The organism is Nitrosovibrio sp. Nv6, assembly GCF_900110495.1.
Taxonomy (GTDB): Bacteria; Pseudomonadota; Gammaproteobacteria; order Burkholderiales; family Nitrosomonadaceae; genus Nitrosospira.
The window spans coordinates 1-57,671 of the sequence record NZ_FODX01000007.1; the positions used below are offsets into that span (position 1 = coordinate 1).

50 protein-coding genes and 1 tRNA gene (1 of these 51 running past the window's edge) are annotated in these 57,671 nt (G+C 52.4%); 35 read left to right on the forward strand and 16 right to left on the reverse strand.

Annotation, left to right across the window (positions count from 1 at the left end):
* Window positions 1–663 precede the first annotated feature (663 nt).
* From BMX66_RS12770 to rpmH, 9 genes are all read right to left on the reverse strand, one after another.
* A complete protein-coding gene (locus BMX66_RS12770; RefSeq protein ID WP_090882816.1) occupies window positions 664–1,500 on the reverse strand; it encodes a ParB/RepB/Spo0J family partition protein in 837 nt (278 codons plus the stop codon).
* Window positions 1,501–1,523: 23 nt separating this feature from the next.
* Window positions 1,524–2,333 (reverse strand): ParA family protein, encoded by an 810-nt coding sequence (locus BMX66_RS12775; protein ID WP_090882818.1) that lies wholly within the window; start codon window positions 2,331–2,333, stop codon window positions 1,524–1,526.
* Between the two features lie 69 nt (window positions 2,334–2,402).
* Entirely contained in the window at window positions 2,403–3,038 is a 636-nt protein-coding gene (gene rsmG / locus BMX66_RS12780) for a 16S rRNA (guanine(527)-N(7))-methyltransferase RsmG (protein WP_090882820.1), read from the reverse strand.
* On the reverse strand, window positions 3,035–4,951 hold the full coding sequence (gene mnmG / locus BMX66_RS12785; protein ID WP_255398955.1) for a tRNA uridine-5-carboxymethylaminomethyl(34) synthesis enzyme MnmG: 1,917 nt from the start codon (window positions 4,949–4,951) through the stop codon (window positions 3,035–3,037). The genes rsmG and mnmG overlap by 4 nt, the downstream gene beginning before the upstream one ends.
* A 183-nt stretch (window positions 4,952–5,134) precedes the next feature.
* Entirely contained in the window at window positions 5,135–6,502 is a 1,368-nt protein-coding gene (gene mnmE, locus BMX66_RS12790) for a tRNA uridine-5-carboxymethylaminomethyl(34) synthesis GTPase MnmE (protein ID WP_090882823.1), read from the reverse strand.
* 83 nt (window positions 6,503–6,585) lie between these two features.
* Window positions 6,586–8,295 carry a membrane protein insertase YidC gene (yidC, locus tag BMX66_RS12795; RefSeq protein WP_090882825.1) on the reverse strand — a complete coding sequence of 570 codons (1,710 nt, stop codon included), beginning with the start codon at window positions 8,293–8,295 and terminating at the stop codon, window positions 6,586–6,588.
* 67 nt (window positions 8,296–8,362) lie between these two features.
* A complete protein-coding gene (gene yidD / locus BMX66_RS12800; protein ID WP_090882827.1) occupies window positions 8,363–8,572 on the reverse strand; it encodes a membrane protein insertion efficiency factor YidD in 210 nt (69 codons plus the stop codon).
* Window positions 8,560–8,907, reverse strand: coding sequence for a ribonuclease P protein component (rnpA, locus tag BMX66_RS12805; RefSeq protein ID WP_369826991.1), 348 nt, complete (start codon window positions 8,905–8,907; stop codon window positions 8,560–8,562). The genes yidD and rnpA overlap by 13 nt, the downstream gene beginning before the upstream one ends.
* 33 nt (window positions 8,908–8,940) lie before the next feature.
* Window positions 8,941–9,075: a 50S ribosomal protein L34 gene (gene rpmH / locus BMX66_RS12810; protein WP_004175644.1), complete on the reverse strand. Its 135-nt coding sequence runs from the start codon at window positions 9,073–9,075 to the stop codon at window positions 8,941–8,943.
* 178 nt (window positions 9,076–9,253) lie between these two features.
* On the opposite strand from rpmH, the gene dnaA reads away from it, so the two are divergent.
* From dnaA to ribD, 6 genes are all read left to right on the forward strand, one after another.
* On the forward strand, window positions 9,254–10,651 hold the full coding sequence (gene dnaA, locus BMX66_RS12815; RefSeq protein ID WP_369826993.1) for a chromosomal replication initiator protein DnaA: 1,398 nt from the start codon (window positions 9,254–9,256) through the stop codon (window positions 10,649–10,651).
* A 198-nt stretch (window positions 10,652–10,849) separates the two neighbouring features.
* Window positions 10,850–11,962, forward strand: a complete 1,113-nt coding sequence (dnaN, locus tag BMX66_RS12820) for a DNA polymerase III subunit beta (protein WP_090882831.1) — start codon at window positions 10,850–10,852, stop codon at window positions 11,960–11,962.
* Window positions 11,963–12,075: 113 nt separating this feature from the next.
* Window positions 12,076–14,508 carry a DNA topoisomerase (ATP-hydrolyzing) subunit B gene (gene gyrB, locus BMX66_RS12825; RefSeq protein ID WP_090882833.1) on the forward strand — a complete coding sequence of 811 codons (2,433 nt, stop codon included), beginning with the start codon at window positions 12,076–12,078 and terminating at the stop codon, window positions 14,506–14,508.
* Window positions 14,509–14,714: 206 nt separating this feature from the next.
* Window positions 14,715–15,965: a serine hydroxymethyltransferase gene (gene glyA / locus BMX66_RS12830; protein WP_090882835.1), complete on the forward strand. Its 1,251-nt coding sequence runs from the start codon at window positions 14,715–14,717 to the stop codon at window positions 15,963–15,965.
* Window positions 15,966–16,070: 105 nt separating this feature from the next.
* The gene (nrdR, locus tag BMX66_RS12835; protein WP_090882837.1) at window positions 16,071–16,550 is read left to right on the forward strand and encodes a transcriptional regulator NrdR; all 480 of its coding nucleotides are present in this window, start codon (window positions 16,071–16,073) and stop codon (window positions 16,548–16,550) included.
* A 112-nt stretch (window positions 16,551–16,662) separates the two neighbouring features.
* Complete coding sequence (ribD, locus tag BMX66_RS12840) at window positions 16,663–17,760, forward strand: bifunctional diaminohydroxyphosphoribosylaminopyrimidine deaminase/5-amino-6-(5-phosphoribosylamino)uracil reductase RibD (protein WP_090882839.1); 1,098 nt, start codon at window positions 16,663–16,665, stop codon at window positions 17,758–17,760.
* Window positions 17,761–17,799: 39 nt separating this feature from the next.
* On the opposite strand, the gene BMX66_RS12845 is transcribed toward ribD, so the two are convergent.
* Entirely contained in the window at window positions 17,800–18,360 is a 561-nt protein-coding gene (locus tag BMX66_RS12845; RefSeq protein ID WP_090882841.1) for a response regulator transcription factor, read from the reverse strand.
* Window positions 18,357–19,622, reverse strand: a complete 1,266-nt coding sequence (locus tag BMX66_RS12850; protein ID WP_090882843.1) for an ATP-binding protein — start codon at window positions 19,620–19,622, stop codon at window positions 18,357–18,359. Before BMX66_RS12850 ends, BMX66_RS12845 begins: the two co-directional genes overlap by 4 nt.
* Window positions 19,623–19,777: 155 nt before the next feature.
* Between BMX66_RS12850 and BMX66_RS12855 the strand changes: the two genes are divergently transcribed.
* From BMX66_RS12855 to BMX66_RS12885, 7 genes are all read left to right on the forward strand, one after another.
* Complete coding sequence (locus BMX66_RS12855; protein WP_090883089.1) at window positions 19,778–20,392, forward strand: riboflavin synthase; 615 nt, start codon at window positions 19,778–19,780, stop codon at window positions 20,390–20,392.
* 8 nt (window positions 20,393–20,400) lie between these two features.
* Entirely contained in the window at window positions 20,401–21,516 is a 1,116-nt protein-coding gene (gene ribBA, locus BMX66_RS12860; RefSeq protein ID WP_090882844.1) for a bifunctional 3,4-dihydroxy-2-butanone-4-phosphate synthase/GTP cyclohydrolase II, read from the forward strand.
* Window positions 21,517–21,723: 207 nt separating this feature from the next.
* Entirely contained in the window at window positions 21,724–22,206 is a 483-nt protein-coding gene (gene ribH / locus BMX66_RS12865) for a 6,7-dimethyl-8-ribityllumazine synthase (protein ID WP_090882846.1), read from the forward strand.
* A gap of 10 nt (window positions 22,207–22,216) precedes the next feature.
* A complete protein-coding gene (gene nusB / locus BMX66_RS12870; RefSeq protein ID WP_090882848.1) occupies window positions 22,217–22,753 on the forward strand; it encodes a transcription antitermination factor NusB in 537 nt (178 codons plus the stop codon).
* An 18-nt stretch (window positions 22,754–22,771) separates the two neighbouring features.
* Window positions 22,772–23,746: a thiamine-phosphate kinase gene (thiL, locus tag BMX66_RS12875; RefSeq protein ID WP_090882850.1), complete on the forward strand. Its 975-nt coding sequence runs from the start codon at window positions 22,772–22,774 to the stop codon at window positions 23,744–23,746.
* Window positions 23,724–24,374, forward strand: coding sequence for a phosphatidylglycerophosphatase A family protein (locus tag BMX66_RS12880; RefSeq protein ID WP_090882852.1), 651 nt, complete (start codon window positions 23,724–23,726; stop codon window positions 24,372–24,374). Before thiL ends, BMX66_RS12880 begins: the two co-directional genes overlap by 23 nt.
* 68 nt (window positions 24,375–24,442) lie before the next feature.
* The gene (locus tag BMX66_RS12885; RefSeq protein WP_090882854.1) at window positions 24,443–24,952 is read left to right on the forward strand and encodes a CinA family protein; all 510 of its coding nucleotides are present in this window, start codon (window positions 24,443–24,445) and stop codon (window positions 24,950–24,952) included.
* Window positions 24,953–24,965: 13 nt separating this feature from the next.
* Here the strand turns inward: BMX66_RS12885 and BMX66_RS12890 are convergent, their stop codons facing one another.
* Entirely contained in the window at window positions 24,966–25,604 is a 639-nt protein-coding gene (locus BMX66_RS12890; protein ID WP_090882856.1) for a TIGR00645 family protein, read from the reverse strand.
* A 145-nt stretch (window positions 25,605–25,749) separates the two neighbouring features.
* Between BMX66_RS12890 and BMX66_RS12895 the strand changes: the two genes are divergently transcribed.
* From BMX66_RS12895 to BMX66_RS12925, 7 genes are all read left to right on the forward strand, one after another.
* Window positions 25,750–27,084: a tetratricopeptide repeat-containing S1 family peptidase gene (locus BMX66_RS12895; protein WP_158593427.1), complete on the forward strand. Its 1,335-nt coding sequence runs from the start codon at window positions 25,750–25,752 to the stop codon at window positions 27,082–27,084.
* 138 nt (window positions 27,085–27,222) lie between these two features.
* Window positions 27,223–28,242 (forward strand): recombinase RecA, encoded by a 1,020-nt coding sequence (gene recA / locus BMX66_RS12900; protein WP_090882860.1) that lies wholly within the window; start codon window positions 27,223–27,225, stop codon window positions 28,240–28,242.
* A gap of 44 nt (window positions 28,243–28,286) precedes the next feature.
* Window positions 28,287–28,739 (forward strand): recombination regulator RecX, encoded by a 453-nt coding sequence (gene recX, locus BMX66_RS12905; protein WP_090882862.1) that lies wholly within the window; start codon window positions 28,287–28,289, stop codon window positions 28,737–28,739.
* Window positions 28,736–29,086, forward strand: a complete 351-nt coding sequence (locus tag BMX66_RS12910) for a hypothetical protein (RefSeq protein ID WP_177168790.1) — start codon at window positions 28,736–28,738, stop codon at window positions 29,084–29,086. The genes recX and BMX66_RS12910 overlap by 4 nt, the downstream gene beginning before the upstream one ends.
* A 69-nt stretch (window positions 29,087–29,155) precedes the next feature.
* Window positions 29,156–31,744 carry an alanine--tRNA ligase gene (gene alaS / locus BMX66_RS12915; protein WP_090882864.1) on the forward strand — a complete coding sequence of 863 codons (2,589 nt, stop codon included), beginning with the start codon at window positions 29,156–29,158 and terminating at the stop codon, window positions 31,742–31,744.
* Window positions 31,745–31,792: 48 nt separating this feature from the next.
* Complete coding sequence (gene trxB, locus BMX66_RS12920) at window positions 31,793–32,743, forward strand: thioredoxin-disulfide reductase (protein WP_090882866.1); 951 nt, start codon at window positions 31,793–31,795, stop codon at window positions 32,741–32,743.
* A 35-nt stretch (window positions 32,744–32,778) separates the two neighbouring features.
* Complete coding sequence (locus BMX66_RS12925) at window positions 32,779–33,384, forward strand: Smr/MutS family protein (protein WP_090882868.1); 606 nt, start codon at window positions 32,779–32,781, stop codon at window positions 33,382–33,384.
* Between the two features lie 88 nt (window positions 33,385–33,472).
* On the opposite strand, the gene BMX66_RS12930 is transcribed toward BMX66_RS12925, so the two are convergent.
* The 3 genes from BMX66_RS12930 to BMX66_RS12940 all read right to left on the reverse strand — a co-directional run bounded on the left by BMX66_RS12930 (window position 33,473) and on the right by BMX66_RS12940 (window position 35,878).
* The gene (locus BMX66_RS12930) at window positions 33,473–33,868 is read right to left on the reverse strand and encodes a TraR/DksA family transcriptional regulator (RefSeq protein ID WP_090882870.1); all 396 of its coding nucleotides are present in this window, start codon (window positions 33,866–33,868) and stop codon (window positions 33,473–33,475) included.
* 142 nt (window positions 33,869–34,010) lie between these two features.
* Window positions 34,011–34,544: a peroxiredoxin gene (locus tag BMX66_RS12935; RefSeq protein ID WP_090882872.1), complete on the reverse strand. Its 534-nt coding sequence runs from the start codon at window positions 34,542–34,544 to the stop codon at window positions 34,011–34,013.
* Between the two features lie 71 nt (window positions 34,545–34,615).
* Window positions 34,616–35,878 (reverse strand): MFS transporter, encoded by a 1,263-nt coding sequence (locus BMX66_RS12940; RefSeq protein ID WP_090882874.1) that lies wholly within the window; start codon window positions 35,876–35,878, stop codon window positions 34,616–34,618.
* A gap of 31 nt (window positions 35,879–35,909) precedes the next feature.
* Between BMX66_RS12940 and BMX66_RS12945 the strand changes: the two genes are divergently transcribed.
* Both BMX66_RS12945 and BMX66_RS12950 read left to right on the forward strand, forming a co-directional pair.
* Window positions 35,910–35,985: transfer RNA gene (locus BMX66_RS12945), tRNA-Arg, on the forward strand.
* A 649-nt stretch (window positions 35,986–36,634) separates the two neighbouring features.
* The gene (locus BMX66_RS12950; protein WP_143058238.1) at window positions 36,635–37,570 is read left to right on the forward strand and encodes a hypothetical protein; all 936 of its coding nucleotides are present in this window, start codon (window positions 36,635–36,637) and stop codon (window positions 37,568–37,570) included.
* A 1,104-nt stretch (window positions 37,571–38,674) separates the two neighbouring features.
* Here the strand turns inward: BMX66_RS12950 and BMX66_RS12960 are convergent.
* On the reverse strand, window positions 38,675–42,175 hold the full coding sequence (locus BMX66_RS12960; RefSeq protein ID WP_090882879.1) for an ATP-binding protein: 3,501 nt from the start codon (window positions 42,173–42,175) through the stop codon (window positions 38,675–38,677).
* Between the two features lie 876 nt (window positions 42,176–43,051).
* Between BMX66_RS12960 and BMX66_RS12965 the strand changes: the two genes are divergently transcribed.
* From BMX66_RS12965 to BMX66_RS13025, 13 genes are all read left to right on the forward strand, one after another.
* Window positions 43,052–43,654, forward strand: coding sequence for a recombinase family protein (locus BMX66_RS12965; RefSeq protein ID WP_090882881.1), 603 nt, complete (start codon window positions 43,052–43,054; stop codon window positions 43,652–43,654).
* Between the two features lie 163 nt (window positions 43,655–43,817).
* Window positions 43,818–44,834, forward strand: a complete 1,017-nt coding sequence (locus BMX66_RS12970) for a hypothetical protein (protein ID WP_090882883.1) — start codon at window positions 43,818–43,820, stop codon at window positions 44,832–44,834.
* Between the two features lie 139 nt (window positions 44,835–44,973).
* Window positions 44,974–45,684, forward strand: coding sequence for a hypothetical protein (locus BMX66_RS12975; RefSeq protein WP_143058240.1), 711 nt, complete (start codon window positions 44,974–44,976; stop codon window positions 45,682–45,684).
* Window positions 45,685–46,040: 356 nt separating this feature from the next.
* Window positions 46,041–46,583, forward strand: a complete 543-nt coding sequence (locus BMX66_RS12980; RefSeq protein ID WP_090882887.1) for a hypothetical protein — start codon at window positions 46,041–46,043, stop codon at window positions 46,581–46,583.
* A gap of 154 nt (window positions 46,584–46,737) precedes the next feature.
* Window positions 46,738–47,274 carry a thermonuclease family protein gene (locus BMX66_RS12985; protein WP_090882888.1) on the forward strand — a complete coding sequence of 179 codons (537 nt, stop codon included), beginning with the start codon at window positions 46,738–46,740 and terminating at the stop codon, window positions 47,272–47,274.
* Between the two features lie 8 nt (window positions 47,275–47,282).
* The gene (locus tag BMX66_RS12990) at window positions 47,283–47,543 is read left to right on the forward strand and encodes a hypothetical protein (RefSeq protein ID WP_090882890.1); all 261 of its coding nucleotides are present in this window, start codon (window positions 47,283–47,285) and stop codon (window positions 47,541–47,543) included.
* Window positions 47,544–48,063: 520 nt separating this feature from the next.
* Window positions 48,064–49,056: a ComEC/Rec2 family competence protein gene (locus BMX66_RS12995; RefSeq protein WP_090882892.1), complete on the forward strand. Its 993-nt coding sequence runs from the start codon at window positions 48,064–48,066 to the stop codon at window positions 49,054–49,056.
* A gap of 39 nt (window positions 49,057–49,095) precedes the next feature.
* Complete coding sequence (locus BMX66_RS13000; protein ID WP_090882894.1) at window positions 49,096–49,359, forward strand: efflux RND transporter permease subunit; 264 nt, start codon at window positions 49,096–49,098, stop codon at window positions 49,357–49,359.
* 197 nt (window positions 49,360–49,556) lie between these two features.
* Window positions 49,557–50,642 (forward strand): efflux RND transporter periplasmic adaptor subunit, encoded by a 1,086-nt coding sequence (locus tag BMX66_RS13005; protein WP_090882896.1) that lies wholly within the window; start codon window positions 49,557–49,559, stop codon window positions 50,640–50,642.
* A 21-nt stretch (window positions 50,643–50,663) separates the two neighbouring features.
* Window positions 50,664–53,840, forward strand: coding sequence for an efflux RND transporter permease subunit (locus BMX66_RS13010; protein ID WP_090882898.1), 3,177 nt, complete (start codon window positions 50,664–50,666; stop codon window positions 53,838–53,840).
* The gene (locus BMX66_RS13015; RefSeq protein ID WP_177168791.1) at window positions 53,824–55,395 is read left to right on the forward strand and encodes an efflux transporter outer membrane subunit; all 1,572 of its coding nucleotides are present in this window, start codon (window positions 53,824–53,826) and stop codon (window positions 55,393–55,395) included. Before BMX66_RS13010 ends, BMX66_RS13015 begins: the two co-directional genes overlap by 17 nt.
* A gap of 264 nt (window positions 55,396–55,659) precedes the next feature.
* Complete coding sequence (locus BMX66_RS13020) at window positions 55,660–56,220, forward strand: recombinase family protein (RefSeq protein ID WP_090882900.1); 561 nt, start codon at window positions 55,660–55,662, stop codon at window positions 56,218–56,220.
* Window positions 56,221–56,343: 123 nt separating this feature from the next.
* Window positions 56,344–57,671 carry the 5' portion of a carboxypeptidase M32 gene (locus BMX66_RS13025; protein ID WP_090882902.1) on the forward strand. 172 nt of this gene lie beyond the right edge of the window, so the window shows 1,328 of its 1,500 coding nt (coding positions 1–1,328); the start codon lies at window positions 56,344–56,346; the stop codon falls past the right edge of the window.

Genomic DNA, 57,671 nt, shown 5'->3' on the forward strand with positions numbered 1-57,671 from the left:
TATCGCCACCGCCAGCATGGTGATCAGTCCAAACTTGTACCACCTTGAGTCATACCACAGCGACATGTCGTAATCCCGACCGCCCGACTTCGCCTGGCTTGACGTTCCTAGTGTTGTTGCCATTATGTTTCCTCCTGCTTCTTTTGTGTTAATCAAGTACTGCGCTCCCAACCCGGCGAGTGGCTTCCTCCCTTCTTCCCGCCCGGCAGCAAGCTTCGCCCATCTCTTCTGCTACCAACTATCTGCTGCTACTGCAATCCTGTACCGCTTTGTACTTCAGTATCCTTACTCCAGATATCCTTCTACCTCGGTTATTGCCAAGTTGCCGCTCAACCTCGGTTGCTGCTAAATTGCTGCTCAGTTTCTTCTCAGTTCCTTTTGTACTTCTGAGTTTGCTGCTGAGTTGTTCCCAAGTTGTTTCTGCAATATTGGTACTATCAGTAACAATATTGGTACCACCAATTTTGTTGCTACCAGTACTTTACATACCCACAACCCCGTAAAGACTATCCCCGAAGATTCTCCAAGTCAAGCAGTTTGCGGATTCTGCAAATCACTTCCCTATGAAAAACGGCGGAACAGGCTCTCCGGCGGCGCATGAGCGGTTTTCAGCGATCCTCAATTTGCCTTTTCCGGGAGCAAAACGCCAGCGTGAATTACGGATTACCAACGAGACAATATTCCATCCAGTTGCTCGAGGCTAGTGTAATGGACCACTATTGTCCCCTTGCCCTTTTTGCCCGAATTTATAACGACTTGTGTCCCGAGCTTTGCGGAAATATTTTCCTGTAAGCGCAACAGATCGCGGTCGCGTTTAGGGTGCCGCTGCGCTACCGGATGCTCTATCCGATGCACCAACCTTTCGGTCTCACGCACCGAAAGCTGTTTGTTCGCCACCAGATTCGCGATTTCTATCTGCTTTGCCTCCGGAAGCGAGAGCAGCGCGCGACTGTGCCCCATGTCGATCTTTCCCTGCATCAGCAATTCCTGTACAGGAGGCGGCAGATTGAGAAGTCGCAAAAGATTGGAAACCGCGCTGCGTGAACTGCCCAAGGCCTGACTGGCGGCTTGATGGGTCATGCCGAATTCCTTGATAAGCCTTTGAATACCCATCGCCTCTTCCAACGGGTTCAAATTCTCCCGCTGGATATTCTCGATCAGCGACATGGCCAGCGCGGACTCATCCGGCACGTGGCGGATGAGTGCCGGCACTTCAGCAAGGCCCGCCAGTTGTGCGGCCCGCCAGCGCCGCTCCCCTGCTATGATTTCATAACCCCCGGAAGATACAGGCCGCACCAGCACCGGCTGCATTACCCCCTGGGCCCGAATGGATTCGGCAAGTTCCGCCAGGGATTCCTTATCCATGTGGGTCCGGGGCTGATATTTGCCGGGCTGCAGCAGTGATATTTTCAGGTTCTGCAGTGATTCCACGGCCTTGCCGCTCTCGCTGTTGCCCGCCAACAGCGCATCCAACCCTCTTCCCAAGCCCTTCACTTTCATAAGTTTTTTACCTGCTCTATGCTTTATGCTTCCAGCTTCTGTTCGTCATCGTGTTCCCGCTCGGCGCTTGGAAAATATCTATTCAGCATTTCCCCCGCCAGCGCCAGGTAAGCCTGTGTGCCTTTGGATAGCTTGTCATGGTATAGCGCCGGAATACCGAAGCTCGGCGCTTCGGCCAGCCGCACATTGCGTGGGATCACTGTACGGTAAACCTTGTCGCCAAAGTGTTGCTGCAACTGGTCCGACACCTGTTGCGCCAGTATATTGCGGGGATCAAACATGGTGCGCAGCAAACCCTCGATCTCCAGCACCGGGTTGAGATTGGTACGCACTTTCTTTATCGTATTCACCAGATCGCTTAGCCCCTCCAGGGCGTAATATTCGCACTGCATCGGTATCATTACCGCATGGGCTGCGCACAAACCGTTGAGCGTCAGCAGATTGAGTGCCGGCGGGCAATCGATGAGAATGAAGTCGTATTCTCCGGCCACTTCTTCCAGAGCTTCTTTCAGGCGCGTTTCCCGCTGGGGCAGGTCCACCATCTCTATTTCAGCACCTGCCAGGTCCCGGTTGGCGGGAATCAGATCAAATTTGCCCGCGGGGGAGGCTACGCGAACATCTGCGATACTTCGGCTACCCAGCAATACCTGGTATACAGTGTGGTGCAGAGAGCGTTTATCCACGCCGCTTCCCATGGTTGCGTTACCTTGCGGATCAAGATCAATCAGCAAGACGCGCCGCTTCGCGGCAGCAAGGCTTGCCGCCAGATTGACGCTGGTAGTGGTTTTTCCCACACCGCCTTTTTGATTCGTGATTGCCAGAATTTTTACCATCTCGTCCGCTCCAGAACGGGCACAGATACATCGGATCGAACCGCGGGCTCCCGGATTATCCCTTGCCCGCTAACTCGCCCGCCTAATTATGACCAGATGCCGCTCTGCCTCAAGGCCGGGAATTGCGACAGGCAATATTTTTTCCACGATGAACTGCGCCGGCAACTGCGCCAGTTCTTCATGCGGATAAACGCCCTTCATCGCAACGAGCCTGCCGCCACCGCTTCCCGGGATACACAGATGTCCCGCAAGCCTGATAAAATCACCCAGGTCGGAAAAAGCGCGGGAAATAACAAGATCGAACCCGTCTTTCGGATGAAAGTTCTCGACTCGTTCATTCACCACCTCGACATTTTTCAATTTCAATTCAATTCGCGCCTGCTGCAGGAATACTGCTTTTTTATGACTGCTTTCGACCAGCGTCACATACCACTCGGGCCGTGCCAAAGCCAGGGGAATTCCGGGCAAGCCCGCGCCACTGCCGATATCGGCAATACGTGGTCCGCTTACATGCGGCAGAACCGCCAGGCTATCAAGCAGATGACGAACCAGCATTGTTTCAGGCTCGCGCACAGCGGTCAGATTATGAACCCGATTCCACTTTTGAATTAACGCGAGATGCTGCAACAAGTGGATTTGAGTTTCGGGCGGAAGTATTAATCCCAAGACCTCAAGCCCGCCAGCAAGCTGCGCCGCCAGACTCACGCGCTTATCTTTTTATGATCGGGAAAACCACGCTTCACGTGTACCAGTAATAATGAAATCGCGGCCGGAGTTACACCGGAGATCCTTGCTGCCTGTCCTGCTGTTTCGGGTTTGAACTGATTCAATTTTTGCTGTACCTCGCTGGAGAGGCCTCGTACCGTACGGTAATCCATATCCGGCGGTAAACGAATTTCCTCGTAGCGCACGCTGCGCGCTACCTCGTCCTTCTGTCGTTCAATATAGCCGTGATACTTGGCCTGGATTTCAACTTGCTCAGCCACCAGCGGGTCGGTGACAGCCTCTCCCGCCAATGGCAGCGTCATCAGTCCCGCATAAGTCACGTCCGGGCGGCGCAGCAGGTCATACAACGAGTATTCGCGTTCAATGGGTTTGCCCAATACCCGCAACACTTCCGCTTGGAGCAGGGTGTTCAAACCGGTTTTCGGGCTGAGCCAGACCGCTTTGAGCCTGTCTTGCTCGTGAGCAATGGCTTCCCGTTTGGCAATGAAGCGCGCCCACCGCGCATCGTCCACCACGCCCATCCCGCGCCCGATTTCAGTCAAACGCAGGTCAGCATTGTCTTCGCGCAGCTGCAAACGATATTCGGCGCGGCTGGTGAACATGCGGTAGGGCTCGGTAACGCCTCGGGTGATAAGGTCATCGACCAGAACACCCAGGTAAGCCTCGTTGCGGCGCGGACACCATGCTTCCCTGCCTTGCGTTTTGAGGGCGGCGTTGATGCCGGCCAGCAATCCTTGCGCAGCAGCTTCTTCATAGCCGGTCGTACCGTTGATTTGTCCGGCAAAAAACAAGCCCTCGATGCTCTTGGTTTCAAGTGAGCCTTTTAATCCGCGCGGATCAAAATAATCGTACTCAATCGCGTAGCCGGGTCGCGTGATATGAGCATTTTCGAGCCCCCGGATGGAACGCACCAGTTTAACCTGCAGGTCGAATGGCAAGCTGGTCGATATTCCGTTAGGGTATACCTCATGGGTGTCCAGTCCTTCCGGTTCCAGAAAAACCTGATGCGATTCCTTCGTTGAAAAACGCACCACTTTATCCTCGATGGATGGGCAATAGCGCGGCCCTACACCTTCGATCAGGCCGGTAAATAACGGGGAGCGATCCAGGCCACTGCGAATAATGTCGTGAGTACTGCTATTGGTGTGCGTTATCCAGCACGACAACTGACGAGGATGCCGAGCGGCGTCGCCCATAAAGGAAAAGACCGGGGCAGGATTATCTCCGGGTTGTTCGGTAACCGCCGAGTAATCGATGCTGCGACCGTCTATGCGCGGAGGGGTGCCGGTTTTCAGCCGCCCGACCGGCAGTTTCATTTCGCGCAGGCGTGCGGCAAGACTGATGGACGGGGGGTCGCCAGCCCGCCCTGCCTGAAAATTGGCCGATCCCACATGCGCCAGCCCGGCAAGGAAGGTTCCTGCAGTCAGCACTACTGCCCGCGCTGAAAATCGTATTCCCAGTTGGGTGACGACGCCCTTGACGCGCTCCCCCTCAAGCACGAGATCGTCCACTGCTTGCTGAAATATCCAGAGATTTGGCTGATTCTCGAGGCGGCGGCGGATTGCCTGACGGTAGAGCATCCGGTCGGCCTGCGCGCGGGTAGCGCGTACCGCCGGCCCCTTGCTTGAGTTTAGCGTACGAAACTGTATGCCGGCCTCATCGGCCGCAGCAGCCATTGCACCCCCTAGCGCATCCACCTCTTTTACCAGGTGACCCTTGCCGATACCCCCTATGGAGGGATTACACGACATCTGTCCCAGCGTCTCGATATTGTGGGAGAGCAGCAGCGTTCTTTGCCCCATGCGTGCAGCGGCAAGCGCGGCCTCGGTACCCGCATGGCCGCCGCCAATCACAATTACATCAAAACTGTCAGAACTTTCAGAAAAAGTCACCGGGATAGCCGTTGGAATGCTGTTTAAAGGAGGGAGCATTCTACGACAAAAAGAAAGGTTGTGTAAGGCGACGCCGTACTCGGGTTCGAAGGTCAAGTCACTTGTTTCACGTGAAACACCCGGGTTCAAAACCGTGAAACCGGCGCCCGGAAAGGAGAAGAGTCGCCAGGAAAAGCTGGGGGACTACTTGCCGATGCAGAATCGGGAGAATATTTCCCCCAGTAAATCGTCAGCGCTGAACTCACCGGTAATGGATGACAGGGCTCGCTGGGCAAGCCGCAGCTCTTCCGCCAGCAGATCCAGTTGAACGTTTCCGCCAGCCAGCCCGCACGCATTTTCAAGGTATTTCCGCGCATCGGCCAGGGCCTGGAGGTGGCGACTGCGCGCCATGAACAGCCCTTCACCTCCAGAAGAGGATCTCCAGCCGGCCACTTCAAGCAGCTTCCAGCGAAGTCGTTCGATGCCGGCACCGGTTTTAGCGGAAACATAAATATCCGCTGCCCCTTCCGGAGAATCTTCCTGATGGAAAATTCGCGGCAATCCGCTCAACAGGTCTATTTTATTATAAACATGAATGACCGGCAGCCCGGCCGGGAGGCTATGCAGAATCGCCTGATCCACCTCGGTAGCACCATACCGGCTATCGGAGAGCAATAGCACCAGGTTTGCCTTTTCGATAGCAGCGCGGGTTCGAGCGATGCCAATTTTTTCAACCGCATCGTCGGTTTCCCTTAACCCCGCCGTATCCACCAGATGTAGCGGAACGCCTTCAATTTCGATCGCCTGGCGGATGGCGTCCCGGGTCGTCCCTGGTACCTCCGTGACGATGGCTGTCTCTTCCCCAGCCAATTGATTCAGCAGGCTGGATTTTCCCACGTTGGGCTGCCCCACCAAAACAACGGATACACCTTCCCGCAGGATGCTGCCCTGACGGGCTGACGTGAACACCTGCTCCAGTTGCGTCTGAATCTTTCCCAGCTTGCTCCTGACATCGAGTCCTGCGAGAAAATCCGCCTCTTCTTCGGGAAAGTCCAATGACGCTTCCACAAGCATTCGCAGGTCAGTAAGCGCTTGCACAAGACTATGGATCGCGGCGGAAAATTCCCCCTGAAGGGAGCGCATTGCACACCGCGCGGCTTCGCTTGTCCCGGCGTCGATGATATCCGCTACGCTTTCAGCCTGAGCAAGATCCAGCTTGTCGTTCAGGAAAGCGCGCAGGGTAAATTCCCCCGGCTGGGCCAGGCGGGCGCCCGCGAAAAGACAACTGGATAACACAAGATTCATTACAGCCGGTCCGCCATGACCCTGCAGTTCCAGCACATCTTCGCCGGTATACGAATGAGGAGCCGGAAAAAAAAGAGCAATCCCCTCATCGATTACCAGCCCCCGTTCATCGAGGAATTTACTCAGACTGGCATGGCGGGCTTTGGGAGTAGACCCGGTGACTTTCCGCGCTAAAGTTCTCAGGTTCTTGCCAGAGACCCGCACAATGCCGATACCGCCTCTTCCGGGCGGGGTAGCGACAGCGGCAATAATGTCAGAATTTTCCATCCGGACATTTCTCCTGCGAGGAGTTCAGCCGGATACGAGGACTCCAGGCGGTAGCTGTTTGCAAATCAGGAAGGCCGCACTTGCTAATTCGCTTTTTTCTGCTTGCCGGCAGCTGTTGCGGAGCCCTCGATCATGCGCGTGATTTGCCATTGCTGCAGGATGGAAAGGACGTTGTTTACCAATGAATACAGCACCAATCCAGCTGGAAAGAAGAAGAAGAAGATACTGAAGGCGAAAGGCATAATCTGCGTTACCTTGGCCTGGATGGGGTCTGTTGCAGGTGGATTGAGTCTCGTCTGAATAAACATGGAAATGCCCATGATTACCGGCAGTACGTAAAAAGGATCGGGCGATGACAAATCCTGTATCCACAAGGCAAAAGGCGCATTACGCAATTCAACGCTGGCGAGCAGAACCCAGTACAGCGAGATGAATACGGGAATCTGGACGATGATGGGCAGGCACCCGCCCATGGGATTGATTTTTTCCGTCTTGTAAAAATCCATCATCGCCTGGTTCAGGCGTTGACGGTCGTGGCCGTGCTGTTCACGCAGTCGCTGCAGCTTTGGCGTGACCAGCCTTAATTTTGCCATGGAACGATAGCCGGCAGCGGATAATGGGAAAAATGCGATCTTGACCGACATGGTCAGGAGAATAATAGCCACTCCCCAGTTTCCGGTCCAGGAGTGGAACAACGACAACAACCAGAACAGCGGCGCGCCAATTATGGTCAGCCATCCGTAATCGACCGTAAGATCCAGTCCTGGTGCGATTGATGCGAGTTTGCTCTGTTCCTCCGGGCCGGCATACAGTGGAACGCTGACCGTGGCGGTTTCGCCGGGCTCGACTGTGCCCACAGGTACGATCACACCAGCGGAATACTCGTTTTCGCTGAGACGCTTTGCGTAATACTCGCGCGGTTGCTTATCCTCAGGCAGCCACGCAGCAAGAAAGTATTGCTGCAGCATGGCAATCCAGCCATTATCCGCATTTTTTGGGTACGTTGCGGTGCCCTTGTCGAGCGCGGAGAATTCGATCTTCTTGAATTTATCCTGCTCGGTAAAAAGCGCAGCGCCGGTATACGTAGGAATCATGAAGAACGAACCCGCCGGCGGCTGGCTGTCACGCAACATCTGGAAATAGGAAAAAGGATTGATGGGAGCCGCTGTATCGTTGGTCACCTCGAAACTGACATTGATGAGATAGCTTCCGCGATGAAATGTGTATACCTTGTTCACGCGCACGCCATCGGTAGCGGGTGCGACCAGCCGTATTTCGATTTTGTCCTGGCCTGCCTCCAGGCTATACGTACCCGGCTCCGCTGTATAACGGGTTTTGTGCGTGGGCAAATTCTCTCCAATCAGCCCCGACTGAGCCACATAGACGTGATCGGGTTGATTTTCCAACAACGCGAAAGGCTTGCTTTTATCCTCCTTATCAGGGTGATACAGCAACTCAAGACGGCGCAAATCACCGCCGGCGGTATCGATTTCCGCGACTACCATGTCGGTCTTGACAACTATCTTTTCCCCTGACTCCAGCCTGTCGATCGCCTTGACGGGTGCACCATTCTCTGCGGTTTCACTTTTCGCGGGCTGTGTCGAAATCAGTTTATCCCCGGGGACCGGCGTCCCCTCCTGAGCACTTGGAGGGGGCTGATTTCGCGATTCCTGAGTCGCGGGGGCCGATGATGTTGACGGAGCCGGTGGAAGCTGCTCTTTCTGCCAGGCGTCCCACAGAAACAGCATCGACGTGGAAAAAATCAGGAACAGTACAAATTTTTGTGTATCCATCTTGCTTTGCGTTTTTATGTTTTACGATACGCATATTCGTATCGAAGTAATTCAGGTCGGACAAGTCCTATGGAACAGGATCATGTCCACCGCGGGCCCAGGGATTGCAACGCAGTATCCGCCATACACTGAGAAATATTCCACGCAGCGTGCCATGTCTGGCTAGCGCCTCACATGCGTAGTGTGAACAAGAAGGGCTGAACCGGCACGAGGGCCCAAAAAAAGGACTCAGGCAATATTGGTAGAGCTTGATGAATCCAATAATTATCCGCGACATCGCTGCAATTGAACCATGAGGCTTTCGGCTTCTCCCGCCATTCGTGGCAAATCGCTGTGACTGACCCGACAGCGCAGCCGCACCACCAGATCAAGGCCCGCCAACTCGTGTTGCCGCGCACGAAAGGCTTCCCGCAACAAGCGCTTCACCCTGTTACGTCTCACGGCCAGCCGCTCGATTTTACCAGCGACAATCAGCCCCAATCTAGAATTTAACAGACCGTTGGGTTTTGCGAAAATCTGAAGAAATTCGCTGCGTGCAGAACATCTGAATCGAATAACCGAGGAGAATTCTTCTGCTTTATGCAACCGGTGAGTTTTCGGAAAGCGAATAATACGATTCCTCTAGGTAGATGTTGACGCTGCTGGTTATACCCCCAGGCGAACTCGCCCCTTGGCGCGGCGAGCCCGTATAACAGCCGCTCCGCCTGTGGTTTTCATGCGAACCCGAAAACCATGGGTTCGCTTTCTTCGCGTGACGGATGGTTGATAAGTGCGTTTCATCGCTTCCCCTGAGTCTGTTAAATAAAACTCGGCATTACAACTCTTTACGGAGGTTGATGTCAACCGATATTTTTTTCTCCCCCTGTGGATAAGTAGGTAGGAAGAGTCTAAAATAGCTGCTCGCCCCGCTTTCGAATTTCCGCTTCTTTCCCGATCCGCAATGACGACCCTGCCCGCAATGGACACCTTTTGGCTTTCCTGTCTTGAATATTTTGAGAAAGAATTAAGCGCACAGCAATTCAATACATGGATCAAGCCCTTGTACCTGGAGTTGTCGCACGGCGTTCCCGAGCCTGCCCTCGTTGCTCCCAACCGCTTCGTGATGCAATGGGTCAAGGACAACTTTCTATTCCAGATTGAACAGATGGCGGAAAACTGTTTTTCTCGTACCGTTCATTTCCAATTGAAGCTTGCTGATCAGGCCTTGGTGAAAACAACCAGTTCCGTCGCAGCGGAAGCCGCCATCAATCCAGTCCAGCTGTCTGCCGGATTCAGTGCGCCAGCGGTGCGGGCAGGAAAAGCTTCCAAAGATACGAAGGAAAAACGCGAAAAAAATCCCAGTCGGCTGAATCCCGCATTCACCTTCAATACTTTTGTCACGGGAAAGGCTAATCAGCTGGCGCGAGCCGGTGCTATCCAGGTTGCGGAACGTCCCGGCACCGCCTACAACCCGTTTTTTATTTATGGTGGCGTTGGATTGGGCAAAACACATCTGATTCAGGCTATCGGCAATTTTGTGGTGGAACATAACAGCGCGGCAAAGGTCAGATACATACACTCCGAACAATACGTCTCAGACGTAGTAAGGGCTTACCAACATAAAGCTTTTGACGATTTCAAGAGATACTATCATTCGCTGGATCTTCTGCTGATAGACGATATCCAGTTTTTCGGCGGCAAGAATCGAACACAGGAAGAATTTTTTTACGCATTCAACGCACTGATCGAAGCGCATAAACAGGTAATCATTACCTGCGATTCCTACCCGAAGGAAATTTCCGGCATGGAAGAGCGCCTGATTTCCCGTTTTGGCTGGGGTTTGACAGTTGCGGTCGAACCTCCTGAGCTGGAAATGCGGGTTGCCATCCTGTTGAAAAAAGCACTGATGGAAAATATTATCCTGGATGAAAACGTTGCCTTTTTCATAGCCAAGCATATTCGTTCCAATGTCCGGGAGCTGGAAGGTGCGTTGAAACGGGTGCTTGCTTATTCCCGCTTTACCGGCCATTCACTATCCCTGGACCTTGCAAGGGAAGCGCTGAAAGATCTGCTGGCGGTGCAGAATCGGCAGATTTCCATTGAAAATATCCAGAAGACCGTGGCGGACTACTATAAAATCAAGGTCGCCGAGATGTATTCGAAAAAGCGTTCGCGCATCGTTGCAAGGCCGAGGCAAATGGCCATGGCCATATCCAAGGAACTGACACCTCTGAGTCTGCCTGATATCGGTGAAGCTTTTGGCGGCAGAGATCACACCACCGTACTGCACGGTTATCGGAAAATTGCCGAATTACGGGCATCCGACCCAACGATCAACCGGGATTTCAATACATTGCTCCATATTCTGCGCGGTTGATCACCAGGGAATAAAACAGGATTATTTGTGGATAACTTGTCATTTTCGCGCAAGCTTAATTCCATGCACAAACTATCCACAGGCAATACCGCATCAATACCGAGCCAAGATAACACTTAACCGTTTAATAGAATTGATGTTTTTTTATTTATACCGGACTTGGCCAACCTTTATTAATGATTATTGGATTTTAAAACAATGAAACTAATAGAAACCGATAAGGATACTTTGCTGAAACCGCTACAGACGGTTACCGGTATTGTCGAGCGCCGTCATACCTTACCCATACTTTCCAATGTACTGATAGAACGAAAGCAGGAAAAAATATCGTTTGTTGCAACTGATCTGGAAATCCAGATTACCACTTCCACGGAGGATGTTAATCCCGACAGCGAAGAATACGCTGTTACCGTAGCGGCAAAAAAGCTTCAGGACATATTGCGCGCTCTTCCTGACAAGGCCCGGGTGATACTTGAAACCGACGAAAACCGGCTTCGCGCCAAAGCGGGAAAAAGCCGTTTCAGTTTACAAACGCTTCCTGTCGAAGATTTTCCCAAGTTTCCCGAGGGTACGGAACCCCAGGCAAAAATAACGGTTCAACAGAAGGAACTGAAACATATGTTGTCCCTGGTGCAATACGCCATGGCGCAGCAGGACATCCGCTACTATTTGAATGGTTTGCTATTGCTGCTGGAAGACAATTACCTGAGGGTTGTGGCTACTGATGGTCATCGTCTGGCGTTTGCACTGATGACGCTCGGAGCGCCTCAGGAAGAAAAAAAAGAGGTCATTTTGCCCCGCAAGGTGGTACTTGAGCTGGCCAGATTATTGAATGACAGTGATGAACCCGTAACAGTGGAAATTTTGCAAAATCAGGTACGCTTCAGCTTCTCGAATGTGATACTGGTGTCCAAGGTTGTGGATGGCAAATTTCCCGACTACAACCGGGTTATCCCAACAGGGTATGAAAAGCAATTTGATATAAACCGGCTGCTGTTTTTGCAGACGCTGCAGCGCGCATCGATCCTGTCAAACGAAAAATTTCGCGGAGTCCGTCTGATATTGACCAGCGGCAATCTTCGTATCGTTTGTAACAACAGCGAGCAGGAAGAAGCACAGGAAGAACTGGAGCTTCAGTATGATGGGGACGCACTGGATATTGGATTCAACATCACCTATCTGCTGGATGTGTTGAACAACCTGAGCAGTGAAACAGTGCGGTGTTCGTTTGGAGATGCCAATAGCAGCGCGCTTATCGCTATCCCCGGCAACGACGATTTCAAGTATGTCGTAATGCCGATGAGGATTTAGATGGCGCGAATAAGGCAAGAACAGCTTGAACCGGTTGCGAAGATAAATTTCAACATTCAACGAGTCGAGCAACCACGTTTCACGTGAAACTGAAAACAACTGAAGATAAGGCAATGAACGAAAAAGATCGATCCCGGCAGCAAAAGAGTAAAAGCTCGACCGATTACGGTTCAGACAGCATAAAGATCCTGAAAGGACTTGATGCGGTACGCAAGCGTCCAGGTATGTACATTGGTGACACGAGTGATGGTACCGGTCTGCACCACATGGTATTCGAGGTGGTCGACAACGCCATTGATGAAGCGCTGGCGGGTCATTGTGATGAAATTTCGGTGATCATCCACCCGGACAATTCGATCAGCGTACAGGACAACGGCCGGGGCATTCCGACCGGCATCAAGCATGATGATGAGCTGAAACGCTCTGCCGCTGAAATTGTCATGACTGAACTTCATGCCGGCGGCAAGTTCGATGACAATTCCTACAAAGTGTCGGGCGGGCTGCACGGTGTCGGCGTGTCGGTCGTCAACGCATTGTCAGAATGGCTGCGTCTCATTATCCGCCGAAACGGACAGGTTCATCAGATTGAGTTTCGTATGGGTATTCCCGTTGCTCCGCTGGCGATAACCGGCAAGACCGAACGTCGCGGCACTGAAGTGCACTTCCTCGCGAGCAAGGAAATCTTCGGCGATATCGAATATCACTATGACATATTCGCGAAGCGCTTGCGCGAGCTTTCATTTCTCAATAATGGCGTTAAAATTCATCTGATCGATCAACGCAATGCCAAGGAAGAAAATTTCGCTTTCGCTGGCGGCGTCAAAAGTTTCGTTGAATATATAAATCGGACAAAATCGGTTCTTCACCCGACTATCTTTTACGCTACCGGCGAAAAAGAAGACATCGTCGTGGAAGTCTCGATGCAATGGAACGACAGTTATTCCGAACAGGTTTTATGCTTTACCAACAACATTCCGCAAAAGGATGGCGGCACCCACCTGACCGGCTTGCGCGCCGCCATGACGCGCACCCTCAACAGCTATATCGAAAAAAATGAGCTGGCAAAAAAGGCCAAGATTGAAACTTCAGGGGACGATATGCGGGAGGGTCTATCCTGCATTTTGTCAGTGAAGTTATTCGAACCCAAGTTTTCCTCACAAACCAAGGAAAAGCTTGTCTCCTCGGAAGTACGCCCTGCCGTAGAGGAAATCGTGTCGTTAAAACTGGCCGAATTCCTGTTGGAGCACCCGCTTGATGCAAAGACGATCTGCGGGAAAATCATCGACGCGGCCAGGGCGCGCGAAGCTGCGCGAAAAGCACGCGAATTGACCCGGCGCAAGGGTGTGTTGGACGGCATGGGATTGCCAGGCAAGCTTGCGGACTGCCAGGAAAAAAACCCCGCGCTTTCCGAACTTTATCTGGTTGAGGGTGATTCAGCCGGCGGATCGGCGAAGCAGGGCCGCGACCGTAAATTTCAGGCGATCATGCCATTGAAGGGAAAAATACTGAATGTCGAAAGAGCCCGTTTCGACAAACTGATTTCATCGCAGGAAATCGCCTCCCTCATTACCGCGCTCGGGACGGGTATCGGCAAGGATGAATACAACCCGGACAAATTGCGCTATCACCGCATCATCATCATGACGGATGCGGACGTGGACGGCTCGCATATCCGTACCTTGCTGCTTACTTTTTTTTACCGGCAAATGCCGGAACTGATCGAACGCGGCCATATCTACATTGCCCAACCGCCTTTGTACAAGATCAAGCATGGCAAGCAGGAACGCTACATCAAGGATGATCATGAGCTTAAGCAATATCTGCTGGGGCTCGCACTGGCCGACGCAGAATTGCATACTCATGAAGATAAGCCCCCGCTAACCGGAGAAACGCTGGAAAATATTGCCAATGAATACCTGCTGGCCGAAGCCGTGATCGATCGCATGAGCTCGCTGCTCGACAGCGAAGTGATGCATGCCCTATTGCGCCATCCCGCCATCGATTTGAGCAACGAGAGCCATGCCGCCGAAAGCGCAGCCAAGCTTGCAGCGCACGTAGCCTCGCCAAACCTCACCATAACGCCGGAGTATGACGCTGCTTCCGAGGAATACCGGCTGAGAATATCGCGTATGCATCACGGCAATGTCCGGGCCAGTTATCTTGATCAGGATTTTCTGCAAAGTGGCGACTACATTCAGGTAAAGCAAACCGCCGAAGTACTCCACGGTCTGATCGGGCCTGCTGCATACGTCAAGCGCGGCGAAAAGAAACAGGCCGTCGACGACTTCAAGCAAGCACTCGACTGGCTGCTTGAGGAAGTTAAAAAAGGCATTGGTACCCAGCGCTATAAAGGGTTGGGGGAAATGAACCCCGCCCAGCTATGGGAAACAACCATGGATCCAAACAGTCGCCGGTTGCTGCGCGCACAAATCGAGGACAGCATTGCCGCCGACGAAATTTTCACGACCTTGATGGGCGACATTGTCGAGCCGCGCCGTGCGTTTATTGAGAACAATGCGCTGGGAGTGAGAAATCTGGATGTCTAGTGGATGTGCATTGCCGCTTAAATGCAAAAACCTTGCAATCTCGCGGCACTTCCTGATGCATATGCATCCAGTTTTCTGATGGTGAGCGCTGGAACATAAGAGTTCGAAGCGATTTAAAATTAAGAAGACTAACCGGATTCTTCCGCAGATTACCGGTGGTAAAATGCCCGATTCATTTTCTAAAAATATCAAAGGAATAAGCCGCCATGTTGTCCCCGAAATTAACCCTGGAAAGCGTTGACCCCGATGTCTGGCAGGCAATCAAAGGTGAAATACAACGGCAGGAAGAATATATCGAGTTGATCGCCTCCGAGAACTATGCCAGCCCGGCGGTGATGCAGGCACAGGGAACGGTGCTGACCAACAAATACGCGGAGGGCTACCCCGGCAAGCGTTATTACGGGGGTTGCGAGTATGTCGACGTAGTGGAACAGCTTGCAATAGACCGGGTAAAGGCGCTGTTTAATGCGGAATATGTGAATGTTCAGCCGCATTCCGGATCGCAGGCCAACGCTGCGGTGTATTTGACGGCCCTGAAGCCGGGCGATACGCTCCTCGGCATGTCGCTCGCCCATGGCGGGCATTTGACTCACGGCGCATCGGTTAATCTCAGCGGCAAAATCTTCAATGCCGTTTCCTACGGGCTCGATCCAAAAACCGAAGAGCTCGATTACGAAGAAGTGGCACGCCTCGCGCACGAACACAAGCCTAAAATGATCGTTGCAGGGGCTTCCGCTTATGCGCTGGTGATAGACTGGAAGCGTTTTCGAAAGATCGCCGATGAAGTGGGTGCCTATTTGTTCGTCGATATGGCGCACTACGCTGGATTGGTAGCAGCAGGATATTATCCCAACCCTGTCGGCATTGCAGATTTTGTCACGAGCACCACGCACAAAACATTGCGCGGGCCGCGGGGCGGATTCATCATGGCCAGGCCGGAGCATGAGAAAGCGCTTAATTCAGCCATTTTTCCCCAAACTCAGGGCGGCCCACTGATGCACGTAATCGCAGCCAAGGCGGTAGCTTTCAAAGAAGCCGCCAGCGAAGAATTCAAGAATTACCAGGAACAGGTGATCGATAACGCGCGCGTGATGACCAAGGTGTTGCAGGAGCGCGGTCTGCGCATCGTCTCCGGGCGCACCGATTGTCATATGTTTCTGGTGGACTTGCGCCCCAAGCATATTACCGGCAAGCAGGCGGCCGAGTCGCTGGAGTTGGCGCATATCACCGTCAACAAGAATGCCATACCCAACGATCCGCAAAAGCCATTTGTCACCAGCGGGATACGTATCGGTACCCCTGCCATGACTACCCGTGGTTTCAAGGAAATTGAAGCGGAACAACTGGCGAATCTGGTTGCCGATGTGCTGGATGCGCCCGCCGATGTCGCGGTGCTTTCGCAAGTGGCGCATGAGGCAAGATCCCTATGTGCGAAATTCCCCGTTTATCAGCGTTGATTTGTGCAAGGGTCGAAATTGCCGCTGCCGCATGGGGGAGCGGCAATAGGCTATAGGCAGCACCGGCCGATTTAACGGTTCATTCTCTTGACTTGAATATGAATCATGAAATGCCCCTTCTGCAATGCAGATGACACAAGCGTAATCGACTCCCGGGTAAGCGAGGAAGGCGACAGAATACGCCGCCGCCGCCGCTGCCCTGTATGCGATAAACGCTTTACCACATATGAAACGGTGGAACTGCGTTTGCCCCAGGTAGTAAAACAGGATGGCAACCGCACCGAGTTCGATCGCAAGAAACTGCTGACCAGTTTCATGCGAGCGTTGCACAAGCGTCCTGTTCCCACCGGAGAGGTGGACGCAGCCATGGACCGTATTGTGCAAAAGCTTCTGAGTCTGGGCGAACGCGAGATACCTTCGCGCAGGATCGGCGAGATGGTAATGGAGGAACTGTATAAACTGGACAAGGTGGCATATATCCGCTTTGCCTCGGTTTACAGGAGCTTTCAGGACGCGGACGATTTTCATAACGCGATCAGGGAAATGCAAAGGCCGCAGAAGAGGAAGGCAGTAAAAAAAGCCTGATTCAAACGCCAGTAACTCTTTGCAACGCCAGCAACTCTTCATCATTCCCTACTGGACTGCGCAGTAATTGAAAGTCGCAGAAGCTCCACATTTCGGAATCATGGATTCCCATATGTTCTCGTCAACCGATTACGGTTACATGGCCCAGGCCTTGCGGCTCGCCGAAAAGGGATTGTATAGCACCAGCCCCAATCCCCGCGTCGGCTGTGTACTGGTGCGCAGTGATCAGGTAGTGGGCAGCGGCTGGCACGAACGCTCGGGCGAGCCTCATGCCGAAATAAACGCTCTTGCTGAGGCCGGCGCGGCGGCGCGAGGCGCGACTGCTTATCTTACATTGGAGCCATGCAGTCATCATGGGCGCACCCCTCCTTGTGCCGACGCATTGATCAAAGCTGGCATTGCCAGACTCGTAACAGCCATGCAGGACCCAAATCCTCTGGTATCAGGCAGGGGCTGCGCGCTGCTGCAAAACGCCGGGATAGAAGTGCAAACCGGTTTAATGGGAGCAGAAGCAAAGGCGCTGAATATCGGTTTCATCACGCGAATGACACACGGACGCCCGTGGGTAAGAATGAAAATCGCGGCGAGCCTTGATGGCAAGACCGCTCTCAATAACGGCGTCAGCCAATGGATTACCAGTGAAGCAGCGCGGCGCGACGGCCATCGGTTCCGAGCCCGATCCTGTGCGGTCATGACCGGTATCGGCACCGTGCTGGCGGACGATCCGCAGCTCACGGTGCGTCACATGGAAACCTATCGCGAAAACGTCAGGCAGCCGTTGCGGGTGGTAGTGGATAGCCGTCTGGAAATACCAGTGGATGCCAGCTTGCTGCGCGGTGACGGAGAATTGATTTTTACCACGACCGCTGGCGAGGGAAAGATCCTGGCGTTGCATGACATGGGCGCGCGCGTGATCGTATTGCCGGATGAAAATAACGGTGTTGATCTGGCTGCAATGATGCAGAGGCTTGCTGATTTTGAAATAAACGAACTGCTGGTTGAGGCGGGCTGCAAATTGAATGGCTCACTCATCCTGGCGGGACTGGTGGATGAGCTGGTGGTTTATCTTGCGCCGTATCTGATAGGTGATATGGCCCGCGGCATGTTAAAGCTGCCGGAATTATCGGACCTCGCGCAAAAGCGGGCGCTCAAGATTCACGATTTGCGAACGATTGGGCCGGACATTCGCATCATCAGCCGTTTTTCGTAAACGGCATCAAGAAGATTGTTAGGGCTTAGGGCTGCCCTCTTATGTTTTAGCGGGGTACTTGGTAAGTTTTCGCTGCAGCGTCCGGCGATGCATGTTGAGTATTCTCGCCGTTACGGAAACATTGCCTTTGTTCTCGTTCAGGACGCGTTGAATATATTCCCATTCAAGCCGCCCGACCGACAGCGGATGCGAGCGAATCTGCACATCCGCATCGCCTGAAGTGCGCTCGAACGCAAGCATGATTTCATCCACGTCGACGGGTTTCGCCAGATAATGCGTTGCCCCGAGTTTGATTGCCTCCACCGCAGTGGCGATACTGGCATAACCAGTCAACATGACAATGCGGGTACCGGGATCAAGCGCTTGCAGTTTTTCAACCAGGGTCAATCCGGAAGTGCCGGGCAGCCGGAGGTCGATAACCGCATATTCGGGTGTGCAAAGCTCGACACATCCCAAAGCCTGTTCGACGGTATGCGCGCAGGTGACATCGAACCCGCGTTTTGTCATTGCGTTCGCAAGAACGGTACAAAAAGTCGTATCGTCGTCGACAATCAGCAAAGTGGGGCGATCCTCCACTTCCATCGTCGTTACCGTTGTCATATCGATTGCCGTATCAGAGGTAGTATAACTTGAGTACAGGCGCCGCCTTCGCGGTTGGTAAGGCGCACGGTGCCGCCAAACCGCTCAATATTGGCGTTCGCCAGAAATAAGCCGATCCCGAAACCCTGTCCAGGCGCTTTGCTCGTGAAGAAGGGCTGGCCTGCGCGCTGTACGGCTTCCCCGGTGAGTCCCTCGCCGTAGTCGAGTATTTTAAGGTGTAATTCCTCATAGTTCCAGGTCACTTCTATCTCAATATGTTTCAGTGAGGCATCGGCCGCATTATTCAACAGATTTAAAATCGACTGGCTCAATAACTGCGTATTCAGGATTTGGGGAGCAGGCTGTATGCCGCTACCGCGGTAAGTAAACTGGACGGCGGGCCGCATCAACTGCCATTTATCCAACACCTGGCGCAAAAAATAATCGACTGCCTGACCGCTGCCGTCTTCCGCTCGCGCCTGGCCGGCATCGGCCAGCAATTGTGTCAATGTACGCTTGCACTGGGTGATCTGATCGCGCAGTATCCTGATATTACTTTGAAATTCGCTATTTTCCGTATGTTCATTCTGCAGTTCTCCAGTTACCACCGCCATCGTTGCCAGCGGTGTTCCGAGTTCGTGCGCTGCGCCTGCAGCCAATGTCCCAAGCGCGATGATTTGTTCATTACGTAATGCTTGCTCGCGTGCCAGTGCCAGGTCCTTGTCGCGTTCGCGTATCGAAATCCCCATCTTGACAACGAACCAGGCGATCAATACGGTGCTTAGCACAAAGGCCAGCCACATTCCCGACACATGCAGGTTGAACTCGCTGTTATGCTCTTCATGATCATGCGGCAACGGTACATAATAAAAAAGCAGCAGCGTGTAACAGCTTATCGTGATTGCGGCCATTACCCAGGTGTAAGCCCAGGGCAAGGCGGCGGCGGCAATCGTCAGCGGCAAGAGATACAGAGAGATAAAAGGATTGGTCGAGCCGCCGCTGAAATACAGCAATGCGCTTAATGCAAAGACGTCAACCAATAGCTGAACAAAAAACTCGACACTCGAAACCGGCCACTTGCGGCGGAGACGTATCCATGTTGCAACGTTCAAGACGCCCAGCATAACCGCTACCGCAACCATTTCGGACCATGGCAATTCCATTTCGAGTACCCAGTGCGCCAGTGCAAAAGTCAGGCACTGGGCCGCAATGACAATATTCCTGAGCAGGAACAGCCGGTGCAAATTCTTGCTTAGCGGCGATTGGCTGGAATCACTGAACATTTTCGTTGCTGGTTCCTGTCCGACGAGTTTGTGTAATATGTAAGCTGGACATTAGCGTATATTGCCATCCAGGACCCGCGGCAAATTGCCTCATGCCTTCTTGTCCTGAACAGGCGCGCAATCAGAGGTTATTGTATTTGAAATTGGAGGGTTTGATGTTCACCGGAATTGTCGAAGCGGTTGGCGAGATAAAACAAGCCATCTCACGGGAGGGTGGCATAAGCTTGAGTATTGCGCCTGCGCCCGGCACATTGAACTTTGGCGATATCAAAACCGGGGATAGCATCTCGGTAAATGGGGTCTGCCTCACCGTGGTCGCGCTGGCAAACGAAACGTTTACGGTGGATGTATCATGCGAAACATTGAGTTGTACCGAAGGTCTGGATAAACAGGGGGGTCGAGTCAACCTCGAAAAGGCACTGCGCCTTTCGGACAGGCTCGACGGCCATCTGGTAAGCGGTCATGTGGATGGCATCGGTGAAGTGGTCAGGTTCGAGCCGGCAGGGGAAAGTTATTTACTGGCGATCAAGGCGCCCGGCTCATTATTGAAGTATATTGCCAGGAAAGGTTCAATCACGGTGAACGGCGTCAGTTTGACGGTAAATCAAATTGAAGGAGAGGAGTTGGAGATCAATCTCATTCCTCATACCCTGGCTGTAACGACATTGAGGGATTTGCGCGCTGGCGCGAAGGTAAATCTGGAAGTCGATATGATTGCACGATATGTGGAGCGCTTGCTGGCGGCGCGCGAGCCATTGAGTAACGGTTGAGGTCTGCCATGGTCACCAGTTCGATTCAGGAAATAGTTGCCGAAATCAGGGCCGGCAAAATGGTAATCCTCGTAGATGAGGAAAATCGCGAAAACGAAGGGGATCTCGTTCTGGCGGCCGATTTTGTCACCCCTGGAGCCATCAACTTCATGGCGACGCATGGCCGTGGGCTGATTTGCCTGACGCTAACCGAAGAGCACTGCCGCAAACTCAATCTGCCGCTGATGGTAGTGTCGAATCGCTCTCCGTTGGGCACGAATTTCACGGCCTCAATCGAGGCTGCCAGCGGGGTCACGACCGGTATTTCTGCTGCCGATCGTGCCCGCACTGTGCAGGCAGCGGTGAATCCTGACGCAAAGCCAGAGGATATTGTTCAGCCGGGACACATTTTTCCCCTGATGGCCCAAAACGGAGGTGTGCTCGTGCGGGCTGGGCATACCGAAGCCGGTTGTGATCTAGCGAATCTGGCGGGACTTAGTCCTGCCTCGGTGATTTGCGAAATTCTGAAGGATGATGGAAGCATGGCTCGTCTACCGGATCTGGTGGAATTTGCCGCAAAGCATCAACTCAAGATCGGCGCTATCGCTGATCTCATTCATTACCGCAGCCGCACCGAAAGCCTCGTTAAACGGGTGGCCGAACGTTCCATCCAGACAGTTCACGGCGAGTTCCGGCTTGTGGCTTATCTGGATAAAACAGTCAATGCTACACACCTCGCTTTGATCAAAGGCACGATCGACCCGGGCACTGAAACGCTGGTGCGTGTGCACGAGCCGCTTTCGGTCATGGATTTGCTCGACATAAAGGACGATACTCATTCCTGGAATGTAAATGATACGCTTCACGTAATCGCAAACGCGAAAAGCGGGGTTATCGTGCTGCTCCACTGCAGGGAAAGCGCGGCTGAGCTGATGGAACGGGTGGTGCCGGCAAAATCCCCACGTATTGTTGCTCGAACTGACTTGCGCGATTATGGTATAGGTGCGCAGATACTCAAGGACCTTGATGTGGGCAAGATGCGGCTGCTGGCCGTCCCGCGAAAAATGCCCAGCATGGCGGGTTTCGGGCTCGAAGTAACTGGCTATCTGGAGCCGATAAATAAAGGCCAAACGCAGGACCGCTGAAAATCCAGCCGAGAGATTTGGCATCGTTTCATTTTCGTCAACAGGAAAAACATTTTCCAACAGTATCTGCGGCAACCTGAGTAAATCGGCATTCCCAACGGATACTTGCAAACACGGTTTTAATGGGGGCCTTAACCGCTTTCGCTTTCGGATAGTCCGGATTTACTCTTCGTCTGTAGCAGCCAGATCTTGTTTAAAGGAGCAAACATGGCACGATATGAAAACATTCTTGAACTCGAACCCGATCTCGATGGTGGCGAGTTGCGCATCGGCATTGTTATGAGCCGTTTTAACATTGATGTAAGCGAGGGATTGCTCAGCGCCTGCACCGCGGAACTGGCGAAGCGGGGCGTGGACGATGCGGCCATGTTACTGGTGACAGTCCCAGGCGCGTTGGAAATTCCAATGGCACTGCAAAAAATGGCTTTAACCGACCAGTTCGACGCACTGATAGCCTTGGGCTCGGTGATACGCGGCGACACCTATCACTTTGAAGTCGTATCCAACCAGTCTACCAGCGGCGTAGCCGCAGTGCAGTTGGACACGGGCATCCCCATTGCCAATGGCATTCTTACTACCGATACCGACGACCAGGCATTGGCGCGGATGAGCCAAAAAGGAACAGAAGCCGCGCAGGTGGCGATAGAGATGGCGAATCTACTCAGAGAACTGGATGAAGTGACACAATGAATTTAGCGCAATGACACAGATTAAACCGGTAGTCAAACGGGCAAACCAGCCACCAAAGCAGCCGGTAGCGGATGCGCCAGCCAACGCCCCGCCCGGCAAACCGCACACCCGGCCGGGACGTAAAACCCGCCGCCGCCAAGCCCGCGAACTGGCTTTGCAAGGGCTTTACCAATGGTGCGTGGCCGGCGGAACCGTCGAGGCAATCGAAGCGCAGCTACACGAAACCAGGGAATTTCCCAAGACCGATGAGGAATATTTCTCAGGCCTGCTGCGAGGGGTCCTGGGGAATGTATCGCAACTGGAGAAGCAGATTCAGCCGTATCTGGATCGGCCATTGAAGGAACTCAGTCCAGTGGAAATTTCCATACTGCTGCTCGGCACCCACGAGCTGGAGAGTCACCCGGAAATACCCTACCGGGCAGTGATCAATGAAGCCGTCGAGCTAGCCAAAACGTATGGCGGTACCCATGGACATAAATACGTAAACGGCGTACTGGATAAATTGGCGGCCAAGCTGCGAGCAGCCGAGGTCAATGCAAAGTTTTGATCGCGAAACGTCAAAAAAGTGCTCTCCGAATTCGACATCATTCAGCGTTATTTCATCCGTTCCGCCCCTCATGTCGTATTAGGCATAGGAGATGATGCTGCTCTGATCAGGCCTCCCTCAGGGATGGAACTGGCGATTTCCACTGATATGCTGGTATCCGGCCAACATTTTTTTTCCGATGCCGACCCGCACAAGCTGGGCCACAAATCCCTGGCAGTGAATCTTTCCGACATGGCCGCGATGGGCGCAACCCCGCGCTGGGTCATGCTTTCGCTGGCGCTACCCGAACCAATGGCGAGGGAGAATGACAAGTGGCTGCAGTCGTTCGCCGATGGGTTTTTCGACCTTGCTCATGCACATCAGGTAGAGCTTATCGGTGGAGATACCACCAGGGGGCCGCTCAATATCTGTGTGACTATCATTGGCGAGGTAGGGAAGGGAAAGGCTTTACGCCGCAGCGGGGCCAGGCCGGGTGACGACATATGGATATCGGGCCATTTGGGCGATGCAGCTCTGGCGCTCGCTCATCAGCAGCGGCGCATCGTGCTTGAGACCGGGGATATGGAAGAATGCCTGTCCGCACTGCATACTCCAACGCCGCGGGTCGCCTTGGGGCAGCGATTGATCGGCCTGGCCCATAGCGCAATCGATATCTCAGACGGACTGCTGGCCGACCTTGAACATATTCTGAAACGTTCAAATGTCGCGGCTGTCATCAGAATGGATGAGATAAATTGCTCGGCCTCGGTAAAGAAATACCTCCCGCATCCGGTGGCAATCCAATGCTTGCTGGCCGGAGGAGACGACTACGAGCTCTGCTTTACCGCTCCCCAGGGGAAGCGCGCAAAAATCGAAATGCTTTCCCGTGAGCAAGAAATTCCACTGACCCGCATCGGTGATATCCACGAAGGAGGAGGATTGGTCGTGCTGGATGCTACGGGCAGAGCAATAACGCTGGAGACAACGGGTTATGACCACTTCCGCACGGGGTAGTCCAGAAAATAGCAGAGTTGACGGCCGGCCTGATGGTCCGCCGGAGAATCTGCCCCTGCCTGAACCGGAGATCAAGTCTGCAAAAGGATGGGGTGGAGCTGATGGGTCTAAAGGACCCGGGCTCGGGTCGGCTTCCGAAGCCGTCAAGCCACGCCCTAGCAAGGCATTTGTGCGAAGCCACCCTGCGCACTTTATCGCATTTGGCGCCGGCGCAGGTTTAAGCCCGATTGCGCCCGGCACCGCAGGTACGCTCGCAGCATTCCCCTTGTTCTGGCTGTTTAACTATGTCCTCGACCCGGTTAAATTTTTCCTGTTGATCAATGTCATGTTTGTTGCTGGCATCTGGGCGTGCAGCGTAACCGGCAAGACGCTGGGCAGTCACGACCACGGCGGTATGGTTTGGGATGAGATTACCGCTTTCCTGCTGGTACTGTTCCTTACGCCCAATAACCTGATCTGGCAAGCATCTGGATTTCTGCTGTTTCGTTTGTTCGATATAATCAAACCGCCTCCCATCGGATATTACGATAAAAAACTGCGCGGCGGTTTTGGTGTGATGTTTGATGACTTGTTGGCTGCGTTCCTGACGTTGCTTTGTCTGGCCGCGTGGAAGGCGTTTGCAATATAGGATACCAATATAGAGCATGTCTCAAGGGGATAATCTTAAAGGAACGGATTTCCAGAGGATCAAATGACATGGACGACATGATGCTTCAAGACCTTGCCAGACAGACTGGCACGGCACTTGCCCAGCAGGAGTTGATGCTTGCTACTGCCGAATCCTGCACCGGCGGTTGGCTGGGGCAGGCTCTCACATCGATAGCCGGAAGTTCCGCCTGGTACGACCGTGGCTTCATTACCTACGCCGCCATCTCAAAACACGAAATGCTGGGTGTAAGCAGCGCAACGCTTGAACAATACGGCGCGGTATCCGAGCAGACCGCATCCGAAATGTCGGCCGGCGCAATTGCCCGAAGCCGTGCCCAGGTCGCGGTTTCCATCACGGGTATTGCCGGCCCCGACGGCGGCACAGTCGAAAAACCGGTGGGGATGGTTTGTTTTGCCTGGATAATGAAAGAAGGAATGGCGCTTACCGAAACTCGATATTACAGCGGCAGCCGTGAGGAGATAAGGCGCCAGTCGGTAGCTGGAGCGCTGCAAGGCGTAATAGACCTGTTACACAGTATCCCGCCCAAAGTCGCGTAAACACACCTGTTGTTCAGTGGGAATTCTTTGCCTTATGGGCGACGCTATTGCCGGACATGAGACGGTCGCTATAAGCAATTGCAATCGCGGAAAGCAGAAAAACCAGATGGATTCCTGTTTGGGCCAAAATGGTTTTCTCATCGTACGCCTTGGCGTTGATGAAGGTCTTGAGCAAGTGGATGGACGATATGCCTATAATGGCCGTGGCAAGCTTGACTTTTAGCACCGATGCGTTGACATGCGACAGCCACTCCGGCTGATCGGGATGACCCTCGAGATTCATGCGGGAAACGAAAGTTTCATATCCTCCGATGATCACCATGATAAGCAGATTGGAGATCATCACGACATCGATCAAGCCCAGCACAACCAGCATGATAGTCGTTTCCGTGGTCTTGGTAGGCCTGACCGCGCCATCGATCGCAACCGCATCCAGAATGTGCTGTAATGCCGACTCGTTACCCATGACGGCGCCGATCAAATCGAGCAATTCGACCCAGAAGTGGTATACATACACGCATTGGGCCAGAATCAGTCCGAGGTACAACGGTAATTGCAGCCAGCGTGTGGCGAAGATGAAATACGCCAGTGGCTGTATTCTTCGGGCAGCGGCGCGCGGACGTGGCTCTCCGGAATCCTCGTTGATATCCATTCGTTTCCGTGGTTCGCGGTAAAAAATAATTCGATATTTTACACGCAGGCTGTTTTGTTGCGCATATCGTTGACATTGCGCCACGACGAGCGTACTCAATATAAAGTAATGACCGTTGCGAAACAGGATGCCCAAAAGAAGAAACATGAGATCCCTATATCCGGTAATGCTCGGGGCTTTGGCATCCGCCTTGCTTTCTCCGCTCGCCGCGGCTAAAACCGCCGAGGAAATTTTTACGGAGGCATCGCCTTTCGTGGTATCGGTAAACATGGTTGACGTCCGGGGCAAGCATGGCAGCGGAGTAGTGATGGAAACGGATGAGGTGATTACCACCTGCGATGTGGCCGGAAAAGGAAAAAATGGCCAGGTGAGCCGGTCGGGCAGAACCTTCAAAGCGATGCTGGAAGGCGCCCAGGCTGACCGCAATCTTTGCCGTTTGAACGTGCCGGATATGCAGTCCCCACGGATCGTTCACGGCACGGCAGAAAAACTCTGGGTGGGGCAGCCAGTCTATGCTATTGGCATTCCCGAAAAACAGGCGGGGCAGCATGGACGGGAACCGGTCCTGATTGAAGCAGCCGTTTCCAGCCTTCGGCCATACGGGGGCTCACAGTACATTCGTATTTCTGCGGCCATTTCCTCGGGCTTCAGCGGTGGAGGGCTGTTTGATAACGAGGGACAGCTGATCGGGATACTGTCACCGCAGATTGTCGAAGGCGAAAATCTTGCTTTCGCGCTGCCGGTGGATTGGATAGGCGAGCTGCAAAAAGGGTCGCAGGGAGTGCATGAGGGGCAACGGAAGCAACCTGCTCCGGCGACGATAAACAAGGATGGACTCAATTGGTTTAACCGCATGTTAGCGCTGGAAAAGAAAGGGAAGTGGCGCGATCTGCTAAAACTTTCTCAGCAGGAAATCAAACGCAATCCCGCAAACGCTGCTGCATGGTTCAATGTAGGTATTGCTTCCGCCAATCTCAAACAGTATAGCCAGGCAATCGATGCCTATCGGGAAGCCATACGCAACCAGGCCGAATATGCCGACGCCTGGCATCACCTGGGCGTTGCCTATGCGAATCTCGGAGAATACGCTGACGCGATCCAGGCCTATGAGGATGCGCTGTTCATGCGGCCGGACAATGCGGGGGCATGGTTTGACCTGGGCAATGCATACTATGACCTCAAACGGTACGCCTATGCAATCCATGCCTACCGGCAGGCTCTGCGAATAGATCGCGAAAATTCCAATGCCTGGTACAGCCTCGGTGTTACCTACGACGAGTTGAAGCTATACGATGAATCGGCTGAGGCCTATCGCGAGACTGTGCGCATTCAACCGGAGAATGCTGACGCCTGGTATAACCTGGGTGTGGCTTACGCGATGCTGGACGAGCGTGGCAAGATGCGGGAAATATATCAGACCCTGCGCAAGCTCGACCCGGCACGAGCAGAGCAGTATTTCAACATTTATATTTTGCCCTGAACATTGCTCCGGTAAGAAAGGAGTTTATGCATGGCAGAGTAAAACTTGCGCCTTGCCGAATACGTTGTCATTCTCCGTCCGCCTTTCCGGTTGAGGGTTCCTGTGCGATAATTATCCTCTCTACAAAGGAAGAATTTCATGGATGAAAACAGAAGCAAAGCATTGGCAGCCGCTCTTTCCCAGATCGAGAAACAGTTCGGCAAAGGTTCGATCATGCGCTTGGGCGCCAGCGATGTTGCCAAAGACATCCAGGTAATTTCCACTGGTTCGCTAGGCCTTGATATTGCATTGGGTGTCGGCGGGCTGCCTCGAGGCCGGGTAGTGGAAATTTACGGACCGGAATCCTCCGGCAAAACTACCCTCACGCTGCAGGTCATCGCGCAAATGCAAAAGATGGGCGGCACCGCGGCGTTCATAGACGCGGAACACGCGCTCGATCCGCAATACGCGCAAAAAATCGGCGTCAACGTGCAGGAACTGCTGATTTCTCAACCCGACAATGGCGAACAGGCTCTGGAAATCGCCGACATGCTGGTGCGTTCAGGCTCCGTTGATGTGGTGGTGGTAGACTCCGTTGCCGCACTGACTCCCCGAGCGGAAATCGAGGGTGAAATGGGCGAGCCACAGATGGGCCTGCAGGCGAGACTGATGTCGCAGGCGTTGCGCAAGCTCACCGCCAACATCAAGCGCAGCAATACCATGGTGATTTTCATCAACCAAATACGCATGAAAATCGGCGTCATGTTCGGCAACCCCGAAACCACGACTGGCGGCAACGCACTGAAATTCTACGCATCGGTTCGCCTTGATATACGCCGTACCGGTTCGATCAAAAAGGGCGATGAGGTGATCGGTAGCGAAACGCGTGTGAAGGTGGTCAAGAACAAGGTCGCGCCGCCCTTCAAACAGGCCGAATTCGATATTCTCTACGGGGAAGGGATTTCGTGGGAGGGTGAAATCGTCGAGCTGGGTGTGCAGCATAAGCTGGTCGAAAAGGCGGGCGCCTGGTATTCCTACAAGGGAGAAAAAATAGGTCAGGGCAAGGACAATGCTCGTGAGTTTCTGAAAGAGCATCACGACATAGCGATGGAAATAGAATCGAAAATTCGCGCTGCCGTGGGCGTTTCCAATCCGGCCGAACCTGCGACCGTAGAATAACGGCGAGTAATCGCGGAGCAACATCCTGGCTCGCTGAGGCTGCCATGGCACAAAAACCGAGTCTGAAAACCCGCGCCTTGGGTTATCTGGCCCGGCGGGAACATTCCCGGCTGGAGCTGGAAAGAAAGCTTGCTCCTCATGCCCAAACTTCCGAAGAACTTTCCTCCGTGCTGGATGCGCTTGAGCAACGCGGCTTTCTCTCGGCCGCGCGCATGGTCGAGCACGTGATACACGTGCGCAGAATGAAGTTCGGCAGCCTGAGGATAATGCATGAGTTGCGTGAGAAGGGTATAGCAGAGAATTTAATCGCCGAGGCGTTGCCTAATATCAGGGAAACTGAGCAGGACAGCGCGCGCGAAGTCTGGCGGAAAAGATTCGGTGGGATGCCTGCCAATGCGAAAGAACTCGGCAGGCAAACGCGTTTCCTGATGGGACGGGGATTTAGGGCGGAGGTAATACATCAGGTATTGCGCCAATCTGTTGAGGATGAGCCATGACAAAACGCCTGGCCACAATCGTGCTGGCAGCGGCAACTATAGCGGTTCTGTTGGGCGGTTGTGATCGCATCAATGCGACGCCCATCAGTGAAATCAATATGTCTCCGGCAAATTTCGACGGCAAGGAGGTCATGCTTCACGGCACGGTGAAAGAGCCTACCCGGCTTCCATTATTGAATATGAAGTCCTATGTGTTGAAAGACGATAGCGGAGAGATTGCCATCCTGACCGAAGCCGATCTGCCCAGAATGAACGAAGAAATTAATGTGAAGGTGAAAGTAGCAAATATTGCGATCATCAATGGCGAACCGTTGGGAACGACGGTAACGGAAGTGGAACGGCGGTAAACTGACAGCAGGCAGAAACGCGGTTGAAGCAAGGCCGATCGGCCAGTAGTTGTTAATCAATGACTCGAGATGAAAAGCAGCGAAATACGCCAAAAATTTCTTGAATTCTTTGAATCGCATGGTCATACGATCGTCGCGTCGAGTCCGCTCGTTCCCGCCAACGATCCCACGCTCCTGTTTACCAACGCGGGCATGGTGCAGTTCAAGGATGTATTTCTTGGCCACGACAAGCGGCCTTATGTGCGCGCCGCGAGTTCGCAACGCTGCGTGCGGGCGGGCGGCAAACACAATGATCTGGAAAATGTAGGCTATACCGCGCGGCATCACACCTTTTTCGAGATGCTGGGCAATTTCAGCTTCGGCGACTATTTCAAGCGCAACGCCATCAAGTTCGCGTGGGAATTTCTCACTGTTACCTTGGGGGTACCGCAGGAGAAACTATGGATCACCGTGTATGCGGAGGATGACGAAGCTGCCGATATCTGGCTCAACGAGGTGGGAATCAACGCCTCGCGGTTCAGGCGCATAGCGACGACGGACAACTTCTGGCAGATGGGCGAAACCGGCCCGTGTGGCCCCTGTTCCGAAATTTTTTACGACCATGGTCCGGAAATTCCTGGGGGCCCGCCCGGCGCGCCCGACGCGGATGGGGATCGCTATATAGAAATCTGGAACCTGGTATTCATGCAATACAATCGGGACAGCGCGGGCACACTGCATCCGTTGCCCCGGCCATCGGTGGACACCGGCATGGGACTGGAGCGTATTTCGGCCGTTATGCAGCAGGTTCACAGCAATTATGAAATCGATTTGTTTCAGGAACTGATCAAGGCGGCGGCACAAGTTACGCACACGGCTGATTTGCATAGCAACTCGCTCAAAGTGATTGCCGATCACATTCGCGCCTGTTCTTTTCTTGTCGTGGATGGCGTGATTCCCGGCAACGAGGGCCGTGGCTACGTTCTCCGTCGCATTATCCGCCGCGCCATTCGCCACGGCTATAAACTTGGGCAGAAACAGCCTTTCTTTCATCTTCTGGTGGAAGCTCTGGCGAGAGTAATGGGACCGGCCTACCCGGAACTGATGGAAGCCAGCGCTCGCGTGGCGGCGGTACTGAAGCAGGAGGAAGAGCGTTTCGCCGAAACGCTGGAAAATGGAATGCAGGTTCTGGAAGCCGCGCTGCGACGGGGCGACCGCATACTGGACGGTGAAACCCTTTTCCGCCTCTACGATACTTTCGGTTTTCCGCTGGATCTCAGCGCGGATATCGCGCGCGAGCGGGGTGTGGAGATAGACCAGGCCGGATTTGAACAAGCAATGGAGCGCCAGCGTGAGCGCGCCCGGGCGACGAGCAAATTCACCATGGAGGAAGGCGTAACGTATAGCGGACCCTCAACGGCCTTCTACGGCTATGAGAGCCTGCAGCACGAAGGGCAAATTCTTGCCATCTACAAAGAAGGCAGCCGGGTCGATTTCATCGAGGCGGGAGATGAGGCAGTAGTCGTGCTGGATAAAACGCCGTTTTATGCCGAATCGGGCGGACAGGTTGGGGACTGCGGGGAACTGCTTGCCGCCAACGGGACCTTTGCCGTATCCGATACCCAGAAAATTCAGGCGAACGTATTCGGCCACAAGGGGCTGCTGCGCAGCGGACGCCTTGCTGGCGGCGATATCGTGCTGGCGCAGGTCAACCCCGAAGCACGGGCGCGCACGGAACGTAATCATTCAGTCACGCACTTGATGCACAAGGCGCTGCGTCACGTATTGGGTACTCATGTACAGCAGAAAGGCTCGCTGGTTGATGCCAGCAAGACGCGCTTTGATTTCACGCATAACCAGCCGGTAACGGATGCCGAAATTAGACGGGTGGAAATGCTGGTAAACGCCGAAATCCTGGCCAACGCGGCTACAGAGGCGCGCGTGATGACGATAGAGGACGCAAAAAAAACAGGGGCAATGATGTTGTTTGGCGAAAAGTATGGCGACGAAGTGCGCGTGCTGGACATTGGCACTTCAAGCGAGCTGTGTGGCGGCACACACGTCAAACGTACGGGCGACATCGGACTCTTCAAGATCGTGGCGGAATCCGGCGTCGCCGCAGGCGTCCGCCGCGTGGAAGCGGTGACGGGCGAGGCGGCTCTGGCGTACATTCAGGAACAGGAATTGCAATTGCAGCGGGTGGCGGATGCGGTGAAGGCCCAACCACAGGAAGCAGCCGCGCGCATCATGCAAATTCTCGATAACGTCAAAAATCTCGAAAGAGAGCTCGGGCGCATGAAATCCAAGCTTGCCAGTTCGCAAGGCGATGATCTTGCCGGGCAGGTTCGTGAAGTCAAAGGCGCAAAAGTGCTGGCGATTTGTCTTGAAGATGCGGATTCCAGAACCCTGCGCGAAACGCTGGACAAGTTCAAGAATAAGTTCCAGTCCTCCGTCGTGGTGCTGAGCGCAATTGAGAATGGACGAGTCAAGCTCATTGCAGGCGTCACTGCCGACCTGACAACGAAAGTGAAGGCAGGTGAACTGGTCAATTTCGTGGCCCAGCAGGTCGGTGGCAAGGGTGGGGGGCGTGCCGACATGGCCCAGGCAGGCGGCACCCAGCCAGATAATCTGCCCGCGGCTCTTGATAGTGTAGCTGGCTGGATTGAACAACGGTTATAACCACCGTCCTCTTTATTTAAAAAAACAAACCCCAATATACTTAAAAGAATGACTAGCAAACACTCCCGCCTCCTCATCCTCGGATCCGGCCCAGCCGGTTATAGCGCAGCAGTTTATGCCGCTCGCGCCAACCTCAAGCCTGTACTCATCACCGGCATCGCGCAGGGTGGTCAGCTCATGACCACGACCGATGTCGATAACTGGCCGGCTGATGCGATGGGCGTACAGGGCCCGGAGTTGATGGAGCGCTTTCAGAAACATGCGGAACGCTTCGACACCGAAATCGTTTTCGATCACATTCACACGGCCAAACTTACGGACAAGCCCATCACCCTGATCGGTGATCAGGGCACGTACACCTGCGACGCGCTGATCATAGCGACCGGCGCCTCTGCTAAATATCTGGGACTGCCCTCAGAGGAAGCGTACATGGGCAGAGGCGTATCCGGCTGCGCGACCTGCGACGGCTTTTTCTACAAGGGACAGGATGTAGCCGTTATCGGCGGCGGCAACACGGCGGTGGAAGAGGCGCTTTATCTTTCCAACATCGCACGCAAGGTTACCGTTGTGCATCGCCGCGAGAAATTCCGCTCGGAAAAAATCCTGATAGACAAATTGATGGGGAAGGTAAAAAACGGCAACATTACACTGGAACTCAACCATGTGCTGGATGAGGTGCTGGGCGATGATGCCGGTGTCAACGGGATGCGCATCAAAAACCTTCAGGACAGTTCCACCAAGACCCTGGATTTGCAAGGCGTATTCATCGCTATCGGGCACAAACCCAACACCGATATTTTCCAGGGACAACTGAAAATGGAAAACGGTTATATCATCACTCGCAGCGGGAATCATGGCAACGCCACCGAGACCAGCATTCCCGGCATATTCGCCGCGGGCGATGTGCAGGATCATATCTACCGCCAGGCAGTGACCAGCGCGGGAACGGGCTGTATGGCGGCGCTTGATGCGGAAAAGTATCTGGATGTTCTGATCTGAGCAACAATTGAGCAACCACAGAGTGAGAAGCTCGCATGAAACGGCCGGACAAGCCCGCAATGAGTTACGCGGATTCACCGGAAGCGAAACCCGAGATCGACGACGACGCTGTCTTGTTCCGCAGTGCGGTTCGGGACGTTGCGCCGCTGGCCGCGTCCGGTAAAGTCGTCCTCACAGGCAGGCATCCCCAGCCAATTCCGCGCCAGGCTCAAGGTGACAGGGAACCTGGGTCGGAGGACTCGCTCTCCGACTACGTTCCGCTGGAGATGGCAACAGGTGATGAAGGATCATTTCTACGTCCTGGCCTGTCGCGCCAGACTTTGCGGCGGCTTCGACGCGGCTACTGGAAGATTCAGGCTGAACTTGACTTGCACGGATTCACACGTGACGAAGCGCGGCAGCAACTGGTGGTTTTTCTTGATGCCAGCCGGAATCGGGGCTTCCGTTGTGTACGGGTGATACATGGCAAAGGGCTCAGCTCCAGGAATCACGAACCGGTTTTAAAAGCCAGAATTGGAAGTTGGCTCTCGCAACGAGATGATGTGCTGGCTTTCTGTCAGGCCAGGTCCGAAGACGGAGGCAGCGGCGCAGTGCTCGTGCTGCTCAAGGTTTCGGTATCGCAAAAAACGGAACATTTTTGAAAAGCACGAATTGCACAGCAACAATCTTTTGGGAAGATTCGTTAAGCAAGGGTCGAGGGCTAAAAGAGTCTCTGCCGGCGCTTCCCGGCTAAAGGGTTGGATTCGGCTCGTGAGAATAGGTCTTCTCATGCAATTCCTGACAACGCACACATCTTTCAGCGGTGGGAAGGACCATCAAGCGTTCGAAGCCAATTTCACCGCCGCACTCGATACAATCGCCGAAATCCAATTCCGCCAGCCGCCTCAACGTAGCTTCCACTCCCCGCATCTCGTTTACCTGACGGTCTACGAGCGCAGCGTCCACGTCCACTAACATGTCAGCCACCGACTCATCGCCCGGATCAGCCACGCTGCCCGCCAGATCGGCATAACGCTGATCTCCCGAGCGTTCCAGTTCCCCCCGGACTTCTTCCCGCAGTTCCAGATACCGATGCTGCAGCATTTCTTTCAGTTGCGCCAATTGGTCTTCGCTCAGTTTTGCCATGATGGATTATCTCCTATGTCCTTTGCCGCCATTCGCCGCAACCCGCGGATTCATTCCTGTAAGTATGGCCCATACACGGTAAATTGCACTGGGAAGTTTTGTCGCATCAAAAGTGACAAGCCAGTTTTATGAACCTCCAGGATTACGAACCTTTCAGCTTTTTCAAATCCTCGATCACTTGAGCAGAGTTGCGCGAAGTGCTGGCCGATAGATAAATTCTGGCAATCCTGCCTTCCGGGTCGATAAGAAAAGTATTGCGCTTGGCCATACTACCGTCACCCCGAAGCGAACCATATCGTGCGGCCGTTTCGCCCTTGCTATCCGCCAGAAGCGGGAACGGAAGATTATATTTTTTGGCAAAACTCGCATGACTCCCGGCATCATCCACACTCACCCCAACCACCCGCGCACCCAGGTCTTCAAGCTCGCCGATGTCGTCACGAAATTTACAGGCCTGTTCGGTGCAGCCCGGCGTGTCATCCTTGACATAAAAATACAGCGCCAGCCACTGGCCGCGAAAATCCACCAGCTTACGTGTTTTGCCGTCCTGATCGGGAAGGCTGAAATCCGGCGCCGGCTGACCTACCTTCAGCGCAGGCGCCTCGGCACGTATCGCGTGACTTGAGAACAACAGAACCACCGCCATCAATGCCGCGAACATTCCCAGTGATTTCATAGCACCCCTCCATCATTCATTTGATTCAGTCCTCCACCACGCGTCAATTACTGCTACTCCTACCAGATCTTTTAACTGTCAGCCACATTCAATTTCCTGACTGGCCAAACCCACACTCGCAACAACAGCGCCGCGCAAGCTGCCAATCCACCTGCAAAAAAGAATGCCATTGCCGCGCTTTGGAGCTGCCAGATCGATCCGAACAGCAATCCCGCAGGAATCGCTGCAATGCCTACCATCAGATGATACCAGCCGAAAGCGGTTCCCCGCTCGCGAGGGGCTGCGTAATCGCTGATAATGGCTCGCTCTGCCCCTTCGCTCATGCCCGCACAAAGGCCATAAAAAATGCTTACTGCCCACAGCCCCGCACCATACTCAACCATGCCAAGCATCAGGAACGAGAGCGAGAATGTCGTCCAGCCGATCAGCATCAACGTCCCGCGCCCCAGGGTATCGGCCAGTTGCCCGCCCCAGGTGGAAGTGGCGGCTTTGCAAAGATTTAACGCCGACCACAGTAATAATAATTCGACTGTGCCCCCACCCAATTGGTGCCCCAGCAGCAGGATAAAAGTCTCCGAAGCGCGGGCAAATGTGAATAGCATCAGCACCAGAAGGTAGCGCCGCATCGGCAAGGATAATACGGACCAGCGCAAAGGCGGCAGTACTACCGGAGCAGAAGCAGCGGGATAATTGGCGGAAGCTTTTTCATCCTGCACACCCACCCCGAGCAGCAGCACCGCGACAAAGCCCGGAACCGCTGACCACAGAATCACCTCGGTCAGGCTCAGGCCCGACCATGCCAGCACAGCTGCCGCGGCCAGACTTCCCGCCACCGCCCCGCCATTATCCATGGCCCGGTGATAACCAAACGCGTAGCCATGCATTCCGGGTGGTGTCGCATCCGCCACCAGCGCGTCGCGCGGCGCGCTGCGAAGGCCCTTGCCGACGCGGTCGATACTGCGCAACACCAGAATCATCGGCCAGGAACCAGCCAGCCCCAGCAATGGCCGGGCGATGTTGGAAAGTGTATAGCCAGTCACCGCCAGCCCTTTGCGCCGCCCGCTCATGACGTCCGAATGCCGCCCCGACCACAGCTTGAGCAGGCTCGCTATTGCATCGGCAACACCCTCGATCAAACCCAGTGCCACCGGCCCCGCGGCCAGCACAGTCGCCAGCAATATCGGAATAAGCGGAATGACGATATCTGAAGCGAAATCGTTGAAGAAACTGACCAGGCCGAGAACGATGACGGTACGTGGCAGCTTTTCGTGTTTTCTTTGATCAGCGGTGCCGCTGTCAGGATTGCTTGGAGGTGGGGAGCCGGATTTATCCATAACCCGAATATTAGCGTAAAATGCAGCGAGGGCCCTGGTAGCTCAGTGGATAGAGCAACCCCCTCCTAAGGGGTAGGTCACACGTTCGATTCGTGTTCAGGGCGCCAGTATTCACAAGGCTTCTATCGATTTTCGTCTTTTTCAGAACTTACTGGATCAGGGAAATGTAACCAATTTGTAACCGCTATTTGTCTATGGTACGCGGTCACCTTGGCAACCGAGTTACAAGCAAATTGTCCGGCATTTATTACCTAATCCGGGCAATAGACACAGGATTGATCGGTCATTTCCAACGACGCCGGGAATGCCCGGGCGCCTTCTCAAAGACGAATGACAGGATCCCGCTTGGATAGGGGCGATGCGTCTGCATCAAGGCTTGAACGCTGCACAGTTAGCGTTGATAGCCCCGCACTTTTAACTCACGAAGCAAAGCCAAGGCTGCAATGATCAACGGAGCGTCCGCTGCATTCTCTGCAGGTTGTAGTCCTGAAATCCCAGCACAGTTTGTCTTTAAATCACGTTTTTTAGCATTTCAACTCTTGGTACAGTCTTGCCAGAAAGCTATATTTTTTAGTTACTGGTAATATAGTTTTACGTATAACGTGGAGAGTGATAGCAGAAAGTCGACAATCGAGGGAACTGTCGGCCTAAGCAGGAGGAATAAAAGTGCTCTATTTGTTTAATTCCGCATATACCCCTACCTACTTCGAGAACATATACCGACTGATAGGCCTGCCAAATGGAAGCAGGGTCGATATGAGATACTCTGAAAACGTCAATGCTCCCCGCCCGGAGACCGACGCGAATATGAGGGGCGCTACCTGTGTTATTTGCTACGTCGATCGTTTTGCTGAAAAGTACGTGTATTACCCATTTAGAAGGGGCAAAATCATATCCATTGTTCGAGAACAAGGAAGGGTTTTTTATCACGTCGAACTAGAGTCACATTGTCATAGCCAATCGCCGTCAGACTTCACTAAAGAGATTCAGAGAGTTGTCCCAAGTTCTCCACGTTTGACTAACAACGATCCAATATGTGGTGCAGACGGGCTGTATTGTATCGACGGACCCGATCCTGCTGCCTGGGTAATAGCAGGCGACAGTTGGTCGAAAGCTGTTGAGCAAATATATCAGACACAATCTTTCAAAACTTGTGTGCCTGCGCTATTTTTTACAGAGATCATGAGTAACGGCAAGAAGCCCGGCGCCGGTGAAGATGGACTAGAGCTACATGCAAATACGAATTACCATTTGACCGTCCACTATAAATATCCTCAGCAGCGAGGGGATGGCCGGCGACGGCGCATATATATCAAAATGGGAAACGAAATAAATCGAGAGTTTAGCGTGGGAAGCGCATCGGACCGGTTAACTGTGCCCTTTAATTTGCCAGTATTGGATTTTTCAACCGGGGCTATCGCTATTGAGACTATCGTCGAGGGGAAGGATTCTACGTGGGACGAAATTAGATATACGGCCCCAATTTCATTCCGTACAAGTATATGGCGAACAAACGTGCTTTTATTCGGCCTACTGTTCCTTGTCTCCTTTCTTGATGAGTTTTGGCAAGCAGAATGGGACTTTTTGAACACACATGCATGGATCTCCACTTTCTTTCAATTTTTTAAATTTACCCTTGTTATATGGGCAATATTCTCCTATCGGGGAAAGCTTAAGTTACCCGGCCTATGATTTATGATGTTCTAGAAACGCGCATAGCGCGGATCCCTCGAATTGATGCGGACGATTTCCTAGCTCGATTCGAAATTCTCGGGAATGTCGGTTTGGGTGTGTGGCATTGGGGGTTGCATGATGGGGACGATCTGATATCGGTAATCACCTTTGGAACAACCTGCTTTGGTGGAAAACGAGGCTGGATTGCAAAAGTGGCAATCACAAATGGTGTCCGGGTCCTACAACTCTGTCGTGGAGGTACTTTGCCGGACATTACAAAAGGGGTGCCTAGTAGGGCAATTTCGTTGGCGTGTAAAGCGATGCGCCAAGTCTATGGACCGTTTATCGCGGTTGCATACGCCGATGAGGCTTTAGGGGAAATAGGAACTATCTATCAGGCCTCGGGAGCTCTATACACTGGGATGACTAAGCCAAAAGGCCAAGCAAATTACTTAATAGATGGCAAACTAAAGAGTGCTTGGCAGGTCCGTAGGATCTTTGGTACGCGCGATAGGAAATGCTTAGCCAAAATTGATCCAAACATAAAAGTAATCCTTTTAAAACCGAAGCATCGATATTTGTTTGTGTGCGCACATAAGGAAGTAAAGAAACGGATAATGAATGCCTTAGCTGAATATATTCGGCCTTATCCAAAAAGACACTTGACTAGCTTAGGTGACCCACAGCCCTGCTTACCGCTCTCCAAATCAATAATGACGAATTCTCCGATAACAACAGGGCATCAATGTGTTGAACCTCTGCTTTCGGTAGAAAAATAAATCAGTTCCATTGTCGGATGAGGGATAGGTCTTTTTAACAAGATTTTAAACTGCGCGTGTCATTCTATTGTAAGTTTGGCGCTGATAAATGATTGAATCAGAGTTGGCTAGCAGCAATCAGGGCGATGCTTAAAGATTCGAATGCCACCCTATCCGCCAATGATTTTTTGAAAAACAACGACATACATAGGCTATTGTTTCTAACCCACCATCCAACCCCCCCCCAACTTCTTTACGACTAGTCGATACGACTCTATTCGAGAAGTGGTTTCAAGTCTAGTTAAAACACGAGTGTTATCGCATAGGTCGTCCTTTCGAGTATGCACCTCCTGGTCCAAGGCGATCAACTAGGTAAGGAAACGCGGTGATTGTCTGTACGGCTTTGCACAGCGCGTAGCACCGTCATTTTGAGAGACGCAAGCTGCACAATCCATGAAGAAAAGCCGTCTCCGTGCATCTGTCGCCAGTACCCGACCGACAACTCTGGTCCCCCGCCGCTTAACGCGTTAACTTCCTGGCGCAGGGAGGCTGACTCCGCCATGGATAGCAGTGCTGCGAGCCGTTCCGTCTCTGTATCGATCTCTGCACTGGCGCTAGCAAGCGCCTTACATTCTGCCGGAGGCCGATTATCGGTCGCACAGGCAAATGCATAGATTGCAGATTTCTCAAACAGTGCGGCAGAGAGCGAATCGAAGATTCTGCTCGCCGGGTTTTCCACGGGTATGAGGTCTAGTTCGCCCAGCCACGATATATCCGTCAGAGGGAGCGGTAGGAGCGTATCGATGCCTGATACTGCTTGATCCGGAAAGGGTACTTCGGAAGCAACCGGTACGATGGTAAGCCTGCGCCCAAGCCCGCAGGCCTCCCGAAGGGGTAAGGCAACTTTCGCCAGGGCAGACCACCATTCCTCTAAATTATCCAGAAAAACGATGACGTTGGCTATCAGGTATGGCCATGGACCGGTGGTTTCATGCTCGGGTTGGCAAACAGCCTGAGCACGATAGCCCGCCGCTGCCACAACCCTCTCGATTTCCGCATTCAATTGTTGGGCGGCTCGATCGATATGCTGCTGAATGCTTGCCGAAACCAATCGAAGCACATTATTCCGATTCGCGGACTTCACCAACCGCGGGTTCAATAGATGCGCTTTTGTTTGGCGCGCCCCGGCCGCTCCTATCACCAAGCGTGCCTGTTCCAATATTTCCTTGAGCTGAAAAAGGGAGGGCGGCGGATCGTCTCCCACCAAATCCCAAGGTTCGTTGTAAATAGCACTATCAGTTTGCACAAGAACGTCGGTTATCCGGGAGTAGGCTACGGCAGCCCGTTCCGGCAAATTAAGCAAATCACGTAAAAAATCTGCGGCACAGTGATTGAGGACGCTTTGCAGGTCGGAAACCCCGAGGCCGGACGTCCTACCTTCGACTACTGCTGCATCTGGTGGTCGAACAAGTTCACGAGAGCGATCGTAGATTACGCCCAGCGCTCGAAGATGGCTGTTATCGGCCTTGCCACGCAACATGCTGTTTAGCGTTCGCTCGAGAGCTGGGACAAGGCCGTCTAGAAGTTGAATTGCTTCGCAGAGATACTGGCTCACCCCTGTTGGCGCGATTTGCTGCGCTACTGCGGCAATCCAACGCTTGTTTCGCGTGGGAAACACGTCGGCAAGAAGGTTGTCACGCTGTATACGCTTTTGAACGATTGTATGATCACCCAGTCCAGCCGATTTTCCGTCTGGTGCCATAGCAGTGGAAATGATCAATTGAGCAGTTGGCACAAGAGCCAGCAGAGTCCGGCACAATTCGATCACGGCCTCATGCAAATCGGGCTGCAACCGATCAGAAATGTAGAAAATGTCGGCGCAGGCAGCAAGGCCCTCAGGCTCCTGTCGCAGTATGGTCGGTGATATCCACGGCACTTCACGCTGGAGCCGTTGCAGAAGCGCATCTTGGCCAGCTCTTTCAACCCAGCTTCTTGCTAGTTTCGGTGCGAGCGAACCGGCTGTTTCAAGGAGCGTTACTGCGTCCGCCAATGGCATGTCAAGCAGACCGACATCGCGCTGCCCAACGGTCCTTATCAGCCACTCCGGAAATTCGCTTCCGATACAAGCCGCCAAGAATTCTGTTAGAGCTTCATTACTCGGTTGCTGATGAAGCATCTGTTGCAGCGGTCTCTGGACGTGTTCAAGAAGTGTCAGGCGATATTCCTGATGCGCAGCTTCTCGCAGGAGAGAGGCAGCCTCGAAATGCTGCGCCAATTGTTCGGGCATGAATTCTGCAGTATTAGCGACCGCAAAGGTGGCAGCCATCGTAAACTGTGTCTTGGGGAGATTGAGCCGCTCCACGACCTTCAGCCAGTGCGCCACCGTGTTGCCGATGCTGCCGATATCCAGCCCCCTTAAGATGGCAGCCAAAAGTTCCAGGTTCCCATCCTTGGCTACAATATCGGAAGCTCCCGACATGATCCCGTCCGCGAGATCGGAGTTCATAGCGATCGTGCGCGCTACAAACCCCTCGATTTCGCTTGGAGCAATCAACGCCATTGCCCGACGGACGGTTTGCGCCATCGTAGGTGGGGGCGTTTCGTGAATAATTTCTGCAAGTGCTTTCGCCCGAATTTGGTGCAGACTTGAGATACGGTTTTCCGCCGGGACCATGCAAACTAGATGCTCGTCGATGAGCCGCCGTAAAGCTGCGAAAAGCTCACTCTCAGTTAGCGAAAGGACCGCTCCAAGCAGGCCGACATCGAGCGTAGCCCCTGTTCGACCGGCAACGGAAGCAAGCCGAAGGATTTCCAGTTCTCTGTACCGCTTCTCGCGTAAACGGCGATCAACTTGTTCCGTAAGGACGAGCGAGAGCCTTTCTCCTTGGGACAGGAGGTGCGTGTACTCCAGGAGAAGCCCGCCGGCCGTTTCCCACGGTTCCCGCCAGCTATTCCACTTGGTTCGCTTGCTGGAAGCTAGTTCTGCCCAGATTCGCTTTGCAAGCAAATCGTCCGGTTTTTCTCTAATCTCGATTGCGAGGCTTCGGCGGGCGATAAGCAGCATATCTTCTTCGCGTAGAGACCCGAGTATGAGAATGTTATCTTTTGTTGAGCACTCGCTAGCCAGGGTATCCCACAGGCTGTTACGAGCCCGACCGACGTCATCAAGGACGAATCCGATTGGCATACGTGCAGTTGCTCTAAACGTGGCCGCAAGCCGAAGCAGTTCGGTAACGTGTTCAACGGTAGCGATGTCCCTAATCCTGAACCACCGAATTGTGTGACGGCTTTGCCGCGCGGTTTGCCACATTAGTCCCGACTTCCCGGAACCGGAAGGTCCGGTAATAAGGGCAGCTCTGCGTCGTTCAAGGGCCTCCAGCACGCGCATCGTTGCCTCAGGCCGTTCGGCAAGCAGACCCGCAGCCACGTGTCCCGGTTGGACGTTAGTACCAAGATAGAAGTTTGGATCGTCAAATGGCGTTAGAAAATCGACGGGCTCGCAGTATCCTTTCTTGATTGCAGCATGGAGATCCTCAACCGATATCGTTCCGGCCAGTCTTACGATCTCTTGGTCGATATCCGATATGGAAAACGACAAGAAATCTTTGGGGGCACGCGTTCCGTTGTCGTCGGAGAGGCACCCGACGTGGTCTGCAATCGCTGCAAAGTAGACGCTCGCGGCGATAGGTGCGCACCCCAGCTTGTCCACAAGCAGATCAATGCCGTTTTCCAAGGGCGAGGGCGCGATCAGAATACTTGTCTTTGTAAGCCACTTTTTCGCAAGTCGATGACCTGCGACCAGTGGCTTGAGCGACGTGATGTTTTGCAGTGGATGCAGGGCACTAGGCGGGATTGCAGTACCCACGATCTCCCGTTCTAGAACCAAGATCAGTTGGCTTGGAGACACGGTTGCTGTTTCGGCCCTTGTCCAAAGCTGCCCGACATATTTTGTTACGTCGCCATTGGGTGTGGGTCCCAAGTGGCCGCGTCGAGACTTTATTTGCACGAATGCTGAGCGGTCGAAGCCGAGCAATTCGGCGTCATCACTACCTTCAGGAACGACACCTCCATAGTCGAGGTCGCCGTTCCAGCATCTGACTGCTAACCAAGCGGAGATAGCGTCTTGGTAGCGGAATCCTCGACCCGCATGTGACCCGGAGCGTGAAGATGTGTTCTGCGTTGATCGAGATTTGGGCATGCGTGTCTTTCTAAACGACTAGCTATTATTCCATTGAAGAAATATTGATGTAGCACAATAGAAACGCGCGTCGCCCCAGCGGTACCATTATCAACGCGGTTACTTGCTCTGTTGTTTGCGCTTTGCTCATCCGTTCCATCCATGCCCTTATCTCGAGAGCCATTAAACAGGGAGGTCCGCCTCAGGTTGCGGGTCATTCATATTATTGCCCATAGGCACGCTCACTCTGTCACAATCATTATGGAAATTTTTTAAGCGACCCAGAATCTCCCGCGCGAATAAGGGCCCGCGGCGCATTTTATAGAACTCAGCAGTATTTTCTACTGTACGGAGCTACACCTGAGATTAGTTGGGTATTATGCAGAAAGGACGGCTCTTCTTTACGCGCAAAAACGGTCGTTTGTCGGAGATGAGTAGCGGAAAGGAAAAATACCTATTTTTGGCGTGTTTCTTCCTCCCAAAACTATATCTTGAAATATCCCCTCCGATAAGTTAGGATACTGATGAGTTTCAGGAGAATAACCACTTTTTAGAGGGAGCAGAATGAAAATTGGCTATGCGCGGGTAAGTACTCAAGAGCAGGATTTGGCTCTACAGCTCGATGCCTTGGCTAAGGAAGGGTGCGAGAAGATTTTCCAGGAGAAAGCCTCAGGCGCACAGCGGGACAGGCCTGAGTTAAAAGCCGCCCTTTCCTACATGCGGAAAGGCGATACATTGGTTGTCTGGAAACTTGATCGGCTTGCCCGCTCCATGAAACAGCTTATTGAAACAATTGAATCGTTCCAGGACGAGGGTATAGGGTTGAAATCCATACAGGACCCCATCGATACCAGTTCACCGAGCGGAAAACTTGTCTTCCATATTTTCGCAGCATTGGCCGAATTTGAACGAGGCGTTATTCGTGAGCGAACGACTGCGGGGTTAAGAGCCGCCCGGGAACGTGGACGTGTTGGTGGCAGGCCTCCTGCGCTCTCACCCAGGGATCTACAAGCCGCCAAGGCCATGCTAAAGGATTCAAATATTACTGTTGCTGCTGTGGCTCATCGATTAAACGTGGCGGCATCCACGTTGTACCGCCATATTCCCCATGCGAGAAGTGCGAGCCTAGAGGCAGAGGAAGGCAGGGTTATTGTAGCGACGGAATGATGAGAATCGGCGAGACAGACGGGAAACCGGGTTATCGGTGTGAGCGGATACCGATTCACTCGGTCGATATGGAACGTCGAAGCAAAAATAACTCTCATTATTTAGGCGTCCCATCGTAAAAACACCTGCCTATCAGAAATGCTTTAACCGCAGCATAAACAAAATGGAAAATGAAGATGGGAGGCTCTCCCTTGACCTCGATTTGACGTATCTGGGGTACCGGGGCGAAACGCTTCCGTTTCGAATCAGCCTTCGTGCCGATGCGCTACCGCAACTAATAGATGCCGCTGCGCATGGCGACCGTATCTACGAGCTTTTTTCGATATGCAGGCACGGCGATATCAAGCGTTATTTGTGGGTACGGGCTATAGAAGCAGCTGAGAGGATAGCCTGCCGTTACCAATGGATAAGCGAAGAAGCTGGGTGGCCGAAAAAAGAATGCCACTACCCCAAATGGGATAATGCCTTCTATTTAACCTGGGACGAACAACCCGAGGAATGTGCCTGGCATTGGGGGAAACGGCGGCCGGAAATCAAGGAATTCGTTGACTATTGGTTTGATCGCGTTCTGGCAGCAAAAGAATTATTGCGACAGTCGGGGGACATATTTACTCAGCGCGAAATCAGCCTCATAGACAGCAGCAAGCACGACTACGAATATGAAACAGAGAGGCCGTTTGTTCTAACGCCGCCGGGGACCCGATATATCCCGGTAAAGGATCAATATCCTGAATGGTTTTATGAATATTTGGCTCAAATCCTGGGGCAGTGTGAGATCGGCTCCGTATCCTATCGCTCAACGGATCTCAGGACGTTTCGCCTTATGTGTGCAGAACAATTAAAGCGATGCGTCGACACGAACCAAGACCCGAAAACGGTATTTCCAGTAAGCGTTATGAATCTGAGAATGTCAAATAAGGACTACTTTCCGCGAGCGAGCCGTTGGGGTGGATACGCGCTTTATTCGGAGGAAGGGCTGGGTTATGGAGATTTGTTAATCGACATGGATCGGCAGGTCGGGTGTCCACCCAAGGTTTTGTATGAACAGTATTATCGCTGCTTCTCCGATCAGTGGCCTCTTTACATCCTGACCGACGAGGAGATGGGGGAAATCAGGGGTTACAAACGTAAGGTCCTGAGGGAAGCATATCTGTTTCTATATAAAAAGCTGCTCCGATAATCACCCTATAGGGCTACACAACCCGCCCTGGTGAAAACCGTACAGATTTGTAACGTTGGATTTGCATGTCGATCATTTGGGTCGGCTGGGGTTAGCCAAACAAGTATTCCAGTAACAGCTGATAGAAACGAGACTATTAATGAAAAAACGAGGGCTTTTCAACTTCACCCCGTTTGCAGAATTGCCGCGACGGCGACGACGGGACCTCTACGTCAGCCTGCGCTGGAGGATCATGCAGGAAGGCAGTAAGTACGGCGGAAAGTTCACCAGTGATCTGGTGCTCGATGAGCCAGGCCGCCCGAAGCTATATAAACAGTGGTTCGAAGTCTATTTTCTTGGAACCGACGGGGTCACCATTTGGAATGCCACGATCTTTACCGCGACTTACGAATTCTGGAACAAAACGAGGAGCGTGGCCTCTGAGCGCGCGTTTTCGCTTCTATCCGAAAAGCAACAAAAACAGGAGGGAAGACTGGAGTGGGAAGGCCCGTTTAGAAGTAAAGATGGGGAAAAGTATTACATGATGGCTGAGCGACCAAAGCAGGCTTATGATTGTTTCGGCGGATTGACGCTGCGCGAATATCAAAGCAAAAGAGAGATGGAAATTATAGAAAATGAGCCGCCGGCGATTTATGAATCATTTGAGTGCGACGGCAATTATGAGTATGGGATCGGTTTGCGGGCGGTTGTCCAGGCGGACGAAATCAATCGGGAAGTGATCGATACAACCATCGACAGATTTCGCGAAGTCGGCGAAGCTGACTGGCAAAGCGGACAACCGGTCCAAAGAGAAGTATTGCCGTTTGAAACCCAGGAAATGGCGCTGTCCAAAGTTAAATATACTATCTAAGCGCATGCGCCATGGCAATAGACCATTGGCCTTTGAGCGCCAGTAAGACTCGATGGAGCTACCTCTTCCGTGCCAAAAGCTCGGGTGTGACCATGGGTTACATGAAAGAATAACCGGTACCACCTCATCCGCCTGATATATTTGGTTCACTTTAGCCGCGAGCATGGGGTCTCCTGACTGGACGTTGTTTCAGGATTGGCAGCATATGTAGGCTGTTGGCCAATGACAGCGGGTGCGAGTTCGCTCCCACTCTAAAGTACCTGAACACAACCTGTCTGCTGGCGCTCTTCTCTTTCCCATGTTCCAGCGCACCACCTTGGCGATCGCAAAACTCGCGCATTAGGAGTCAAGCAATCTTGTCGTCCGGCAAAGCTCATGGAATCAACCGCGCGTACCAGGTTACGTGTCGGGATGTGCTGACTCATCGCCAACCAGAGCTCACGTCTTGGTGCGATGATGGTATCGATATTCCATTCAGGCTTCCGGATACAACGTGGACTTTTGACGTTGCGCTCACTGCACCCAACGGGTCGGTAGTCGTAGCCGAATGCCGCCGCACCATAGGACCGGTGAAGCAGGAGGACATCGCTGGCTTCGCGCTCAAGGTTGAGAGCCTGCGTCGAGCATTAGCACGCCCTGTTTCTGCCTTTTTCTTTACCAAGTCCGCTCACCAGCTTGGTGCGGTCCGCGTTGGGCGTTTCTATGGGGTAGAAGTCGCAATCCTGGCTGAAGATGCTCACCCTCCCGGGTTTAACATGATCTTCCTCGCATACGACCCCGCACGTGACAAGGCGTTGCGTCACTTCATCATGCACTGCACGCCTGGCGAGTTCAAAGTTACTGGCACTGACGCTTGCCTTACATATACCAAACGTGATGGCACCTCCGAATCCCGATAGAGGCAAACCGTTCTGCGTCTCAAGCCAATAGGCATCAGCTTATTAAGTAAACCAAACCATCTTTTTCGTTGCCTCCTCAATTAGCATGTCACCAGTTGTAGTATTTGTTCAAATGTCGTCGATAGGTCAGCCATACATTTTATCCAGGCTCAAAATGCCACACTTTAACCCCGCATTGAAATTCACACTCGTAGCGGTATTTGGCCTCTACCTGTCAACCACACAAGCTGCAACGTTCAGTGGAAAGGTCGTGGGGATAGCAGATGGGGACACGCTTACCGTTCTGACCGCCTCGAAGCAGCAACACAAGATACGCCTGGCTGAGATAGATGCTCCGGAGAAGCGCCAGCCATTCGGTACCAAGGCAAAACAATCACTCTCAGACTTGTGTTTCGGCAAGGAAGCGGAAGTCTCTCCACATGTGAAAGACCGCTATCAGCGAATCGTGGCCCGCGTTAAATGTGATGGCGTGGATGCCAATGCAGAACAGGTTAATCGCGGCATGGCTTGGGTCTATCGTCGCTACGCGAAGGACCATGATTTGTATGTGCTGGAGCATGGCGCGAAAGCGGGCAAGCGGGGACTATGGGCCGATTCCTCTCCTACTCCACCTTGGCAATGGCGAAAAACGTGGCAATGTGCGGCAGATTTGAACAATCCGGAACTCGCAAATATTACGCCCGTGCGCTAGGCGCAGACATGAGCAATGATCTAAAGTGGGCCGGTGGCGACCATATTGCTTTGTATAACATCGCGCCTGGCCAGTGCCCCTGGATGATAATGCTGCACGATCGTAGACTGGATTTTATCGGCCATACCTGGGGCTATCGGACTCCTGAAGAAGCTGCTGCAAAGAAAAAACCATGGATATCCGTTACGTTGTCCGCATTTCTCGGTCTCTTCATCCTCTCGCACAAATTCAATCGGCTGGAGTATGAAACATTCATGCTGCAGGGTTAACCCGCATCTCTCAAAAATACCAGCTGCATAGCAGCCCGAATCATGAGAAAGTCGTTTTACGAGAATGGCTTGAATCATGGCGCCGACGGCCGGCACCAGATTCTGCGTGGTATAGGTGAACTCATCGCGCCAAGCTTTGTAATGAGTGCCTCCGCTTCGGTCAGCACTTCCCCCTCTAGCACTTACCCCTCTCATACGGAGCTCTACAGTCGCTCACACTTTTTGACTTGAATGGTTCAGGTTGAGGTATTCACAAATTGACCACCTATACTTCATAGTTCTCTTACAAGGGGTGTGATACTTTGATCTCACTCCGGCCGTTGGCATCCTTTAAACCCATGCTGATCAGTCGAAGAAAGGCCAATGTGGAAGTGCCACGTTTGACCGCTGAATCGATCATTCGCATTTCATAATCGCCAGTCTACCAGCCGTTGCAGCGTGATAGCACGCAGCTAGACGCTCTCAGTGTGCGAGTTACCTGTTTTATCTTGGAAGGGGGAAAACTTGGAAGCTCATCACCATGCAACTCACCATCCATACGATTGATGTCGAGCAGGGAGAAAGTGCGCTCGTGGTTGCGGCAGACGTGACAGCCGGGCGACACCGGACGATATTGATCGAGGGCGGACTACTCGGGTATGCCGAGACAGTCCAAAACTTTATCGATCCCATTCTCAGAGGTTACGTGTACTCCCTCGATCACGTTCTCGTCAGCCACTACGACAAGGACCATTCAGGAGAAGTCATAGGGCTCCTCAATGCGGACAACATGCGAGTCGTAAGCGAGGCCATCTCGAACTCGGTGGCAAAAGCGGCGCAATGGGCTGCAGCAGGCACCCGTCCCCAGCAAATCGCCTGCGGAGCCGTCGCCGCATCGGCAACGATCCTCGGAGCCTGCAGTCGGAACGTGAACCAAATCCTAGCAATGTGCCAAGCTGTTTTCCCCCGGGCTGCCGGGAAGACAGACGACGAAGCGGCCGAGCTTGGATTTAACTATGCGCTGGAGCATACCAACAAGGTTCAGGGCTTTCCCGCTCTTGAAGTCGGCAAAACTGGAAGGCGCAGAAATATTGCAAAAATATCCGCGGTCGCTGCGGCGATTGCCATCGCATCGGGAAACAATCCGGCTGCCGCAGCCTTCGGCGCCATCTTCCTCCTGATTGCCAAAACACTTCCCAATCAGCTGCGGCTCGATACCGGCCGATACTGTAATGTCCATATTATCGATATCGAGCAACCAATCTGGCCATCACACGCTGTCGGAGTGTATGCCGACAGAGCACTCGGGCAACACATAACGAAGGACGAGATTTTCAGGAACAGCGGGACCAGTACGACTCTCCCTTCCCCCCATTCTCCCGGGATATTCTGCCGGGTGATCAGCTTCTGGGTTTGGCAAGGGATGGGCAGTAATCCTGTTCAGACCGTCTGGAGGCGCAAGGCGGGAGACTGCAAGTCCAACCTTGTAAGGATTTGCGAAAGAATTATCTCATCCTTACGTGCAATATTCTAGGTAAATGAATTTTACCGAAGGCATAAGAGGGAACATAGTATGAACCAGATCGTAATTATCGCGCTACGGAAACCTTACACCTTCGTGGTTCTTTCCATTCTGATCGTCATATTTGGAGTCAGGGCGATACGGCATACGCCAACGGACGTCTTTCCCACTATCAAGATTCCCGTGATCTCCGTAGTCTGGGCTTACGCCGGCATGTTGGCGCTGGACGTGTCCGGTCGTATCACTTTTTACTTCGAACGCTTCTTGACCTCGACGGTGGAAGGTATCGCGGACATCGTCAGCCAGGCGTACTAGCCATGGCGTCAGGATACGCCAAGAACCAAGACACTTTTTATCCTGCTATACCAATCATGATGAAATCACTAAACAACCGCCAGCTAAAGCTGGTGGGCTAGAGACAATGACTAAAGTCAAGGCGCGGTATTCAGATCGATCCACGACAAATCCAAGTCGCTGTTTAACCTGTTTTAACCAACCTAAACGGCATGAAAATGGTCACTAAATTATCCGTCGTTCTAGGCTTAATCGCCACTCTGGTATTGAGTGGATGCCAAAAAACCGAGACACATGAAGAAATGCCAAAATATGCGGCAACCACACCATTCCGTGAAGACACTTCCATCTTGGAACCCTATGTCTGTCAGATTCATGCCATCAGACATATTGAAGTCCGCTCTTTGGAAAAGGGCTACTTAACCCATATTTTTGTAGACGAAGGGCAATGGGTAAAAAAGGGACAGCCCATGTTCAAAATCATGCCCAACGTCTATCAGGCAGAACTTCTAACTGCGGAAGCCGAAGCGCAAAATATGAATATCGAATACCTCAATACCAAGGCCTTGGCTGATAAGAATATCGTATCAGCCAATGAATTGGCTTTGGCAAAAGCAAAATTAGATAAGGCCAACGCGCAGGTGAACTTGGCGAAAACCCACTTGGGGTTCACCGATATCGGAGCACCTTTTGATGGGATTACCGATCATTTGGCTGTTAGGATCGGCAGCCTTCTGGATGAAGATGATTTGTTGACGGAGCTGTCTGATATCGCCCATTTGTGGGTCTATTTCAACGTCCCGGAAGCTAAATATTTGGATTTCATAAGGCGCGAAAACGGCAAAACCAAAGAAACAGTGCAGTTAAGGATGGCAAATGGCGAGATTTACAATCATACGGGGGTCATTGAGACAATTGTAGGTGATTTTTATAATACCTCCGGCAATATTCAGTTTCGTGCCTTGTTCGAGAACCCGGACAGAGTTCTCAGGCATGGTCAGACAGGAACAATCCTAATGACCATACCTTACCCAAACGCCATGCTCATCCCTCAAAAAGCGACGTTCGAAATCATGGATAAAATCTATCTCTACGTCGTCAACAAAGAAGAAAAAGTGGAGCAAAGGCTTATCCATATAGAGGCCGAATTGCCCCACATGTTTATTGTTAAAACTGGCCTGAATGACGGCGACAGGATTTTGATCGAGGGTATACGCAAAGTTAGTCCTGGAGAGAAGGTGATGATCGATTTAAAGCCACCCCAAGAGGTTCGCTCAGAGTTGATGAAATTGTATACCGAGTAACCTTTTAGTCAGGACTAGGCCATGTTTGGTATTTTTCTCAAAAGACCTGTGCTAGCGATCGTGTTATCGCTGTTGTTCATATTTATGGGCTTTTTAGCAATGAAATCATTGCCCGTTTCCCAGTTTCCAGATATTGCACCGCCCCGGGTCACGGTTGCAGTATCGTTTCCCGGTGCCAGCGCCGAGGTACTGGTGAAATCGTCCCTGATCCTCTTAGAACGCGCTATCAATGGCGTGCCTGGTATGAGATACATCACTTCGGATGCAACCAGCGCCGGCGAAGCGACCATTCAAGTATATTTCAATTTAGGCGTCGATCCTAATATCGCGATGGTTAACGTGAAGACGCGCGTGGATCAGATGATGAGCAGGCTACCCGTACTGGTGCAGTTGGAAGGCGTGATTGTAAACTTCGTCCAGCCCAGCATGCTCATGTATGTCAACCTCTTCAGCAAAGACAAAGACGCCGATCAGAAGCTTTTATTTAATTATGCCTATGTCAATGTTATTCCGGAGATTCAACGCATTACTGGAATTGCCCAAGCAACCATATTGGGTTCCCGCCAATATGCGATGCGGATTTGGATGAATCCGGAACGGATGAGAGCCTATAGCGTCTCGTCAGAAGAGGTGATGGAGGCACTGGCGAGTCAAAGCATTATCGGACGACCTGGTCGGCTGGGCCAAAGCACAGGCATGCTCGCCCAGTCCAAAGAGTATGTGCTGGTTTATAAAGGACGCTTTAACAAGCCGGAAGAATATGAGGACATTATTCTCCGGGCTGCTCCAACAGGCGAGATTCTGCGCATTAAAGACGTTGCCAAGGTCACTCTGGACAGCGAGTTTTATAATATTTTCTCTGATAAGGACGGATACCCTTCCGCGTCCATCGTGCTGAAGCAAAACTACGGCAGTAATGCCCAAGTAGTCATAGAGAATGTGAAGAAAAAACTGGAAGAATTGAAAAAATCCTTCCCGGAGGGCATGGACTACGAAATCAATTACGATGTGTCGCGTTTCGTTGAGGCGTCCATCGAACAAGTGCTACACACATTGGTGGAAGCCTTCATTCTGGTCTCCTTGGTGGTTTTCATTTTCCTTGGCGACTGGCGTTCTACCCTGATTCCCGTCCTCGCGGTACCGGTTTCGCTGATCGGAGCATTTGCCGTCATGTCTGCGTTCGGGCTTTCCATCAACCTCATCACCTTGTTTGCCTTAGTGTTGGCTATTGGTATTGTGGTCGATGATGCCATTGTGGTAGTGGAGGCAGTGCATGCAAAAATGGCAGCCGAGCATTGCAGCCCTTATGAAGCCTCCCGAAAAGTGTTGCAGGAAATCGGTGGCGCCATTATAGCGATTACGCTGGTCATGGTATCAGTGTTCGTCCCTCTTGCGTTTATGCCAGGACCGGTCGGGGTATTTTATCGACAGTTCGCTATCACTATGGCGTCGTCGATCATTATTTCAGCAATCGTGGCTTTATCGCTCACCCCGGTACTGTGTGCCATGATTCTTAAAAACACTCACGGTCAGCGGAAACGGAGAAACCCAATAAGCCTTTTCGTCGATGGCTTTAACTCTGTTTTCGAAAAGGTCACCGGCCGCTACATCAAATTGCTGAATGTCACGGTCACCCGACGCATTGTCACGCTTTTGGTATTGGCCGGGTTTGGCTTCGGCATTTTCGTGGTCGATAAAACCTTGCCTTCCGGCTTTATTCCCGGCGAAGATCAAGGCATGATTTATGCGATTATCCAAACACCGCCCGGGTCAACCATCGAAGTGACCAACAAAGTGGCACGTGAACTGGAAATGATAGCCGCAGAAATCGAAGGCGTACAATCGATTTCTTCCTTAGCCGGCTACGAAGTACTCACCGAAGGCCGTGGATCAAATGCAGGGACTGTTGTTGTCAACCTGAAAGATTGGTCGCAACGTGAACATTCGGTAAATCAAGTTATCCACGAGTTGGAGGAAAAAGCCCATGACCTAGGTGCGGTCATCGAGTTTTTTCAACCGCCGGCAGTGCCGGGATACGGTGCGGCATCGGGTTTGGCGTTTCGCTTGGTGGACAAGACGTTAGACACGGATTACTTCGAATTCGATGAACTTAATAAAAAGTTCATGGATGCGATGCGTGAACGTAAGGAATTGACCGGCTTGTTCACTTTTTATGCGGCCAATTATCCGCAATACGAACTGGTTATCGACAATAGGCTGGCCATGCAAAAAGGGGTTAGCATCGAAGACGCGATGAATCACCTGGACATCATGATCGGCAGTACTTATGAACAGGGCTTTATTCGCTTCAATAACTTTTTTAAGGTCTACACCCAGGCCGCGCCGGAATTCAGGCGAGCCCCTGAAGATGTGTTGAAATATTTTGTGAAAAATGATAAAGGCGAAATGGTGCCGTACTCTGCCTTCATGACTATGGTGAAAAAGCAGGGGCCCAACGAGTTGACGCGTTATAACCTCTATAACACTGCGGCGATCCGGGCCGAGCCCGCACCCGGTTATACCACTGGCGCAGCTATCAAGGCAATCGAAGAGGTTGCGGAAGCCACTTTGCCGCGAGGTTTTGAAGTTGCCTGGGAAGGCTTGACATTCGACGAAGCCCTCCGGGGCAATGAAGCACTGCTGATCTTCGCCGTCGTTATCCTGTTTGTTTATCTGGTGCTAGCCGCACAATACGAAAGCTTTGCTTTACCCTTGGTCGTGTTATGTTCGCTACCCCCTGGTATTTTCGGTGCCTTTTTATTGTTAAAAGGATTAGGGCTTGCCAATGATGTCTATTCCCAACTGGGAATGGTGATGTTAATTGGCTTGCTCGGCAAAAACGCGGTATTGATTGTCGAGTTTGCAAGCCAGAGGCAAGTCGAAGGCATGACGGTCAGAGAAGCGGCGATTGCGGGCGCAAAAGAGCGTTTTCGGCCGATTTTGATGACTTCATTTGCCTTTATAGCCGGGTTGATACCCCTAGCGATGGCTACGGGAGCTGGAGCGGTCGGCAACAGGACGATTGGTACCTCAGCACTGGGTGGGATGCTTATCGGTACCGTGTTTGGCGTCATCGTTATTCCAGGACTTTATTATATTTTTGCGAAAATGGCAGAGGGTAAAAAATTAATTCAAGGTGAAGACCTTGATCCTCTAGCCGAAATTTATCACTACGGCCCAGATGACAATGAAAAATAAAACATTTCGGCTTATGGTTTTAGTCGTGTTGGGGCTGATGTTGCAGGGTTGTATTCCTAAAGTAGCAATCAAAAAAGCAGATGCCCCTCTTCCTGCTGCTTTTGAACCGGGCGTTTTGGAAACGACCAATACGGCGACTGTCATGCGGAAGGATTTTTTCGATGACCCTGCCTTATTAGATTTGCTAGACATAGCTGTTGCTAATAATAAAGAAATTAATATCATGCTGCAGCGCATCACCATTGCACAAAATGAAATCCAAAGGCGTAGAGGCGAATATTTGCCATTTGTAGGTATTCGTGCTGGCGCAGGCGGAGACAAAGTCGGCGAGTTTACGCGCTATGGCGCTCTTGAAGAGCATCTGCCATTAGCCGAGCATGCCTTTCCTACGTTTCTTGGCGATTTTCGATTTGAGCTATTTTCAACTTGGGAGGTAGATATATGGAAAAGATTGAGGAATGCGAGACAAGCGGCTGTGCTGGAGTACATGGCATCTAAAGAAGGTCAAAATTTTTTAGTGACCAACCTGGTCGCTGACGTTGCTCATTCGTACTATGAACTGCTTGCCCTGGACAACCACCTTGAGAATTTAGAGCAAAATATCAGGATTCAGGAAAATGCGTTGGAGATGGTTAAACAACTTCTGCTGTATGCAAGAACAACTGCACTTGCGGTCAGGCGTTATGAAGCAGAAGTGGCAAAAAACAAAAGCAACATATACAAAATTAAACAGGATATTACCGTTGTTGAAAACCGGATCAACCTCCTGTTAGGGAGAACGCCGCAGCCTATCCAGCGTGCTTCCAGTGGTTTTATGGAGCAAAACCCCAAAGTACTCATGACAGGTATTCCGTCGCAATTGCTACAAAACAGGCCTGATATTAAGCAAGCGGAGCTTGAGCTATCGGCAGCGGAATTAAACATAAAGGTGGCCAGGGCAAATTTCTTTCCCTCCTTTAGCATAAACGCTGCGGTAGGGTTTGAAGCTTTCGCGGTTAAATACCTGTTCAATTCCCCACAATCATTGGCGGCCGCTGTTGCCGGAGAGCTAGTAGCTCCACTGGTCAATAGGTACGCTATCAGAGCCGAATATAAAAACGCCAGTGCCAGGCAAATTCAGGCAGCTTATGAGTATGAGCAAAGTATTATCAATGCTTATGTGGAAGTAGCGAATCAAATTTCAAACATCGATAAGCTCAAAAAAAACTATCAGCTCAAGACAAGCCAGGTGGAAGCGCTCGTCCAATCAATTGATGTCGCTAACCAGCTATTCAAATCTGCTCGTACGGACTACCTGGATGTGCTATTGACACAAAGGGATACCCTGGAGGCCAAACAAGATCTAATTGAAACGCAACAAAAGAAATTTGACGCAATGGTGGATCTTTATAAATCACTTGGTGGCGGTTGGCAGTCTGAACCAATGACCGATGCGCAAAAATCTTATCTAAGTACGTTAAGTGAAGAGGCTGGCGAAAAAATGGATGAAAATCTATCGAAAGCGGAGGCGGCAAAGAAAATCGATGAGCTCAGCGTAAAACTGGCAGAGGATTGAAGGAAAAAGGGGAATGATTCGAATCGACCTGGGGTCGTTCCAGAACCCGGAAAAAATAGTATCTGGGGTTTAGGGAGCAATGGAATGTAAAACCCGGTTAAGCATCGTCGTTGGGGTTGCGCAATGGCCGTAGCCCTGTGCATTTGAAGCATGGTCTAGCCGCACAAGCAAAAGACCGCCATAATTTGTGCATTTGTAGTTGAAATTGATTAAATGCACAAGCTATAATAAGCACACATCCTATATGCGCAAAATGGCCAGAAAATGAGCTCCTCAAAAATTGGATATTGCCGAGTATCAACTACCGAGCAAAACATGACTCCCCAATTGGAGTTACTCCACAAAGCGGAGTGCCAAGAGATTTTCAAGGAAAAATTATCAGGAAGTAATATAGCTCGACCCGAGTTACGAAAATTGTTGGATTACATCCGTAAAGGCGATACCGTCACTGTGACAAAATTGGATCGGTTAGCACGATCGACCAAAGACTTATTGAGTATTGCCGAAGAAATAAAAAAGAAGGGCGCAGGCTTGGAGGTTCTAAATATCAATTTGGATACAAAATCCCCGACTGGTCAATTGATGCTCACCATGCTGGCCGCTATCGCTGAATTTGAAAAGGGAATTATGTTGGAACGTCAACGGGAAGGGATTGATATCGCAAAAGAGGACGGCAAATACAAAGGCCGTAAACCGATTGAAGAAACGAAGTTGCAGCAAGTGCAGGCCCTCGTTCAGGGTGGCACAAGTGTTAGCAAAGCAGTTTCTGAAGTAGGTATCGGCAGGCGCACTTACTACAAGGCTATTGAAGAAGGCCGGATTTAGCGTCTATTTTCCTTAGCGACGTTTTTTTCAGAAACCTCTGTTACGACCTCTGCTTTCTTTTCCTATGAACAAGAGCTTTTATTTTTCCTATACCCCGATCCTCTCAGAGAGGTCAATGCCCTCGTGCACTCAGCGCTCCAGTCTTTGAAGGCCCGGTTTGCCGAAATCGATAACCTGCGGCGGACAGGCTCTGTGCTCCATTGGGATATGTCCACCCACATGCCTCAGGACGGAACAGCGTCACGCGGACGCATGATCGCCACGGTCGAAAAGGCCGCCCACGAAAAACTGATCGACCCCGCTGTGGCCGCGCTTCTGGAGACCGCATCAGGACTGCCAGCTGCAACGTTGTCCGCAGATGACCGGGCGTTCCTGCGCCTGGCCTGTCGGCAGTTTTCCCGGGCGTCGAAAATCCCCACCGCTTTCAAGGCTGAATTTCTTCAACACATGACCGAGACTTACGATGTTTGGGTCCGCGCGAGGAAATCGAATGACTTCCATGCCGTGGCGCCGTTTCTGGAAAAGACCGTCGCGTACTCACGGGCCATCTCAGATTTTTTCAACTCCGGTGAAACCGCATGGGCCCATCCCATGGATCCGCACATCGAAGACGCTGATCCCGGCATGACTACCGTGGGTCTCAAGACGCTTTTTGCCGACCTTCGACGGGATCTCGTGCCATTGGTCGGAGAGCTGTCGTCTCGCCCCAAGCCGCGGACCGATTTTTTGTCACGGGTCAATCCTAAACCCCAACAATTAGAGTTTTTGAATTGGCTGGCCAAGAGCATCGGCTATGACTTCAATCGTGGGCGCCAGGATCTCACTCATCACCCGTTCATGACAAAGCTTGGAGCCGGGGACGTCCGCATCACGACTCGGGTCAATGAGACGGATCTCCGTGACGGGATTTTCAGCACCATTCATGAGTCCGGCCATGCCTTTTACGAACTGGGACTTTCGCCAAACCTGGATGGAACCATTCTGGGTCACGGCACTTCCGCCGGAATTCACGAGAGCCAAAGCCGGCTTTGGGAAAACTTGGTTGGTCGGTCGCACGAATTTTGGATATATTTTTATCCTCACCTGCAAGCCCATTTTTCCGATACTCTTCGGGACGTTTCGCGGGATGACTTCTGTCGTGCCATCAATCGCGTGGAACCTTCATTGATTCGAACCGAGGCCGATGAAGTGACCTACAATCTGCACATCATGATTCGCTTCGACATAGAATCGCAGCTTTTGGACGGCTCACTTAAGGTGGGGGATCTGCCCGGCGCGTGGAACGACCGGTACGAGTCCGACCTCGGGGTGCGCCCGCCGTCGGACGCTCAGGGCTGCCTTCAGGATGTCCATTGGTATTACGGAAGCGTCGGCGGGATGTTCCAGGGCTATACGATTGGAAATCTCTTTAGCGCGCAGTGCTACGATGCTGCCCTTAAGGCTCACCCGGA

What these genes read in the sequence shown, in the direction of transcription:
- alaS (WP_090882864.1), top strand. Translation starts at nt 29,156, where the DNA reads ATGAAAAGCAGCGAAATACGCCAAAAATTTCTTGAATTCTTTGAATCG.
- BMX66_RS12995 (WP_090882892.1), top strand. Translation starts at nt 48,064, where the DNA reads ATGCAACTCACCATCCATACGATTGATGTCGAGCAGGGAGAAAGTGCG.
- BMX66_RS12990 (WP_090882890.1), top strand. Translation starts at nt 47,283, where the DNA reads ATGAGCAATGATCTAAAGTGGGCCGGTGGCGACCATATTGCTTTGTAT.
- BMX66_RS12930 (WP_090882870.1), bottom strand. Translation starts at nt 33,868, where the DNA reads ATGGCAAAACTGAGCGAAGACCAATTGGCGCAACTGAAAGAAATGCTG.
- ribBA (WP_090882844.1), top strand. Translation starts at nt 20,401, where the DNA reads ATGGTCACCAGTTCGATTCAGGAAATAGTTGCCGAAATCAGGGCCGGC.
- trxB (WP_090882866.1), top strand. Translation starts at nt 31,793, where the DNA reads ATGACTAGCAAACACTCCCGCCTCCTCATCCTCGGATCCGGCCCAGCC.
- mnmE (WP_090882823.1), bottom strand. Translation starts at nt 6,502, where the DNA reads ATGGAAAATTCTGACATTATTGCCGCTGTCGCTACCCCGCCCGGAAGA.
- dnaN (WP_090882831.1), top strand. Translation starts at nt 10,850, where the DNA reads ATGAAACTAATAGAAACCGATAAGGATACTTTGCTGAAACCGCTACAG.
- BMX66_RS12890 (WP_090882856.1), bottom strand. Translation starts at nt 25,604, where the DNA reads ATGGATATCAACGAGGATTCCGGAGAGCCACGTCCGCGCGCCGCTGCC.
- BMX66_RS12985 (WP_090882888.1), top strand. Translation starts at nt 46,738, where the DNA reads ATGCCACACTTTAACCCCGCATTGAAATTCACACTCGTAGCGGTATTT.
- recA (WP_090882860.1), top strand. Translation starts at nt 27,223, where the DNA reads ATGGATGAAAACAGAAGCAAAGCATTGGCAGCCGCTCTTTCCCAGATC.
- BMX66_RS12845 (WP_090882841.1), bottom strand. Translation starts at nt 18,360, where the DNA reads ATGACAACGGTAACGACGATGGAAGTGGAGGATCGCCCCACTTTGCTG.
- rpmH (WP_004175644.1), bottom strand. Translation starts at nt 9,075, where the DNA reads ATGAAACGCACTTATCAACCATCCGTCACGCGAAGAAAGCGAACCCAT.
- yidC (WP_090882825.1), bottom strand. Translation starts at nt 8,295, where the DNA reads ATGGATACACAAAAATTTGTACTGTTCCTGATTTTTTCCACGTCGATG.
- BMX66_RS12950 (WP_143058238.1), top strand. Translation starts at nt 36,635, where the DNA reads ATGAGATACTCTGAAAACGTCAATGCTCCCCGCCCGGAGACCGACGCG.
- BMX66_RS12965 (WP_090882881.1), top strand. Translation starts at nt 43,052, where the DNA reads ATGAAAATTGGCTATGCGCGGGTAAGTACTCAAGAGCAGGATTTGGCT.
- dnaA (WP_369826993.1), top strand. Translation starts at nt 9,254, where the DNA reads ATGGACACCTTTTGGCTTTCCTGTCTTGAATATTTTGAGAAAGAATTA.
- BMX66_RS12940 (WP_090882874.1), bottom strand. Translation starts at nt 35,878, where the DNA reads ATGGATAAATCCGGCTCCCCACCTCCAAGCAATCCTGACAGCGGCACC.
- BMX66_RS12925 (WP_090882868.1), top strand. Translation starts at nt 32,779, where the DNA reads ATGAAACGGCCGGACAAGCCCGCAATGAGTTACGCGGATTCACCGGAA.
- BMX66_RS12970 (WP_090882883.1), top strand. Translation starts at nt 43,818, where the DNA reads ATGGAAAATGAAGATGGGAGGCTCTCCCTTGACCTCGATTTGACGTAT.
- BMX66_RS12855 (WP_090883089.1), top strand. Translation starts at nt 19,778, where the DNA reads ATGTTCACCGGAATTGTCGAAGCGGTTGGCGAGATAAAACAAGCCATC.
- ribH (WP_090882846.1), top strand. Translation starts at nt 21,724, where the DNA reads ATGGCACGATATGAAAACATTCTTGAACTCGAACCCGATCTCGATGGT.
- BMX66_RS12910 (WP_177168790.1), top strand. Translation starts at nt 28,736, where the DNA reads ATGACAAAACGCCTGGCCACAATCGTGCTGGCAGCGGCAACTATAGCG.
- BMX66_RS12770 (WP_090882816.1), bottom strand. Translation starts at nt 1,500, where the DNA reads ATGAAAGTGAAGGGCTTGGGAAGAGGGTTGGATGCGCTGTTGGCGGGC.
- glyA (WP_090882835.1), top strand. Translation starts at nt 14,715, where the DNA reads ATGTTGTCCCCGAAATTAACCCTGGAAAGCGTTGACCCCGATGTCTGG.
- BMX66_RS12775 (WP_090882818.1), bottom strand. Translation starts at nt 2,333, where the DNA reads ATGGTAAAAATTCTGGCAATCACGAATCAAAAAGGCGGTGTGGGAAAA.
- BMX66_RS13005 (WP_090882896.1), top strand. Translation starts at nt 49,557, where the DNA reads ATGGTCACTAAATTATCCGTCGTTCTAGGCTTAATCGCCACTCTGGTA.
- BMX66_RS12850 (WP_090882843.1), bottom strand. Translation starts at nt 19,622, where the DNA reads ATGTTCAGTGATTCCAGCCAATCGCCGCTAAGCAAGAATTTGCACCGG.
- BMX66_RS13015 (WP_177168791.1), top strand. Translation starts at nt 53,824, where the DNA reads ATGACAATGAAAAATAAAACATTTCGGCTTATGGTTTTAGTCGTGTTG.
- yidD (WP_090882827.1), bottom strand. Translation starts at nt 8,572, where the DNA reads ATGTCGCGGATAATTATTGGATTCATCAAGCTCTACCAATATTGCCTG.
- nusB (WP_090882848.1), top strand. Translation starts at nt 22,217, where the DNA reads ATGACACAGATTAAACCGGTAGTCAAACGGGCAAACCAGCCACCAAAG.
- BMX66_RS12885 (WP_090882854.1), top strand. Translation starts at nt 24,443, where the DNA reads ATGGACGACATGATGCTTCAAGACCTTGCCAGACAGACTGGCACGGCA.
- nrdR (WP_090882837.1), top strand. Translation starts at nt 16,071, where the DNA reads ATGAAATGCCCCTTCTGCAATGCAGATGACACAAGCGTAATCGACTCC.
- BMX66_RS12880 (WP_090882852.1), top strand. Translation starts at nt 23,724, where the DNA reads ATGACCACTTCCGCACGGGGTAGTCCAGAAAATAGCAGAGTTGACGGC.
- BMX66_RS13020 (WP_090882900.1), top strand. Translation starts at nt 55,660, where the DNA reads ATGAGCTCCTCAAAAATTGGATATTGCCGAGTATCAACTACCGAGCAA.
- BMX66_RS12935 (WP_090882872.1), bottom strand. Translation starts at nt 34,544, where the DNA reads ATGAAATCACTGGGAATGTTCGCGGCATTGATGGCGGTGGTTCTGTTG.
- gyrB (WP_090882833.1), top strand. Translation starts at nt 12,076, where the DNA reads ATGAACGAAAAAGATCGATCCCGGCAGCAAAAGAGTAAAAGCTCGACC.
- ribD (WP_090882839.1), top strand. Translation starts at nt 16,663, where the DNA reads ATGTTCTCGTCAACCGATTACGGTTACATGGCCCAGGCCTTGCGGCTC.
- BMX66_RS13010 (WP_090882898.1), top strand. Translation starts at nt 50,664, where the DNA reads ATGTTTGGTATTTTTCTCAAAAGACCTGTGCTAGCGATCGTGTTATCG.
- BMX66_RS12975 (WP_143058240.1), top strand. Translation starts at nt 44,974, where the DNA reads ATGAAAAAACGAGGGCTTTTCAACTTCACCCCGTTTGCAGAATTGCCG.
- recX (WP_090882862.1), top strand. Translation starts at nt 28,287, where the DNA reads ATGGCACAAAAACCGAGTCTGAAAACCCGCGCCTTGGGTTATCTGGCC.
- BMX66_RS12895 (WP_158593427.1), top strand. Translation starts at nt 25,750, where the DNA reads ATGAGATCCCTATATCCGGTAATGCTCGGGGCTTTGGCATCCGCCTTG.
- BMX66_RS13000 (WP_090882894.1), top strand. Translation starts at nt 49,096, where the DNA reads ATGAACCAGATCGTAATTATCGCGCTACGGAAACCTTACACCTTCGTG.